This is a genomic window from Peribacillus sp. P4_B1, from assembly GCF_056402395.1.
Genome location: NZ_JBFUHM010000008.1, coordinates 57,672 through 115,342 on the forward strand (window position 1 = coordinate 57,672; position 57,671 = coordinate 115,342).

General features: G+C 38.7%; 60 protein-coding genes, 1 pseudogene and 1 riboswitch. Of the genes and pseudogenes, 15 read left to right on the plus strand and 46 right to left on the minus strand.

Annotated features, from left to right (window positions below):
- Window positions 1–61: 61 nt before the first annotated feature.
- The 12 genes and pseudogenes from AC1DVK_RS06445 to speB all read right to left on the minus strand — a co-directional run bounded on the left by AC1DVK_RS06445 (window position 62) and on the right by speB (window position 12,759).
- Window positions 62–1,495, minus strand: coding sequence for an MBL fold metallo-hydrolase (locus AC1DVK_RS06445; protein WP_477626071.1), 1,434 nt, complete (start codon window positions 1,493–1,495; stop codon window positions 62–64).
- Between the two features lie 38 nt (window positions 1,496–1,533).
- A complete protein-coding gene (locus AC1DVK_RS06450) occupies window positions 1,534–2,733 on the minus strand; it encodes an NAD(P)/FAD-dependent oxidoreductase (RefSeq protein ID WP_477626118.1) in 1,200 nt (399 codons plus the stop codon).
- A 107-nt stretch (window positions 2,734–2,840) separates the two neighbouring features.
- Window positions 2,841–3,182, minus strand: a complete 342-nt coding sequence (locus AC1DVK_RS06455; protein WP_410861300.1) for a thioredoxin family protein — start codon at window positions 3,180–3,182, stop codon at window positions 2,841–2,843.
- Between the two features lie 509 nt (window positions 3,183–3,691).
- The gene (locus AC1DVK_RS06460) at window positions 3,692–4,222 is read right to left on the minus strand and encodes a P-loop NTPase family protein (protein WP_477626119.1); all 531 of its coding nucleotides are present in this window, start codon (window positions 4,220–4,222) and stop codon (window positions 3,692–3,694) included.
- Window positions 4,223–4,405: 183 nt separating this feature from the next.
- Window positions 4,406–5,446 (minus strand): annotated as a pseudogene (locus AC1DVK_RS06465) (alkene reductase); the annotation flags it as partial.
- Between the two features lie 274 nt (window positions 5,447–5,720).
- Window positions 5,721–7,148 (minus strand): MDR family MFS transporter, encoded by a 1,428-nt coding sequence (locus tag AC1DVK_RS06470; protein ID WP_477626072.1) that lies wholly within the window; start codon window positions 7,146–7,148, stop codon window positions 5,721–5,723.
- Window positions 7,149–7,209: 61 nt separating this feature from the next.
- Window positions 7,210–7,782, minus strand: coding sequence for a TetR/AcrR family transcriptional regulator (locus tag AC1DVK_RS06475; protein ID WP_284471676.1), 573 nt, complete (start codon window positions 7,780–7,782; stop codon window positions 7,210–7,212).
- A 267-nt stretch (window positions 7,783–8,049) separates the two neighbouring features.
- Window positions 8,050–8,142 (minus strand): putative holin-like toxin, encoded by a 93-nt coding sequence (locus AC1DVK_RS06480; RefSeq protein ID WP_289320953.1) that lies wholly within the window; start codon window positions 8,140–8,142, stop codon window positions 8,050–8,052.
- 191 nt (window positions 8,143–8,333) lie between these two features.
- The gene (locus tag AC1DVK_RS06485) at window positions 8,334–9,323 is read right to left on the minus strand and encodes a D-2-hydroxyacid dehydrogenase (protein WP_477626073.1); all 990 of its coding nucleotides are present in this window, start codon (window positions 9,321–9,323) and stop codon (window positions 8,334–8,336) included.
- A 92-nt stretch (window positions 9,324–9,415) separates the two neighbouring features.
- Window positions 9,416–10,222: a class II aldolase/adducin family protein gene (locus AC1DVK_RS06490; protein ID WP_081108695.1), complete on the minus strand. Its 807-nt coding sequence runs from the start codon at window positions 10,220–10,222 to the stop codon at window positions 9,416–9,418.
- Window positions 10,222–11,661 carry a sodium:solute symporter family protein gene (locus AC1DVK_RS06495; RefSeq protein ID WP_089363555.1) on the minus strand — a complete coding sequence of 480 codons (1,440 nt, stop codon included), beginning with the start codon at window positions 11,659–11,661 and terminating at the stop codon, window positions 10,222–10,224. Before AC1DVK_RS06495 ends, AC1DVK_RS06490 begins: the two co-directional genes overlap by 1 nt.
- Before the next feature lie 99 nt (window positions 11,662–11,760).
- Window positions 11,761–12,759, minus strand: a complete 999-nt coding sequence (gene speB, locus AC1DVK_RS06500; protein WP_061461803.1) for an agmatinase — start codon at window positions 12,757–12,759, stop codon at window positions 11,761–11,763.
- 310 nt (window positions 12,760–13,069) lie between these two features.
- On the opposite strand from speB, the gene AC1DVK_RS06505 reads away from it, so the two are divergent.
- On the plus strand, window positions 13,070–14,473 hold the full coding sequence (locus tag AC1DVK_RS06505; protein ID WP_477626074.1) for a sigma-54 interaction domain-containing protein: 1,404 nt from the start codon (window positions 13,070–13,072) through the stop codon (window positions 14,471–14,473).
- A gap of 951 nt (window positions 14,474–15,424) precedes the next feature.
- Here AC1DVK_RS06505 and AC1DVK_RS06510 read toward each other — a convergent pair.
- Both AC1DVK_RS06510 and AC1DVK_RS06515 read right to left on the minus strand, forming a co-directional pair.
- A complete protein-coding gene (locus AC1DVK_RS06510) occupies window positions 15,425–15,553 on the minus strand; it encodes a hypothetical protein (RefSeq protein WP_260398923.1) in 129 nt (42 codons plus the stop codon).
- A 311-nt stretch (window positions 15,554–15,864) separates the two neighbouring features.
- The gene (locus AC1DVK_RS06515; RefSeq protein WP_034315231.1) at window positions 15,865–16,044 is read right to left on the minus strand and encodes an IDEAL domain-containing protein; all 180 of its coding nucleotides are present in this window, start codon (window positions 16,042–16,044) and stop codon (window positions 15,865–15,867) included.
- Window positions 16,045–16,521: 477 nt separating this feature from the next.
- Between AC1DVK_RS06515 and AC1DVK_RS06520 the strand changes: the two genes are divergently transcribed.
- On the plus strand, window positions 16,522–17,820 hold the full coding sequence (locus AC1DVK_RS06520) for an MFS transporter (RefSeq protein WP_477626075.1): 1,299 nt from the start codon (window positions 16,522–16,524) through the stop codon (window positions 17,818–17,820).
- A gap of 90 nt (window positions 17,821–17,910) precedes the next feature.
- Here the strand turns inward: AC1DVK_RS06520 and AC1DVK_RS06525 are convergent, their stop codons facing one another.
- On the minus strand, window positions 17,911–18,606 hold the full coding sequence (locus AC1DVK_RS06525) for a YjjG family noncanonical pyrimidine nucleotidase (RefSeq protein ID WP_061461800.1): 696 nt from the start codon (window positions 18,604–18,606) through the stop codon (window positions 17,911–17,913).
- A 153-nt stretch (window positions 18,607–18,759) separates the two neighbouring features.
- On the opposite strand from AC1DVK_RS06525, the gene AC1DVK_RS06530 reads away from it, so the two are divergent.
- Complete coding sequence (locus AC1DVK_RS06530; RefSeq protein WP_284149579.1) at window positions 18,760–18,933, plus strand: hypothetical protein; 174 nt, start codon at window positions 18,760–18,762, stop codon at window positions 18,931–18,933.
- Between the two features lie 195 nt (window positions 18,934–19,128).
- Here AC1DVK_RS06530 and AC1DVK_RS06535 read toward each other — a convergent pair whose 3' ends face one another.
- The 9 genes from AC1DVK_RS06535 to AC1DVK_RS06575 form a co-directional block, all read right to left on the minus strand.
- Complete coding sequence (locus tag AC1DVK_RS06535) at window positions 19,129–19,851, minus strand: anti-sigma factor (protein ID WP_289338133.1); 723 nt, start codon at window positions 19,849–19,851, stop codon at window positions 19,129–19,131.
- Entirely contained in the window at window positions 19,852–20,406 is a 555-nt protein-coding gene (locus AC1DVK_RS06540; RefSeq protein WP_061465967.1) for an RNA polymerase sigma factor, read from the minus strand.
- A 78-nt stretch (window positions 20,407–20,484) separates the two neighbouring features.
- Window positions 20,485–20,955, minus strand: coding sequence for a COG4315 family predicted lipoprotein (locus AC1DVK_RS06545; RefSeq protein ID WP_061461798.1), 471 nt, complete (start codon window positions 20,953–20,955; stop codon window positions 20,485–20,487).
- A 22-nt stretch (window positions 20,956–20,977) separates the two neighbouring features.
- Entirely contained in the window at window positions 20,978–21,754 is a 777-nt protein-coding gene (locus AC1DVK_RS06550) for an extracellular solute-binding protein (RefSeq protein WP_477626076.1), read from the minus strand.
- A gap of 433 nt (window positions 21,755–22,187) precedes the next feature.
- Complete coding sequence (locus tag AC1DVK_RS06555) at window positions 22,188–23,294, minus strand: GerAB/ArcD/ProY family transporter (RefSeq protein ID WP_477626077.1); 1,107 nt, start codon at window positions 23,292–23,294, stop codon at window positions 22,188–22,190.
- 189 nt (window positions 23,295–23,483) lie between these two features.
- Window positions 23,484–24,584 (minus strand): GerAB/ArcD/ProY family transporter, encoded by a 1,101-nt coding sequence (locus AC1DVK_RS06560; protein WP_289320968.1) that lies wholly within the window; start codon window positions 24,582–24,584, stop codon window positions 23,484–23,486.
- Window positions 24,585–24,640: 56 nt separating this feature from the next.
- Window positions 24,641–24,832, minus strand: coding sequence for a hypothetical protein (locus AC1DVK_RS06565; RefSeq protein ID WP_477626078.1), 192 nt, complete (start codon window positions 24,830–24,832; stop codon window positions 24,641–24,643).
- A gap of 26 nt (window positions 24,833–24,858) precedes the next feature.
- A complete protein-coding gene (locus AC1DVK_RS06570) occupies window positions 24,859–26,103 on the minus strand; it encodes a Ger(x)C family spore germination protein (RefSeq protein WP_427087640.1) in 1,245 nt (414 codons plus the stop codon).
- Window positions 26,100–27,692, minus strand: a complete 1,593-nt coding sequence (locus AC1DVK_RS06575; RefSeq protein ID WP_477626079.1) for a spore germination protein — start codon at window positions 27,690–27,692, stop codon at window positions 26,100–26,102. Before AC1DVK_RS06575 ends, AC1DVK_RS06570 begins: the two co-directional genes overlap by 4 nt.
- Window positions 27,693–28,070: 378 nt before the next feature.
- Here AC1DVK_RS06575 and AC1DVK_RS06580 point away from each other — a divergent pair, with 378 nt between their 5' ends.
- Window positions 28,071–30,137 (plus strand): Na+/H+ antiporter, encoded by a 2,067-nt coding sequence (locus AC1DVK_RS06580; protein WP_477626080.1) that lies wholly within the window; start codon window positions 28,071–28,073, stop codon window positions 30,135–30,137.
- 412 nt (window positions 30,138–30,549) lie between these two features.
- Here AC1DVK_RS06580 and AC1DVK_RS06585 read toward each other — a convergent pair whose 3' ends face one another.
- Complete coding sequence (locus AC1DVK_RS06585; protein WP_410861352.1) at window positions 30,550–31,035, minus strand: PaaI family thioesterase; 486 nt, start codon at window positions 31,033–31,035, stop codon at window positions 30,550–30,552.
- 414 nt (window positions 31,036–31,449) lie between these two features.
- Between AC1DVK_RS06585 and AC1DVK_RS06590 the strand changes: the two genes are divergently transcribed.
- On the plus strand, window positions 31,450–31,647 hold the full coding sequence (locus AC1DVK_RS06590; protein ID WP_477626081.1) for a hypothetical protein: 198 nt from the start codon (window positions 31,450–31,452) through the stop codon (window positions 31,645–31,647).
- Window positions 31,648–31,693: 46 nt separating this feature from the next.
- Here AC1DVK_RS06590 and AC1DVK_RS06595 read toward each other — a convergent pair whose 3' ends face one another.
- Entirely contained in the window at window positions 31,694–32,242 is a 549-nt protein-coding gene (locus AC1DVK_RS06595) for an SMI1/KNR4 family protein (protein ID WP_477626082.1), read from the minus strand.
- Window positions 32,243–32,265: 23 nt separating this feature from the next.
- Complete coding sequence (locus tag AC1DVK_RS06600; protein ID WP_477626083.1) at window positions 32,266–33,234, minus strand: HNH endonuclease signature motif containing protein; 969 nt, start codon at window positions 33,232–33,234, stop codon at window positions 32,266–32,268.
- A gap of 322 nt (window positions 33,235–33,556) precedes the next feature.
- On the opposite strand from AC1DVK_RS06600, the gene AC1DVK_RS06605 reads away from it, so the two are divergent.
- The 3 genes from AC1DVK_RS06605 (at window position 33,557) to AC1DVK_RS06615 (ending at window position 35,258) form a co-directional block, all read left to right on the plus strand.
- Window positions 33,557–34,465, plus strand: coding sequence for a hypothetical protein (locus AC1DVK_RS06605; protein ID WP_477626084.1), 909 nt, complete (start codon window positions 33,557–33,559; stop codon window positions 34,463–34,465).
- Window positions 34,466–34,810: 345 nt separating this feature from the next.
- Window positions 34,811–35,083 carry a YesK family protein gene (locus AC1DVK_RS06610; RefSeq protein ID WP_477626085.1) on the plus strand — a complete coding sequence of 91 codons (273 nt, stop codon included), beginning with the start codon at window positions 34,811–34,813 and terminating at the stop codon, window positions 35,081–35,083.
- A 40-nt stretch (window positions 35,084–35,123) separates the two neighbouring features.
- Entirely contained in the window at window positions 35,124–35,258 is a 135-nt protein-coding gene (locus tag AC1DVK_RS06615; RefSeq protein ID WP_477626086.1) for a hypothetical protein, read from the plus strand.
- Window positions 35,259–35,792: 534 nt separating this feature from the next.
- Here AC1DVK_RS06615 and AC1DVK_RS06620 read toward each other — a convergent pair.
- The 3 genes from AC1DVK_RS06620 to AC1DVK_RS06630 are packed head-to-tail and all read right to left on the minus strand — an operon-like array spanning window position 35,793 to window position 39,153.
- Window positions 35,793–37,586, minus strand: a complete 1,794-nt coding sequence (locus AC1DVK_RS06620) for a glycosyltransferase family protein (protein WP_477626087.1) — start codon at window positions 37,584–37,586, stop codon at window positions 35,793–35,795.
- A gap of 38 nt (window positions 37,587–37,624) precedes the next feature.
- A complete protein-coding gene (locus AC1DVK_RS06625) occupies window positions 37,625–37,948 on the minus strand; it encodes a hypothetical protein (RefSeq protein WP_089363520.1) in 324 nt (107 codons plus the stop codon).
- Between the two features lie 20 nt (window positions 37,949–37,968).
- A complete protein-coding gene (locus AC1DVK_RS06630; RefSeq protein WP_477626088.1) occupies window positions 37,969–39,153 on the minus strand; it encodes a glycosyltransferase family 4 protein in 1,185 nt (394 codons plus the stop codon).
- Between the two features lie 894 nt (window positions 39,154–40,047).
- On the opposite strand from AC1DVK_RS06630, the gene AC1DVK_RS06635 reads away from it, so the two are divergent.
- Entirely contained in the window at window positions 40,048–40,719 is a 672-nt protein-coding gene (locus AC1DVK_RS06635; protein WP_477626089.1) for a DUF4915 domain-containing protein, read from the plus strand.
- Between the two features lie 146 nt (window positions 40,720–40,865).
- On the opposite strand, the gene AC1DVK_RS06640 is transcribed toward AC1DVK_RS06635, so the two are convergent.
- From AC1DVK_RS06640 to AC1DVK_RS06675, 8 genes are all read right to left on the minus strand, one after another.
- A complete protein-coding gene (locus tag AC1DVK_RS06640) occupies window positions 40,866–41,369 on the minus strand; it encodes a GNAT family N-acetyltransferase (protein WP_477626090.1) in 504 nt (167 codons plus the stop codon).
- A gap of 151 nt (window positions 41,370–41,520) precedes the next feature.
- A complete protein-coding gene (locus tag AC1DVK_RS06645; protein ID WP_477626091.1) occupies window positions 41,521–42,090 on the minus strand; it encodes a YdhK family protein in 570 nt (189 codons plus the stop codon).
- A gap of 322 nt (window positions 42,091–42,412) precedes the next feature.
- Window positions 42,413–43,030, minus strand: a complete 618-nt coding sequence (locus AC1DVK_RS06650; protein ID WP_089363515.1) for a hypothetical protein — start codon at window positions 43,028–43,030, stop codon at window positions 42,413–42,415.
- A gap of 60 nt (window positions 43,031–43,090) precedes the next feature.
- On the minus strand, window positions 43,091–43,327 hold the full coding sequence (locus AC1DVK_RS06655; protein WP_061461780.1) for a hypothetical protein: 237 nt from the start codon (window positions 43,325–43,327) through the stop codon (window positions 43,091–43,093).
- Window positions 43,328–43,488: 161 nt separating this feature from the next.
- On the minus strand, window positions 43,489–44,256 hold the full coding sequence (locus AC1DVK_RS06660; protein ID WP_410861372.1) for an arylamine N-acetyltransferase family protein: 768 nt from the start codon (window positions 44,254–44,256) through the stop codon (window positions 43,489–43,491).
- 143 nt (window positions 44,257–44,399) lie between these two features.
- Window positions 44,400–44,687 carry a zinc-binding dehydrogenase gene (locus AC1DVK_RS06665; protein WP_410861374.1) on the minus strand — a complete coding sequence of 96 codons (288 nt, stop codon included), beginning with the start codon at window positions 44,685–44,687 and terminating at the stop codon, window positions 44,400–44,402.
- Window positions 44,688–44,862: 175 nt separating this feature from the next.
- Window positions 44,863–45,249 carry a hypothetical protein gene (locus tag AC1DVK_RS06670; RefSeq protein ID WP_477626092.1) on the minus strand — a complete coding sequence of 129 codons (387 nt, stop codon included), beginning with the start codon at window positions 45,247–45,249 and terminating at the stop codon, window positions 44,863–44,865.
- A gap of 323 nt (window positions 45,250–45,572) precedes the next feature.
- Window positions 45,573–46,415 carry a manganese catalase gene (locus AC1DVK_RS06675; RefSeq protein ID WP_284471701.1) on the minus strand — a complete coding sequence of 281 codons (843 nt, stop codon included), beginning with the start codon at window positions 46,413–46,415 and terminating at the stop codon, window positions 45,573–45,575.
- Window positions 46,416–46,711: 296 nt separating this feature from the next.
- Here AC1DVK_RS06675 and AC1DVK_RS06680 point away from each other — a divergent pair, with 296 nt between their 5' ends.
- The 3 genes from AC1DVK_RS06680 to AC1DVK_RS06690 all read left to right on the plus strand — a co-directional run bounded on the left by AC1DVK_RS06680 (window position 46,712) and on the right by AC1DVK_RS06690 (window position 48,484).
- A complete protein-coding gene (locus tag AC1DVK_RS06680) occupies window positions 46,712–47,230 on the plus strand; it encodes a DUF2243 domain-containing protein (RefSeq protein ID WP_477626093.1) in 519 nt (172 codons plus the stop codon).
- Window positions 47,220–48,005 (plus strand): cytochrome c oxidase assembly protein, encoded by a 786-nt coding sequence (locus tag AC1DVK_RS06685; protein ID WP_477626094.1) that lies wholly within the window; start codon window positions 47,220–47,222, stop codon window positions 48,003–48,005. Before AC1DVK_RS06680 ends, AC1DVK_RS06685 begins: the two co-directional genes overlap by 11 nt.
- A 113-nt stretch (window positions 48,006–48,118) precedes the next feature.
- Window positions 48,119–48,484: a carboxymuconolactone decarboxylase family protein gene (locus AC1DVK_RS06690; RefSeq protein WP_061461776.1), complete on the plus strand. Its 366-nt coding sequence runs from the start codon at window positions 48,119–48,121 to the stop codon at window positions 48,482–48,484.
- 71 nt (window positions 48,485–48,555) lie between these two features.
- On the opposite strand, the gene AC1DVK_RS06695 is transcribed toward AC1DVK_RS06690, so the two are convergent.
- A complete protein-coding gene (locus AC1DVK_RS06695) occupies window positions 48,556–49,191 on the minus strand; it encodes a spore coat protein (protein WP_477626095.1) in 636 nt (211 codons plus the stop codon).
- A gap of 163 nt (window positions 49,192–49,354) precedes the next feature.
- Here AC1DVK_RS06695 and AC1DVK_RS06700 point away from each other — a divergent pair, with 163 nt between their 5' ends.
- A complete protein-coding gene (locus AC1DVK_RS06700; RefSeq protein WP_167555965.1) occupies window positions 49,355–49,498 on the plus strand; it encodes a hypothetical protein in 144 nt (47 codons plus the stop codon).
- Between the two features lie 84 nt (window positions 49,499–49,582).
- Window positions 49,583–50,092 (plus strand): DUF3231 family protein, encoded by a 510-nt coding sequence (locus AC1DVK_RS06705; RefSeq protein ID WP_410861385.1) that lies wholly within the window; start codon window positions 49,583–49,585, stop codon window positions 50,090–50,092.
- A gap of 92 nt (window positions 50,093–50,184) precedes the next feature.
- On the opposite strand, the gene AC1DVK_RS06710 is transcribed toward AC1DVK_RS06705, so the two are convergent.
- The 4 genes from AC1DVK_RS06710 to AC1DVK_RS06725 form a co-directional block, all read right to left on the minus strand.
- Complete coding sequence (locus tag AC1DVK_RS06710) at window positions 50,185–50,355, minus strand: hypothetical protein (protein ID WP_477626096.1); 171 nt, start codon at window positions 50,353–50,355, stop codon at window positions 50,185–50,187.
- Between the two features lie 22 nt (window positions 50,356–50,377).
- Window positions 50,378–52,159 carry a phosphomethylpyrimidine synthase ThiC gene (gene thiC / locus AC1DVK_RS06715; protein WP_089363509.1) on the minus strand — a complete coding sequence of 594 codons (1,782 nt, stop codon included), beginning with the start codon at window positions 52,157–52,159 and terminating at the stop codon, window positions 50,378–50,380.
- Window positions 52,160–52,294: 135 nt separating this feature from the next.
- Window positions 52,295–52,409: riboswitch (TPP riboswitch) on the minus strand.
- 115 nt (window positions 52,410–52,524) lie between these two features.
- Window positions 52,525–53,313 carry an HAD family hydrolase gene (locus AC1DVK_RS06720; protein WP_477626097.1) on the minus strand — a complete coding sequence of 263 codons (789 nt, stop codon included), beginning with the start codon at window positions 53,311–53,313 and terminating at the stop codon, window positions 52,525–52,527.
- 175 nt (window positions 53,314–53,488) lie between these two features.
- The gene (locus AC1DVK_RS06725) at window positions 53,489–54,022 is read right to left on the minus strand and encodes a histidine phosphatase family protein (protein ID WP_284471704.1); all 534 of its coding nucleotides are present in this window, start codon (window positions 54,020–54,022) and stop codon (window positions 53,489–53,491) included.
- Between the two features lie 102 nt (window positions 54,023–54,124).
- Here AC1DVK_RS06725 and AC1DVK_RS06730 point away from each other — a divergent pair, with 102 nt between their 5' ends.
- A complete protein-coding gene (locus AC1DVK_RS06730; protein ID WP_089363506.1) occupies window positions 54,125–55,021 on the plus strand; it encodes a PdaC/SigV domain-containing protein in 897 nt (298 codons plus the stop codon).
- Window positions 55,022–55,410: 389 nt separating this feature from the next.
- On the opposite strand, the gene AC1DVK_RS06735 is transcribed toward AC1DVK_RS06730, so the two are convergent.
- The 3 genes from AC1DVK_RS06735 to AC1DVK_RS06745 all read right to left on the minus strand — a co-directional run bounded on the left by AC1DVK_RS06735 (window position 55,411) and on the right by AC1DVK_RS06745 (window position 57,454).
- Entirely contained in the window at window positions 55,411–55,863 is a 453-nt protein-coding gene (locus tag AC1DVK_RS06735; protein WP_477626098.1) for a hypothetical protein, read from the minus strand.
- A 67-nt stretch (window positions 55,864–55,930) separates the two neighbouring features.
- Entirely contained in the window at window positions 55,931–56,236 is a 306-nt protein-coding gene (locus AC1DVK_RS06740) for a hypothetical protein (RefSeq protein WP_477626099.1), read from the minus strand.
- Between the two features lie 288 nt (window positions 56,237–56,524).
- A complete protein-coding gene (locus AC1DVK_RS06745) occupies window positions 56,525–57,454 on the minus strand; it encodes a glycerophosphodiester phosphodiesterase (RefSeq protein ID WP_477626100.1) in 930 nt (309 codons plus the stop codon).
- Window positions 57,455–57,671: the final 217 nt, after the last annotated feature.

Below are 57,671 nucleotides of genomic sequence, written 5' to 3' on the forward strand. Positions count from 1 at the left end.
AGCATTGGCACATTTGCAACTATGGTAAGTATTTTCGCATGTATGATAAAATTCAAAGAATTCATTTAGCATCTCTGGCAGGGCGCAACTTCTGCTGTTTTCTCCATTCCTCATATCCGCCTACAAGGCTTTGTACTTCTTTAAAACCATGAACTTGTAGAAGGCTTGCAGCGATGGCCGATCTTCCGCCGGTTTTGCAATAAACCAAAATTGGTTTATCATTCGGAATTTTGTGTGCCTGTTCTTGTAAATGACCAAGCATCACATGCTTCGCCTGCGGAATATGGCCTTCCTCCCATTCGCCCATGCTTCGGACATCAAGCACATATATATGGTCTGTTTGAATAGCACCATCTAACTTGTCCATTGTCACTTCTTCATACTTCATTACACGCGAATCAATTTCTCCTGCCATCTCATCGATATATGGTTCCATTGTTGCAACGACGTGATCCAATCCAATGGACTGGAGATCATTCACAATAATTTCCACAACATCATTGCTTGCGAGAAGATATAAAGGTCGGTCATAGTCCAACAGCCATCCCGCCCAGGTTATAAATGATTTGTTATAAGGGATATTAATTACACCTTGTATATGCTTTTTAGCAAATTCACTGGCCGGACGTGTATCAATGACAATTCCCTGTTTCGCCCATTCCTGTACAATATCTATTGAAACCTCCATACGAAGTGGTGCTGCTATACTTCGAATTTGCTGCGGACCCTCTTTATTCAACCGCTTCATCATTGAAAAATAAGAGGGTGCCTCCGGCTGTCCAGCCAACAGCGCTTCTATAAAGAGCTCCTCATTATCATATTGCAGTGCCCAATTTGTCCGTTTTTCATATCCGATGGTTGATGATGGGATTGCTCCTAGCGCTTTTCCACAGGCACTGCCCGCACCATGCCCTGGCCATACTTGCAGATAGTCAGGAAGATTTTTAAACTGCTGCAGAGACCGATACATCTTGCGTGCCATTTTTTCCGAGGACCCGTGCACCCCTGCGGCTTTTTCTAATAAATCGGGGCGCCCCACATCACCGACAAATACAAAATCACCAGTAAATATCCCGAGTGGATCCTTGGTAACTGTACCCCCATCTGTTATAAGCAGTGATATATGTTCAGGTGTGTGTCCTGGTGAATGAATCACCTCAAAATGGATATTTCCAATCGTAAATACATCTCCATTTTTTAGAAAGCGGTGTTCATACCCAGTTACGTACTCATATTTCCAGTCCGGCCCTCCCTCATCAGATAAGTACAATGTTGCCCCAAGCCTTGAAGCCAGCTCCTGTGAACCAGACAAAAAATCGGCATGGATGTGTGTTTCCGTTACACCCACGATCCTCACACCATTTGCTCTTGCCATTTTTATGTAAGGTTCTACATTACGTGACGGATCAACAATGATCGCTTCGCCAGTAGCTTGGCATCCCACAAGGTATGAAGCCTGGGCCAGTTTCTCATCATAAAAATATTTGAGCAGCATAAATCTTCCTCCTTTTTTTATGGATATCAGAAATGCTATTACATCATACCTTTAAGCATCCCATTCCAATACATAACGGGAAGCAAGTTTTTCTTCAATACATACATACTGAACCTCTCACGGGATTGATCGATTGGAAAGGTTTCTTGAGGCTGTAAATCATAATTGAATTCAGCCAGTATAAGCCGCCCGTATCCAGTAACAAGTGGACATGATGTATAGCCGTCATATTTATGAACCATTTGTTTGGCACGCATTAGATGAAGTAAATTTTGCACAAGCACTGGTGCTTGTTTGCGAATAGCAGCCCCTGTTTTTGACGTAGGCAGGTTTGTACAATCCCCTATGCCGAATATATTGTCAAAGTGTTCATGCTGCAGCGTATATTTGTCCACAGCCAGCCAGCCATTACTAGCAGCAAGGGAACTATTCTTGATGAAATCCGGGGCGCTCATCGGCGGTACCACATGAATCATGTCATATTGCATATTCACGCGCTCTTTTGTATTTAGATTTTCAAATGTCGCTCGTTTTTTATCACCATCAATTTCAATGAGATGATGCATAAAATATGTTGCGATTTCTTTTCGTTCAATTATTTTGTTTAGTGCCTGTTCATATTTTTTTACATTGAATATGGATGGGCTGCCTGAAACAAAAATAACCGAAGATTGCTGGCGAACTCCTGATTTTCTGAAATATTCTTCCGCCAAATACATAATTTTTTGAGGAGCACCACCGCATTTTACCGGAGTGTTCGGATTGGTAAAGATGGAAGTCCCGCCCTTGAAGTTTCGGATCGCCTCCCAAGTGCTATCAACATAATCATAAGAGTAATTACTACATACCCCATTCTTTCCAATACTCTCTTTTAACCCCTTGATTTCATGCCAGTTAATTTGAATCCCCGCAGCGACAACTAAATATTCGTAGTGCAGTTTGTTTCCTGATGCTGTTAAAACAACGTTTTCATCTGGCTGAAATGTGGTAACCGCATCCTGTACCCATACGGCTCCTTTCGGAATAACAGATGCCTCCTCCCTTTGTGTCACAGCTTTGTCAGCTTCGCCAGCTCCTACAAGCGTCCATAAAGGTTGATAATAATGTTTCGTCGCAGGGTCAATGATGGCAATGTTTCCGCTCAGAGTGCGTGATTCACGCAGGAGACGTGCCGCGACCGTAATTCCGGCACTGCCGCCTCCTACAATCAAAATTTTATAATGTGTCTCATTCTTCATCTTTGCCATTCTTAATCACCTCATATCAATTTTATAAAGCAGCTCATCAATTTAACGCTTCAGATTGGAAGCGGCACCGAAATCTTTTTCGATGGGCGTCCGCCCAATTAAATGACTTTTCCACTTTCCACTACGATTTGATTGAGAAACTGTTCAACCTCCTCCTGGCTTTTTCCGAGTTTACTTACAAAGCGATTAAGTTCCCTCCCTTCTTGAAAAGCAATAAAGCTTGGGATTCCATACACATCTAGCTTCTCTAATAATTCCGGAAAATGGTCTCGATTTACTGCGATCATATCTATTTTTTCTTTATACGCTTCTTCTACAATTGGCATGAATAAATTGGTATTCTGACAGTCTGGGCACCATTCAACATAAAATTTGGCAACAACTGGTTTTGTTGATAAAATCGCCTCATCAAACTCTTGCTTTGTTTTTATCTCTTTCATAATTACAATCCTCCCTATATTTTGTTCTCAATGCTATACTGATTGTCTTCATTACTTGAACGCTCTTGCTTCAAGATATCTTTTGCAATCCAGAGCATCCATACATCCACTTCCTGCAGCAAACTTTCCAATAAAGCTTTAGTAATTGGCGATTCATCACTCCCTACTTTCTCTATTTACTCATCATTTATATCAAGCAAAAACCATGCCAACTAATTTTCTCCTGTAAACCGCTTTGTTTGTACACTTCACTCTTTGGAAATTCCCATTTTTGCTATCATTTATATTAAAAAACCTTTATCATCAGGCTTAAAGCGTTCCTATGACTAGGAAGGCATTTTGCATCTGTGATAAACTCTTCGAACCAATTATTAAAGTGATTACTAACATTTAAAGCTAATAAGTATTTTCCTTAAGTTTCGTATAACTAAATTGACTAGCCTTTCCCTTTATTGCATAAGATAAAGAGCTGATTTCACAGCCTTTTCATGAACCATTGCATCTGTTGATCACCCCGGCTCAGCCTTCCTGCTTAACAAATATTCTTCAATTTCCTGCTTGCTTTTTAAAATAACCATTATCTTTTCAGGCTCACTTCTTTGAAGATCTGCAAGTCTTTTTTTCATTTTTTTCTTACGTGGAAAGTAAGTGGTCATTATAAATTTAACAAACTGCCAGTCCAATTTTTCATAACAGCCCTCACCCATATCAGGTCTTGTTTTCCCTATATAAGACAGCCAACGTTTTACAACACGGTAAAGGCAAACACGGAGAGGGAGTTCCAAATAAATAATCGTATCGGCATGCTCAAAACGTAAGTCAAAAGAATTACTATAATTACCATCCATTATCCACTTGCCATCACTCAATACTTTCTTCTGAGCAGAAATAAAATCCTCTAAAGGAGCTTCCACCCAGCCAGGCCTCCAGTAGAATGTATCCAAATGATGTACATCAATATTTAAATTTTCTCCTAGTCTTCTTGCAAAAGTAGATTTTCCGACGCCCGCGGATACTCCTATAACCATAATACGTTCCATTGATATACCAGCTTTCTGCTTTAGGTATTGGGAATGATTTGTTGTTTCATCATTCTTTCTTCTCTTTAGCTCCATAAGGAAAAGGCGACCCTTCTTAATGAAGAATCGCATCAATAAATTGAAAGAAAAAATGATTGGTTATTTTGTACACTGACATTTAAAAAAGGCTATGTTTTTTCTCAATTAAATAAGTTGCCCTAAATGTTTCTTTGCCTCGTAATCAACAAGTTTTTCTTCATGCTTAATTCGTGCCAGATAATCCGGGTTGGCGATAAGCGGACGTCCAATCGCCGCAACGTCAATTGTGCCCTTTTCCAGTGCGGCTTCTGCTGTTTCAGGATCAAGCCCTCCCACACCAACTATAATTCCATCCCAGTGACTGCGTACCAATTCATGCATGGTCAGTCCCCTTGCAATCGGTTTGGTAAATTCCATCGTGGACGGGTGAATCATTTTGACTCCTGTTTCATTAAACGCTTCAATAAATGTTTGGATCGCTGTTTCAGGGTCTTCCCACATGTAAGACGGCTGGTCAATTTTCAAAGCCGAGAAACGAATAAGGGTACGTTCCACTCCAACCGTATCAATAACAGCTTTTAGCACTTCCTTCATAAATGTCAGACGCTGTTTTAAATCACCGCCGTATCGATCCGCCCTTTTATTGGAAGTGTCAGAATTGAACTGGTCTATTAAGTAACCATGTGCACCATGAATTTCAACGCCGTCAAAGCCAGCATCCATCGCATTCTTTGCAGCTTGTTTATATTGGTTCACTACTTCTGCAATATCCGTCTCTGTCATTTCTTCAGGAATATCAAAAGGTTTTCCGAATCTTGAAACCTTTCCTTCAGCAGCGATAGGAGAAGGGGCCTGCGGAGGTCCTCCCGCAATTTCATGATGGCTTGCACGGCCAACATGCCAGATTTGCGCAATGATCGTTCCGCCTTCAGCGTGTACAGCTTCCGTTACTTTTTTCCACCCATTTATTTGCTCTTGAGTATAAATCCCGGGCACCCCAGGATTACCCTTTGCTCTTGGTGAAATCACGACACCTTCTGTAATGATAAGCCCGATTCCATCTTGAGCCCGTTTTCGGTAGTATTCTACGGTCAGGTCATTCACAACACCAGTTTCGTTATTGGCAAACGACCGCGTCATAGGAGCCATTGCCGTTCTTGTTTTTAAGTTCCATGCACCTATTGTTACAGGTTCCAACAGTTTAGTTATTTTTTTCATTTGAATTCCTCCTGTTAACCACTTTACCTGAGCTAACTTTTAGTAACTATTATTGTGTAAGATTATCCGATAAGTGGTTGATTTTCAAATAATTAACTCTGAATTTAATACCATTTGATAAAAAATGGTATTAAAGACCAATAAAAAAGCACTTATTCATTACCAATAAGTGGATGGTTCTAAATTGCTTTTTTCCAAACAAAAAAGCCAGTCAGAGAAAACCTTTTCCCTGCTGGCTAATGGATCTTTTTTCATTACCTTTTTAGTCACGTGCTGTTCTGATAAAAAATGATATGATCAAACCAATGATTGCAAGGACTAGACCGAAAATGAAGGCATCTTGAACTCCTGCAGTCAATGAACCGCTAATGGCTGATGGATCGAACGGATCTTCTGCATTTGCCATATAATTTTTTTGGGATGCTGACATGATGGTAATGGCAACGGTTGTCCCGATAGCTCCCGATACTTGTTGCAATGTATTCATAAGAGCCGTTCCATCCGGATAAAGATTTTTCGGCAGTTGATTCAGCCCATTTGTCTGGGCGGGCATCATGACCATCGAAACACCAATCATAAGGAGAGTATGCATGATGATTACCATAATGATAGCTGTTTCAGTCGTTACGTTCGTCAAAGTCCATAACATGGCAATCATGATAATAAAGCCTGGAATCACTAGTCCTCTTGGTCCGAACTTATCAAATATGCGTCCAGTAACCGGAGACATGATACCATTAAGCACTCCACCCGGTAAAAGTACCAGACCAGCTGAAAACGCAGCTAATGCCAGCCCGGTTTGCAGGTATAGCGGTAAGAGGATCATGGATGACATGATGATCATGAAGGTGATGAAGACGGTTATTAACCCTAAAGTGAACATGGGATATTTAAAAACGCGCAAGTCAATCATCGGTTTATCCATATTGAATTGTCTTACAGCAAACAGGAATAGCGCTATAAGGCCGACAATGAGCGAGGATAGAACTATCGCATTACTCCATCCATGTTCCCCAACAATACTAAAGCCATAAACAATTCCTCCAAAACCAATGGTCGATAAAATAATGGATGGTACATCGATTTTAGGTTTGGTGATTGTTGAAACGTTTTGCATATACTTGAGACCGAATAGTAAAGCAATCACAAAGAATGGCAATGACACCCAAAAAATGTAATTCCATTTCAAATTTTCAATAATCAAACCTGAAACTGTCGGTCCGATGGCTGGGGCAAACATGATCACCAGTCCCATCAATCCCATCGTCGCTCCCCTTTTATGGATCGGGAAAATCAATAAAATGGTATTGAACATGAGAGGCAATAAAAGACCTGTTCCGATTGCCTGGATGACACGAGCTAGCATCAAGATGCCGAACCCAGGTGCAATTGCTGCAATGAGCGTCCCAATGATGGAGAACACCATTGATGCAATGAATAATTGACGCGTATTGAACCACTGAATCAGGAGTCCCGAAACGGGAACCAAAATCCCCAATGTTAATAAATAACCCGTTGTCAGCCATTGCACGGTGGAAGGACTGACATTGAATTCCTGGATTAAATCCCCCAGGGCCATGTTTAAAGCCGTCTCACTGAATAACCCAATGAACCCTGCAATTAAAAATGCAATTAAAATGGGGGTAGTTCTAATGACTTGGTTTTGTTGCTGTGTTGCATCTATAGACATAAAATGATTCCTCCAATTACTGACTGTTCGATGTAAGCATAAAATAATTTTTCCGTATGACTTATTTATTTATCAACAATAATGGTATCTGTTCCGCAATAGCTTGGAGAGGTTTCCCGTTTTTCGCCGTTAAGGATAAAAGGATACCACCCTCAATTAAAGCATTAATTACGATACTCAATTCCTTTGCCCGTTTCTCACTGAATTTCGCCTCGAGTAATTTCTTCACATATATGGATTGCCAATCTTCTATCGCTTCTTGACAGGCCGTTCTTATCGGCTCACTCGTCGTATACGTTTCCGCCGCTATCGTCCCGATTGGCAGTCCTAAAAGATTTTCACTTTCACCAAAAACCTCGGATAATTGAAAAATATGAGCCTGAATCGCTTTAATAGGGTCTTCGATTTCATCAAATCCCCGTTGAATTTCATCTATCACGAATTCTTTTGTATGAATAATCGCCTCTATCGCCAATTCTTCTTTGCCTTTCGGAAAATAATGATACAGCGAACCTTTTGGGATACCACTTTCCTCAATAATATCCTTAAGTCCTACACCATAATATCCACGTATGCGAAAAAGTCGGGAAGCTGCTTCAATAAGAATGTCTTTAGAGTTTCGTTTGTCTGCCATAGCTGGATCACTCCTTTGAATTATATCAACCGGTCCATTAGGACTATACTTGTATATTATTGTTTTGTCAAAGATGACTGCCAATGAATGGATGGGGGATTTGCTTACAAACTCATACGAAATACTTATACAACAAAAAGAACACCTTATACTCGGTGTTCTCTGCAAGTTCGAGGAAATCATACCTTCTATTAAATCCCGGTATTTTTTAAAACGCTTCCATTATCAAACACAGCGGCCTGGCTTATCATAAACATATCGTTATCTTCAAGGGTTCCTATCATGATTTTTGAAACCAAGAATAGCAATTACAAACATGCCAAAGCTTAGCATTAGGGAAATAACTTCGAAAGTACCCATTCACACCGCCTCCTTACATCCAGCTTTTCCTGATCAGAGATTGTCCTATACAAGAAAAACATGAAGGCAGCACCTTTTATTCAAAAAAAAAAGCAAACCCCAATCAAGGTCTGCCCTCCTACTCCATTCATATCATTGAAAGTTTGAAAGTTCCCATTCGTTGAGAGCTTCTTTTTCATAACCCATTCCTGTTAATAACCAAGTCCTTTTTCCACAACGTTCTTGAGCGGCTTACCGTCAGAAAACAGCTTTACATTTTTCAGGAATAACTCCATTACACGGTCTAGATGTTTGGCAGAGTTGTAAGCATTATGTGGAGATACCATGACATTTTCCAGCTGCCAGAAAGGGTGATCCTTAGGTAAAGGTTCTACTTCAAACACATCTAACGCCGCTCCTGCGATGTGCCCATTTTTCAATGATTCAATTAAATTTTCATCCACAATCGTATTACCACGGCCGACATTAATTAAATGGCTGCCTTTTTTCATTTTATTTATGCGTTCTTCATTTAAAAAATAAGAAGTATCTTTCGTAAACGGGAGTGCCAAGACTACAAAATCGGACCTAGAAAGGACCTCATCCACTTGATCCATCCCCATTATCAAATCAGCAGGTTCATATTCTTCCTTCCTCTGGGCGGGATTTCTGCGGCAGCCAATAACGGTCATTCCTAGTCCTTTACATCTCTTTGCTATCTCAAAGCCAATATCACCATACCCAATTATCCCGACTGTTGAATTCTCAAGGTCTTTCACAGGGATTTCAACCCAATTTTTGTTTATTTGATTTCTGATCATTTTCGGCACACCCCGTGCTAACGAAGATAGCATCGCAATTGTATGCTCGGCTATCGGGACAGATGAGCAGCCTTTGACATTAGTGATGATGACATCGCTTTTTTTGATGTCTTCATTCAGCATGGCCTCCACTCCCGCACTGTCTGAATGTACCCATTTAATTTTTGGAGCTTTTTTTAAAATGCTAAGATTATCATGAAGTCCCAGCGTATAAAGGATATCAAACTTTGATAGATCTACTGTTGGCTGCGGTTCAGTTTCGCCGAATTCCCATGGTTCGATAACAACTTCAGAACAAATCTCCTTAAACTCATTGATGTATTTCACTGGTATATCGACCCTGATATAAAGTGAAGGTGCTGTTTTCTTAGAATCGGACATTATTAAACCTCCTCAAGAACCTGCAATCCCTTTTTCCCTCTTTGATGAAAGCAATCCGTTTCATGTTTCGTGTCTATCCCCGTGCTTTATGATCACTTCAAGCAATCCGGTTGCTCTTCTCTAATTCTATCCCAAAGAGGCTGAAAACTCAGCCATCCCTCATATTCAGTTCCCGTTTGTTCTGCAGTTAACTTTGCATACTCCTGTTCTATAAAAATGGGCTTGCCTACAGATTCAGCCATTATCTGTGCTTGACATGAACGTTCCATCGTTATGAACCACCAAGCAGCTGAATCTACAGATTGGCCCACCGTTAACAATCCATGGTTGCGGAGGATGACAGCTTTGTATTGACCTAGAGCCCTGGCAATGCGTTTCCCTTCTTCAGATGCATAAACCACACCAGTAAAATCATCAAATAATGCATGGTCATTGTAAAATTGGCAGGCATCTTGCGTAATCGGATCTAACAGTCTCCCTAAAGAAGACCATGTCTTTCCATAGACCGAATGAGCATGTGCCGCTGCAACTGCATCCGGTCGTGCTTTATGAATTTCCGAATGGATGGCAAAGGCAGCACCATTCACTGAATGTTCACCCTCTACAATATCACCTTTATGATTAACCAATATAAGATCTGAAACGGAAATTTGACTAAAATGCATCCCAAACGGATTGACCCAGAAATGGTCTGTATATTTTGGATCACGGACCGTAATATGGCCAGCTATCCCTTCATCGAAACCAAACTTTGAAAAAAGCCGGAATGAAGCTGCCAGCCGTTCTTTCCGGTGATTGCGCTCTTCTTCCATTGTATTGAATGTTGCGGGTTGAAGGGAAATTGTTTTTGTCATTTTTCTTTCCTCCTTGATTCTTTTTCTGTTTTTTTGGTGAACCATCAATTAGCCATGGTGTCCATGTCAGCTTTACCCTTAACATCTTGCATTTCCTCGCTTTTGTTCTCGAGATGATTTTTCGAACTTAGGAAAGTAAATGTAGTAATGACGACAAAACTAGTAGCGAGCCCGTACAGAATTGGTTGAGTGGAGGATGGTCCATTTATCACCAATCCAACAATAATAACGACCATGCTGGCCAGGATGGAGTAAAATGCGGCTGTAGCCGTTACCCTCTTCCAAAAGAATCCAAGGATGATTGGAAAGAACACAGCACCAGATAAAATTGCGTAAGCTACATCCAATGCAACTAAAATATCCTGAATCCATATCGAAACGATAATGGTCAATACACCAATCGTTAAAGTCGTAATCCGGGATGTTTTTAAAAATTGACGTTCACTCATTCCTGGACCGATATATTTTTTAATGATGTCATTAACAACTAAAGTGGAAGAAGCAAGCAATGTCCCTGAAGCTGTGGACATAAGGGCAGATACCACACTTGCAATGACGACCCCCAATAGACCAGGAGGCAAAGTTTCCATCGCTATACTAGTAAAAGCGTTTTGTGGATTTCCTAAATTAGGAAGGATAATAAAAGCGCACATTCCAATGATACTGATTGCTATCGCATAAAAAACACTATATATTCCCGCTCCAACCGTTCCGCCACGAGATATCGCTTTGGTTCGTGCAGTAAAAAGACGCTGCCAGATATCTTGGCCAACAACAACCCCTAAAGTAAATAGTAAGAAGTATTGAAAAATTGTCTCTCCGCCAATGTTGCCTAACTCGAAATGGGATGCAGGGAGATTTTCTTTAAGCGAGTCCCACCCTCCTGCCTTAGAGATGCTCAATGGAAGCATGATAAAGAAAATACCGATCGTCATGATGACGAATTGCACGACATCAGTCATGGTGACTGACCACATACCTCCTAATATCGTATAAAATAAAACGATCCCACCCCCGACTATCATGGAAACCGTTAAATTCCAGCCAGCCAAAACATGTAATATCGTCCCCATCCCGATCACTTGCGTTACAGTCAGCATGAAAGTATAGATAATAGAGACAAGGGCACTAATCAATCTTGTTTGAGAATTGTAACGCTTCTCAAGCATTTCACTGATCGTCAGTACTTTTAAATCAAATATCTTATTTGTTAAAAACAACCCGATAGCGATAATGCCGAGTCCAATCATCACCACTAGCCAAATACCGGATATCCCAAACTGATAACCTAACTTTGCTGTACCTAGAGTGGAAGCCCCCCCTAATATCACAGCAGCTAAACAGGATAAATACATAAAATGCCCTAGATTACGCCCTGCTACAATGAAATCATCTGCCGTTTTTGCCCGTTTGGATCCGATTACTCCCACAATGATTAAAACAGAAAAATATAGAATCATGATCGATATATCCAAAATATGCATGTACACATCTCCTTTTGGGGTTGTTTTGTTTTATATCGCTTTGTTTAAAGAGGGAAGGATTGGAATTCACCGTTCCTCCCTTCAATTTATTTGAGGGAACTAGTTGTTAAGCTGCGTTTCCAGATCTCCCGTTCTCTCTTTTTTCTCCAGTTTACCTTTTTTTGCGAGAGCGATGAGTGTGATGAATTCATAGACAATATTAGCTGCGGCGGCAGCCGTGATTTGTCCGTGATCGTATGATGGTAAAACCTCAACAAGATCGAATCCTACAAAATCTATATTCGTCAATCCTCTTACAAAGGCTAAAGCATCATCAATGCTGGCCCCTGAAACCTCCGGGGTCCCCGTTCCAGGGGCATAGACGGGATCTAAAAAATCAATGTCAAAAGATAAAAACACCGGGCCCTTCGCGACACGTTCATGAATGACCTCTAGCATCTTTTGGACCCCGATGCGTTTATAATCGTTCGTCGTATAAACCCCCAAACCTAAATCCTGGGCATCCTGAAGATCTTCCGGTCCGTAAAGACCACCCCTCATTCCAATTTGAAGAGATCGCGATACATCGATGAGCCCCTCTTCTATTGCCCGGCGAAAAACCGTTCCGTGATTATACTTTTGATCAAAATAACTATCCCAAGTATCGGAGTGAGCATCGAATTGAAGCAAGGCCACTGGTCCATGCTTTTTTACGATTGCGCGTAACTCCCCTAGAGTAATAGAATGATCGCCTCCTAATGAAATGGGGATGATCCCTTTTTCAATGACTGGGGTAAGCTCTTCTTCGATCTTTTTATATGTTTCAGAGATATAACCGGGAATGATCGGAATATCCCCATAATCAATTCCTGATATATAATCAAAAATATTAATATCTTGTTCTGGATTATAAGGACGTAAAAGGATTGAAAAATCGCGAATGGCTTCTGGTCCGAATCTCGCACCCGTTCTGAATGATTGCCCGGAATCAAAGGGAATTCCCGTAATGACAAAATCCATATGTTCATCTACCTGTTCAACAAATGGAAGCCGCATAAACGTACGTACTCCGCAAAAACGGGGTGATTTGAATGAGTCTTTCGGTTGATACTTCATCATGTAACATCCTCCTAAATTTCAACTATTATTTTCACTACATTGCAATTTCATGATGTTAAATGAACTTCCATCTTTTTTACACTAATAGAGTGGAAATATATAACACCCTTGTTTGGAAGTTCTCTTCTTACCTTTTACATAAGCAAGATTCACGCCAACTATTTCGCTGCGGTTTATAAGGCTTTTCGATATTCTGTTTCATCAAATGATCAAAGACTTAATCATTTTCTTATTTTTTGATTTAATTTTTGATTATTCTGACTCTTTGATTTATATTTTAATTAATCAACATCCCAAAGGAGCGGAACTCATGTATGACGATATGCTGGAGGAAGAACTTAATAAGATCATTGAAACATCGAATAATAACATCCTCATTACCGATCAAGATGGTATCATTTTATATTCCAATCCAAAGCTTTGGGAGATTTATGGTATGGAAAGTGATTCTTATATCGGTACCTCTGTCTATCAATTAGAAAGTGAGGGCCTTCTCACACCATCCATCAATGCGATTGTTTTAAAAGAAAAAAAAGCGAAGCGTATAATGCAACATACAAAAACAGGTCATGTTGTCATGTCGACTGGCTATCCCATTTTTAATAAGGACGGACTTCTCGTTAGGGTAATCAGCTATGGCCAGGATCAAACCGAGATTCTGCAATTGCAAGATCAATTTGAGCAATTACAACGAAAAGTAAAAGGCTATCAAACCGAAGTCGAGGATTTAAGAGAAAAGGAACTGGATTACCATGATATGATCGCTAGAAGTAATGAAACGAAACAGATTTTAAAAACGATCCATAATGTTGCAAAAACCGATGCCACGATTCTCTTATTAGGACCATCCGGGGTAGGGAAAAGCACTTTTGCCCGTGCTGTTCATGACCAAAGCAACCGAAAGAAAGAACCTTTTATCGAAGTGAATTGCAGCACGATACCTGATAGTTTGTTTGAATCCGAAATATTCGGCTATGAGCCGGGATCATTTACAGGGGCAGATAAACAAGGAAGGCAAGGCCTGGTTGAGCAGGCTTACAGCGGAACTCTTTTCTTAGATGAAATCGGGGAACTCCCACTTGCCATGCAAGCTAAATTACTGAAAGTATTACAGGAAAAAAAGATAAAGCGTATCGGCGGAAAAAAAGAAAACTATATTAACTTCCGCCTTGTTGCAGCAACTAATCAAGATCTGAAGGGGATGGTTAGTCAAGGTAAATTTAGATTAGACTTATTTTATCGTTTAAATGTGATTCCCATCCAAATTCCGGCTTTGCATGAACGTAAAGAAGATATACCACTCTTAATACAACATTATTTAAAGAAAACGAATGATAAATACCAGAAATTCAAAAAAATCCATCCATCGACTTATGAAGTTTTGACCCATTATAATTGGCCCGGGAATATACGAGAATTAGAAAACCTAATTGAACGGTTAATCCTGACCATTGAAGTGCCAAATATATTTCCCGAACACCTTCCACAATCCATCACAGGGCAAATAGAACAGCCCGAAGATTCCACTTTCTTGGCAATCGAAAAAGAATGTGAAGAGAATTTCGATTTAAAGAAGACACTGGAAAAGGTTGAAATTCAACTGATTGCCAAAGCATGGAAACAATGTAAAACCACCTACGAAATGGCAGACCATTTGGGCATCAGTCAGCCAACGGTCATCTATAAATTAAAGAAATACAAAAAGTATTTTTAAATTCATCTGGATTAAAATCCCCTAGACACGATAGATGGTGGTCCTTAGCCTTTAGTAATGAAATGCCATTCAAGCTAAGTGCGCTTTTGAAACCTTATTTGCGAGCGGCCATAAACCCAATAACAATAAAAAAGCTATAATACAAACAATCAATAAAAAAATCCACATTCAAGATGAATGGGATTCACAAATATCTTTTTTAAGTAAGATTTGCAGGCTTAAATTAATTCAACGAATAATCGTCAGTGAGGCTCCTGCTGCTCCTCCTGTAAAGACAACTGTGGCCTCTAAATCAAATACATGAAGGAGATTGTATCCTCTGCTGATAAATTAACACCCACAGCATTATTATAATTAGAAATTGAGACTGCTGTTGATAATATAGAGTTGCCAATAGGCAAAGCACCCTTTAAAATCAACCTCGAACCAACAATAATTGTTACGTTAACTGTTGTTGATCCTGTCGCCAAGTTAATCCCGTGGCTCCGGTTGTTCCTGTATTTTTCCTTTTTCTTTTTTTAGATATCAGGACATGATTGCTGAATATCAGGTTTTTAGAATGGAATAATCTTGAATACATATATCAGACCGAATTTTTTCATTTCAACGGTTCCGCCTAAAAAACAAAAGATATTTTACTATATCAACAGAATAAGAATTACATAACCTAATCGAAGCTGAATACATCAAAAAAAGAGGCACCCATAATGGGAGCCTGAATTTTTAGTGAAGGTAAAGCTATTGTATGTAAACTGAAACCTTTCCGCATCCCTATCCGATGCGATAGTTGAGAAATAAGATATTCCACCCAGTCACTTAGAGATACCTTTAAGCCTTTTAATGGTTTAATGAGGCTTTGACCTACGGACACGGACTTAAAACTGGAAATGAAAAAAATAAAAATGAATCAGGAAATCATACATAATTTCCCGATTCATTTTTGACATTCATTTACTTTTTATCTTTAATGCTTTTGGGAACATAGTCATTCAGTTTGTTAAATAAAGAAGTAATGTAGGAGTTGAGCTCGAATCGATCCTCCTGAATAAATTCAGCTAACGACACTCCATTCTTTTTCATATCTTCTCCCCCTTTTAGCATTCTATCCTGATGCATATACCTCCCAGCCTCAGCCTCCACTACCTGTGAATCCAGTCATAGGCGCACTTACAATATCTCTCCATCGTTTTCTTTATTTGATTATCATGATTATACAAGAAAGCGCTTACAATGTAAAATATTATAATACTATAGATTCCTATTCTTATGTTTCAGATTAAATAAAATTTCATCTTCATCATATTTATATTATCAAGCTGCACTGGCTTCTATGTGCGTATGAGCTTTTCTTTTATTTATAACTACTTGTCTTTTTTACAATGTTCAAAATTTCATGAAATGCCCTTCAATATTTCAGTTAAACGAAGGAACTCTTCCTTATCACGATTTCTTAATGAGTCATCGATTTCTTTTTCAATTTGTGCTTTCCGATAATCACTAAGGGCCTTTTTTAAAACCATTTCAGCCATCTCTTCAGGTTCAAGCGATGTTCCTGGCAATTGCTTCTCCATACGAAACCAACTCCTTAACCTTTTTTCTATTATACTAAGTAACTTGGAGATTATTATTATTTATTAAAATCTTATCCTTTCCGCTTTTTTATTTCCTTATCCACATGATTTCCACATCGCCACTCTTCTATACATAAAAAATACTAAATGATTTTAAGTGAATGTTGTTCTCATCTTTAGTTAAAAATTTCCCCTTGATTTGGCTTCACCATTTTATCCGTTAAGATCTGAATTTGTTTATTTCCATTACTTTAGAATTAATTATATTCGAATACAGCTGATAAGAGCTAAGTTAATCGCTTCATTTTTTCTGAAAAATCAGAAATATATTGACTGTGATGGATAACCCCTCTAAAATAATCTAAATAATCCAGTTTTTTACTTATATTCCTAACCAGCGATTTTGTTCATTCAATGTAAGTGCTTTATTTATGAAACCATTTTTGAGTAAAACTATGCATTAAAGGAGCATTATCCATGAAAAAAAGTCGAGTTCTTTTCGCTAGTTTAGCCGGTTCCGTTATCGAGTGGTATGATTTTTATTTATACGGGACAGCAACGGGCTTAGTTTTTACAACTCTATTCTTCCCCAATCATGATCCTGCCATTTCACTTCTTCTCGCCTTTGTCACTTTCGGGGCAGGTTACGCAGCCCGTCCAATCGGGAGCATCCTCTTCGGTCATATGGGTGATCGCATCGGCCGGAAGGCAGCACTCATGTTTACACTAATTGGCATGGGCGGGAGTTCAATGCTTATCGGTGTTCTGCCCACTTATGCCCAGGTTGGTTTGGCGGCACCCGCTATCTTGGTGGTGCTGAGGTTGATTCAAGGAATTTCCCTGGGAGGTGAATGGGGCGGAGCCATCCTATTGGCAACGGAATCTGCTCCAAAGGGTGTCCGTGGGTTATATGGATCCATTCCCCAACTAGGGGTACCCATCGGTTTAGTTGCCGGTTCGTTCAGCCTAACCCTTATAAGTTCCTTGACAACCGATGCCCAATTTTTAGCTTGGGGTTGGCGAATTCCTTTCCTTTTAAGCGGTGTACTGATTGCATTGGCAATCTGGGTAAGGAGTGGAATTGAGGAAACGACGGAGTTCCAGCAACAGAAAGATAGCGGTGATCTTGCGAAAGTTCCCATTATTGAAACGTTGAAACACGATTGGAGAAGTGTGCTGCAAGTAATCGGACTAAAAATCGGGGACGGGTTTTTCAATGTATTCATCATGTCCTATGTTCTCGTCTTTACTACAATGTATTTCGGTTATTCACGAGATTCAGCCTTGACCGCTTTAACGATTGGCTGTGCTACAATGCTAGTTACCATTCCATTCATTGGTTACATTTCTGATTTTATCGGTCGAAAAATTATTTATTTTGGGGGCCTGATTCTCCTTTTCATCTTGGCTATCCCATATTTCACAATGATTGGGCAAGGGGTCGGCTGGTTCTATTTTATGCAGGCAATTGTGCTCGGAGTCGTCTGGGGAGCCATTTTTTCTACACAAGGAACATTATTCTCAGAGCTCTTTCCAGCAAAGGTCCGTTATACTGGATTATCCGTCGGATATCAGGTCGCGGCAGCCATTGCAGGTTTCGGTCCCCTCATCTGGGCCACCATGGCGGAATCATATGGCCCATCCCCTTTGGTATTTGGCGGATTCATGATGACAGGCCTCGTAATCTCCCTAGCACTCTGTCTGCTATTACCGCATTCCAGTAGAATCATCGAAACGGATCAAACTCTTAAACCCGATGAGCTGGATTTGAACTGATTCTAAAATCCCTGGCATAAATAAAAACAAAGGCTGCATGTCCTATCACTTGGACAAGCGGCCTCTGTTTTTTAGAACGCAGATAACTCTCTAAACTTGCTTACTTCCTATAATCCCTAAGAGATCAGTCAGCTTCCGGATTTCATAGGTTGGCTTGATTCCTAGATTATTATCCTTTTGATGGGGATTGTACCAGCAGGTGTCCATTCCATAATTCAATCCACCCTGTATATCTGATGTCAATGAGTCACCCACTATCAATGCTTTCGATTTATCTGTGATCTTTAACTTGGAAAATGCATAATCAAAAATCCCTTTATCAGGCTTCTGAAACCCAGCCTCTTGGGAAGCTATCAAATGCTCAAAAGTATGTCTAAGAGGAGAACCCCCGATTCTTGCAGTCTGCACTGACGTAAAGCCATTTGTTATAATAGCCAGCCGGCATCCTTTAAGCTTCTCGCAAACCTCTACAGCCCCTGGCATTAGATGTATTTCCTTTCCCAAATATCCCAGATACGCACGGCTGAATGAATCCGCATGGATATCAAGACCATGCTTAAGGAATAACCGCTTAAACCTTTCCACTCCCAGTTCAGTTAAATCAATAAGTCCCTGTTCCAGATCTCTCCATAATCCTCTACTGATTTCTTGATAGCCTACCACATAATCCTTTGCCCCGGTGGGCAAACCGTACTCCAAAAAGGCTTCATGCAGTGCCTTTTTTTCCGATATTCTAAAGTCTAGCAATGTATCATCAACATCAAATAAGATAATCTCGTATTTCATCGCTGCCTCCTGTATTCATACTGAACTGTTTAAAATCATCATCTGTATTACTATTCCTATGATTAGAAGCCTAACGAAGAATAACTTCTTCCAAACATAGAAAAGCCGAATAATGAACACTGTTTTACCGAGAACGTTGAACAGGTCACACAGATTGATCTCCCCACTTCTCTCGATAAAGCACTTGATGAAACGAAACGGATATTGATCAGGAAATCTTACCAAACATACAAATCATCAAGGAAAGTCGCGAAGGACCTCTCTATCAGTCAAACGAAAGCTTCGGCATTGATCCGGGAGTACTGTTGGGATTTAATGAATAAATAGATATCATGAAAGGACAATATTTATCTTACCTTAAACAAGTCCATTTGCCCCCAACAAACATGCTGGTTATTCGTTGCTAGTGATCGATAGTGAATGGTAAACACTTATATTCGAATTCATATTTCACTTAGCTATTAAATTCAGGTACGAACAGAAAATAAGAGACTTCCCCTTTGCGGGCAAGTCTCTTATTTTTTATGAAGATCCAACTATTTTATCACCTCTAGGCTTTGTACTATTTGAATCTGGTTCTTTTGTGATGCCAATTTGATTGAATTGATCATTAATGGACAGTTTGTATGTCAACGATCCTGTGCCTGCTTCATCAGGCTTGAAGGTGCCTGCATTTGTCCGTTTTCCATCTTTCAGCAACCATACCTGATACACCTCGGACTCTTGAAGGCTAGGCAAATTCTGAATCTGAACGATTAACCTTCTTTCTTCACCTTGCTGCAAAATGTATGCAGCACCGTCCGTATTCATCTTTATAGCTGTCTTATCAGCAGGCTGCAAAGATAGTGACGTTTTAACCTCCATTGGCAGATTGATGGCTGTAAGTTCTTTTTTTAGTTGAATATTGGAATACAACAGCACAAATGACAAAACTAGAGTGGCCAGCAAGATACCTGAAGTTACAGGTGTAAACTGCTTAAGGAAAATACCACTCCATTTCTTTTCCTTTATCACTGGAACTTCATCATCAGTCTCAAAGACAAAATTCATAACCTCCGATTTCATGGAGGAAGAAGGTTCGATTTCCTCGAAATCCCATTTCAACGAATTCCAGGCTTCCGTCATTTGTTCATACTCCCTAGTGCATTCAGAGCAGTGAATTAAGTGTTCCGTGAATGCCTTTTTTTCTTTTTCCCCCAGTTCACCCGATAAAAATGAAAGCAGGTTAGCGCATTTTGTATTCATTTACAAACCACCTACTTCCAAATGCTTTTTCAACAATTTAAGCGACTGATGAAGTCTGCTCTTGATGGTACCAACCGGTTCATTTTCAATTTTGGCAATTTCCGTTAACGAGTACCCTTTCCAATACAGTAAATCAATCAGCCTTTTTTGCGGCTTGCTTAACTTACTTTTAGCATTGGCAATTTCACTGTGTAATAGCCCATTTTCTATATCATTATTCGGATCCTCTATGTCAATTGGATGACTCATGTCCATGTGTTTGTTATTCCGGATATGAACACTGTCTTTACGCACATAATCGACACACACATTTCGTGTAACCGTCAAAAGCCAGCTTAAAAAGTGCCCCTTTTCAGAATTGTAACTGCTTTTTGTGGTCCAGAGCTTTAAAAAGACCAACTGCACAATCTCCTTAGTTTTTTCAGCATTTCCATTTGTGAATTTAAAAATAAAACCATAGATTAATTTAATATGCCGGTCATAAAGTTCTTCCAGGGCAGGACGATGCTTTTTCATTACTAATGCCATCAATTCCTTATCAAGTTTTTCTTTCAATCGCACCTGCAACTCCTCACCAAGTAAATTTGGAAAACGAACAACAGGAACGACCACCAGTGATCGTCCCTTTTTTTCTTATTTTGGAAAAACCGTCTCATTATTTACAATATACCAAACATTTTTCACTCCTTCACCATTGACATCTCCCGCTGCCTTATCATTCACAAAATAGTAGAGTGGAAATCCTTTGTACGTTACTTGTTCTTCTCCTGTATCTTCCCTTTTAATGGTTCCAAAGTCTTTTTCCTCAAATCCTTTTGGAACAGCAAAATCCCTTTCCATGAACGGCGGCCATTTCTCCAGACATTCATCCGCGCAATTGCTTTTACCGGATTTATCATTCTTGAAAAAATAAAGTGTCATTCCCTTGGAATCAGCCAAGTATTCGCCTGTTGTTTCACTTTCCAATAATTTTAGGGTTACTGCTTTTTCATCGGCAGTACCACTAACAACTTGATCCTTTTTGGGTGAATCATCAGCTTCATTTCCACACGCCGTCAAAACTAGGACCATCATAAAAACTGAAAATACCAACCACTTTTTCATATACTCTCACTCCTCATAAATTTTATTTCCATCCCCATTTTTGAAATACTTGATGGGATTCTTCCGTTTTAAGATAGTCAATGAATTGTTTTGCTTTTTTCTTGTTTTCGCTCTTACTTGTTATACTTACCGGAGTTCCCCTATATAGCTTGTCTTCCTCATGGAGTTGAACCAGGTCTGTCACATCCGATAGACGGTAATGCCAGGATTCATAGGTTATCCAAGCGTCGAATTTAGAATTTGCCTTCCATAGCTCGATAGCTTCTGCACTGGACTTCACTGAAATGGCAATATTCCTGCTAATTCCAGGAATAAGTCCTTTTCTTCCCGCCAAATCTTCCCATAGCCCCAGTTGCCCGGCTCCATTAACATCCACAATCTTTACGCCCTTCTTCGTTAAATCCTCCAATGACTGTATATTCTTTGGGTTTCCTTTTCTAACCAGAATTCCAGCTGCCCTCGAGTACAATTCAGTACGGCTTTTTTCATTAATGATACCTGGATGGTTAAGCATGAAATCAGTTAGCATATACTCGGAACCTCCGTAAATGATATCGGCATCCTGCTTGGCTTGATCAATCCATTTTTCTTCGGGTCCCGCTGTTACCTCAACTTTTATTCCCGTTTCTTTGGTGAATTGCTCCGCTACTTCCTTGATTGGTCCAAGAGGGCCACCTGGACCGTATACTTTTACGACATCGTTGACTGCTTGCCCCGGTTTCGAATTCATTTCCGGTGAAAATCCTACCAGGACTAACATCAATGATATCCACCCAACAAAAATGACCTTTTTCTTCACGTCTTTCTTCTCTCCTTTCTAAAAAAAACTTTGTACTATAGATAACGGGACAAACCTCAAAACGGTTTGAAAAAGATTGTTAATTATTTTTAACTTGCTGCAAAGTACATCTGATGATCTCCAGTTTTTAAGTTTTTCACTCAACAAAAAAACCATTCGAAAACGGAATGGTTGCAGACTGTAGACAAACTCCATAATGATTGAGTCTTTCTATAATTTTTATAAGATTTTTAAAATTTTGCCGTTGATTGGAACATAGAGCCCTCTGCACCATGCGCCTGCGGGTTCTCCCATGGAAGCGCTTTTCTAAGCAGGAGTCTCGAACCTTTCGTTCCAATCAACTTTGTTTTAACATTAAGATAGAGCTCCTTTTGCCTATTTTCTTGCCCATACTATTTTCAAGCATCTTAAACCAAAGAATTGAAAGGAAAGGTTAGCTTGAATTGCTTCCCTTTTTCTGTATTTTTCTTTTCCCAATCACAGCAATCACCAACAATAACAGAGGTATAATCGTTTGCATCAAAATTCCTTGAAAAGGGAAGGCGATGATATCATATCGACTGACATCCATAGAGCTAGGATACGACCAATAGCTGAATTCTACAATCAATATCCCTATCGGCCATACAACAGGACGATAGTCGGAGAGATTCAGCCACTGCGCGGTACCTAAAGCAGCCGCATAATAAAACACGGAAATTTTGACAAACGCCCCTACTATCCATACGGCCATGATGGCGGACTCCAAATGTTCAAAAAAGTCGGCCAAACTGATGTACCGAGATACATTCATCACGGGATAATTCTTTGTGGCTGTTGTTGACCCGAGTATAAAAAGAACCAGAAGATTCACCACAATCAACGTCATCATCACGGCAAAAACAGACAGCATCCCGGATTTCATCCCTTTTTTCATATCGGTTAAAAAAGGGAGGAGAAAAATCATCAAAAAAAACTCGCTGAACCATCCACCCGGTACAATCGAACCCTTGATTGGAGGCATAATTCCATTCCCCAATATCGGGAATATATTCTTAAATTCAAGATCTGGGCCCAGTAGGACGATTAAAATGAGGATTGGAAAGATAAAAACAGGAACCAACAATTGGGCAGCTCTCCCCATCACCTCTATCCCTCCGCGTACGATAAAGGCACAGAGGAGTACCATCGATGCCATGATCACGCTAATCGGGGTTTTGACCAGAAAAGAGTCGACAATAAATTCTCCGTAACTTCTTAGGATTTGCCCTGTGATCGGGATATAAAAAAACAAGAATAAAAAACCGAGAATTTTCCCCGGAATCCGACCTATGATATGTTCACTGAATTGGATAACCGTTTGTTTTGGATAAAGTTTGTGCAGTTTATAAGTGATATACACCGTCGCATACCCGATGAGAGACGCCAAAATGGGGGAAAGCCATAAATCAGTTTTGGCATATTTCGCTGTGATGCTTGGAACACCGAGAACAGCCGTTGCCACAATCGTTGGATACATCAAGAATGCCATCTGTAGAGAGGAAATTTTACCTTTCTCCATCATCTTCCTCCTTTCTGTGATGGTAAGTAAATTTGGAATCACGTAGCCCACTGATAGATTTACTTTTTCATAAACTCTTCAAAGGGCTAAAAAAAGAGATGCAATCCATTCAGTTAGTCCTGCCCTCTGCGCGAGTACGAACATAGATAGCACCTTTTTGATAGGATATTTAGCATAAAAAATGCCCAGTTAGCTGGTTTCGGTTCCTTTACGATTTCTTTTCCTTACAACAGCAATCACCAACAATAACAGAGGAATAATCGTTTGCATCAAAATTCCTTGTAAAGGGAAGACGTTAGTATCATTACGACTGACATCCATAGAGCTAGGCAACGACCACAAACTGAATATGACAATCAAGATCCCTATCGGCCATACAACAGGACGATAGTCGGAGAGATTCAGCCACTGCGCTGTACCTAAAGCAGATACATAATAAAAAACGGAAATTTTCACAAACGCCCCCACTATCCATACCGCCATGACGGCGGACTCTACATGTTCAAAAAAGTCGGCCAAACTGATGTATCGAGATACATTCATCAGGGGGTAAAGTTTTGTGGATGTGGTTGACCCAAGTACAAATAGAACCATAAGATTCACCACAATTAACGTCATCATCACGGTAAACACAGTCATCATCCCTGATTTCATCCCTTTTTTCATATCTGCCAAGAAAGGGAGAAGAAAAATGATCAGGAAAAACTCGCTGAACCATCCACCCGGTACAATCGCACCCTTGATTGGGGGCATTATACCATCCCCCAATACCGGGAATATATTCTTAAATTCGAGATCAGGAATCAGCAAGAGGATTAAGATAAAGATTGGAAAAATGAAAACAGGTACAAACAATTCAGCAGCTCGCCCCAACACTTCTATTCCCCCGCGTACGATGAACGCACACAGAATCACCATCGATATCATGATCACACTAATCGGGGTACGTACCAGAAAAGAGCCGACAACAAATTCTGCGTAGGATCTAAGGATTAGCCCCGTGTTCTGGATATAAAAAAACAAGAGTAAAAAACCGAAAATTTTCCCCAGAATCCGACCAATGATCTTTTCAGTGAATTGGATCACCGTTTGTTTTGGATAAAGTTGGTGCAGTTTATAAGCGATATACACCGTCAAATACCCTATGAGCGCAGCAAAAATGGGGGAGAGCCATAAATCAGTTTTGGCATATTTCGCTGTGATGCTGGGAACACCGAGAATAGCCGTTGCCACAATCGCCGGATACAACATGAATGCCATCTGCAGAGATGAAATTTTCCCTTTCTCCATCTGCTTCCTCCTTTCTTAATAGAATGAAATTAATCCCGCAACACCCACTAATAAACTCACTTTTCCATAAACTCTGCAAATGGCCTGAAAAGAGTCTCCACCCATTGAGTGGGCCCTGACATCTGTGGGAGATTGAACATGGACAGAACCAAGCCAGTGAGGAGCAGTGTAACAAATGCCACTTTATCTTTTTTAGGATTTTTTTTCATTTTCGGCCATTCATACAAAATGATTAGAATTACAATCACGGTTGTACACAAAAAAGGCCCCCATCTCACTTGTCCTTCACCTCATTTTCAGATAAACCTGCCGGTTTGTTAATATAGCCCTGTCTTCGAATATAGGCCATAACATCGATTTCCACTTCCATTTCCGCGAATATCTCCTCCCAGTGGTTTTCGACCTTATTAAACTGTTTAGGATATTTCCTATAGAAATCTTTACCTAACCCTAAAATGTCCGATTTCTTATGCTGAGTATTCAGAAAAGCCAGCTCGATGCGTTTTTCTATATCTTTTTGATAGGCTCGTTCTGCCATTTTTAAAGATTTTGGACTTGAAAGGTCTAAATTCGTTCCATTTTGTATAACAGCTCCTTCTGTATTTACCTTCACCAACAATTTCCATTTGTCATTGATAATTTGCGGAATGATCTTGACTTTGGCTGTCACTGGATTTAAAGAAATCTCCCCTTTCACACCTTTTGGTTGTAAGGTCACGGTATATGATTCTATTTCATCCCTTAACCACAATAGCCCTCTAGTTTCCTTTTCAGTTATCGTTCCAGTCATTTTATCTTTTTTGAACACGGCTGATCCGACAATGTAAGGAATCCCCTGTAATTTCGTTTGCCCTTTCCCTGGAGGTAATATTTTAATGAATGGAATTACGGCCGCTTGAGGCTTACCCGTTAACATTTCATCTAAATCCTGTAGTGTGACCAGCATCCCGATATGTAAATCAGATAGTTCTCTAAGCACTTCCCCTGAATAGTTTTCCAGGGGCGGCAAAGATTCAAGGATAGGCTTTGCTTTCCCTTTGCTTACATACACATTTGCTTTCTCTCTTGGCTGCGGATGGCGCAGCAAAAAATCCAGCTGCTCTTGAACTCCTTCCTTCGCTAACTTTTCACCGAATACAAATACTTTACAATGTCCCCAAAATACTTTTCGCGGAAGCTTGCTTTGAAGCCTAGACAATGCATCTGAAATATTGGAGCCTTTTTCAGATCTCACCAATGTCGTAACCCCACCCCCTCCTTGACTGGACCCTCCTTGACCTCCTCCGCTACTTATTGAACTTGGAATAAAGACTTGGACGGATAGTTCGATTTGATTATCATCCTTCTTATCGATGGCGGCTGCTGTGACAACCGCCAAATCAGTGATTTCCACTCGATCCCAACAACCGCTTAGAAAAGGGGTCGTTCCACAAATACCGAGCAAAAGAAGGACGCTTTTCATGAAATGACGCCTTTTTCCTTTCTCCAATATCCTTTTTCGCCTCCAGCTATTATTCACTCCGTTTCACTCCCCCTTTTTGGATTTGGTTTCTGTTCCGGGGCTTGACGGTATACATTAGAATCCCCTGTGAGACGCGGGCGTGAATCCATCATCCACCAAGGGGCTCTCCACAGCACATCTTTCAGCTCTTTACCTTTTAACGGTGCCAGTGGCGCTAAGTATGGAACGCCAAAGGAACGTAAGCTGCATAAGTGAATGACTATGGCGATGATCCCCATCATGATGCCAAGCAGTCCTAAGGTACCGGCAAGCAGCATCATTGGAAAACGCAGCATCCGGAAAGCAATTCCGGCAATATAACGAGGCATCATAAAAGAAGCGATTCCCGTAATTGCAACCACAATGACCATTGGCGCTGAAACCAAGCCCGCTTGTACGGAAGCTTGACCAATCACTAGCGCTCCAACAATGCTGACGGCAGAACCTACCTGCTTCGGCAATCGAACCCCTGCCTCTCTTAGTGCTTCAAACGTAATTTCCATAGCCAATGCCTCTACTATTGCAGGAAAAGGGACCGATTCCCGTGATGCTGCTACGCTTAGCAGGAGGGCGGTTGGGACCGCCTCATGATGGAACGTCAAAATAGCAACATAAAGTGAAGGAAGCAAAAGAGATAATCCCATAAAAAAATAACGCAACCAACGGATAAAAGTGCCTGCCATAAAACGTTGAGCATAATCCTCTTGTGATTGAATCAAAGAAAAGAAGGATATTGGTGCAATTAAAGTAAATGGGGTTCCTTCTACAAGAATGACAGCTCGTCCCTCCAGCAAACTAGAACAGGCTACATCCGGCCGTTCTGTCGACATGATCTGAGGGAAAGGTGAAAACGGATTGTCCTCAATCATTTCCTCGATGTACTCGCTTTCTAAAATACCGTCTATTTTAATTCGTTCCAACCGAGTTGTAATCTCTTCAATCAGTGTTTTATCCGCAAGTCCATCAATATAAGCAATTGAAACATTCGTCCTGGTAAGAGTTCCGATCTTCATCGATTGTATTTTAAGGGCAGGACTTTTAATAATACGTCGCAATTGGGACGTATTTACCTCTAGCGATTCAATAAATCCCTCTCGCGACCCCCTAACTCCACTCTCTGCCACAGGTTCTTCAATCGCTCGCTTTTCCCATTTGGACAATCCTAAAGAAAATCCATCGCTTCCCCCTTCATATAGAAGGATCGGGTTTCCAGAGGAAATCGATTCAATGCAATCCGCCAGCATATTCACTTTTACCACTTTAGGAACGGGCATTTTATGTTCAATAAACTCATTTAATGGTTGTGGTTCTTTTGATGACTCTTGCATGAGTGAAGATAGCACATATTGCTCTATCGCTTCGATGTCTGAGAGTCCCGCAATGTAAATGAGCATCGCCCGCGTCTTTCCGAAAAGTAAGAACGAGCGAAACATGACATCCGAGCAATTATGATAAACAGAACGAAGTGTTTCTACATTTTGACTGAAATTCGCATCAAGTGAATCTGCAGGCTTGGAATCTAGGTAATCATTTTGCACCAGGGATTTTTTTTCTTTCTTTTTTCTTAACAATTTGCCAACATTACGAATCAAGCTGGTTACCCCCATTTTTTTGCAGGTCGCTCTAACTCCATTTTTCTATGTTTCTTCATTAAGGGTATTTTATACAGAAAATCCTGATTCCAGCATGAACTTATATTTAGAAGAATTAAAAAGCTATGTTATAAACTGATATTGAATAAACCGTAAACTCTTGTGATATCCTGTTTGTAATTAATGACTAAGGGGTATATCAAAAACCGAGACTACATATTAGTGAAAAATACTGTCTCTGTTTAAGTATGGATTTTGACCAAGATATGCAAGACCATAAAGAAGATACTTTTTAAAGGATGGATAATCGCTTTAAAATACCTCTGCATTTTTATCTTTTTATAGTAGTTTCATGGACACTCAGAGTAAAACATTAGAAGATAGGGGGATTCTATGTCATTCTTAATCGCTTTGCTCGGATTATTGGTTGCCACAATAATTGCAACCATCTTGAATGCCATATGGCCTCGTATTCCGCTTCCAATATATCAGATAGTCATGGGAGCAGTGCTTTCATTATTGCCATTTCACTTATCTTTGGATTTTCATTCAGAATTATTTATGATTTGTGTTATTGCTCCGCTGCTCTTTACAGAAGGGAAAAATACGTCCCGTAAGGAAATGCTTGAATTGCACAAGCCTATTCTGTTATTGGCTTTTGGGTTAGTATTCGTGACCGTTTTTGCAGGAGGGTTTTTCATCCACTGGTTAATACCGGATATGCCGATTGCTGTCGCTTTTGCTTTAGCAGCCACAATTACCCCTACAGATGCTGTAGCCGTACAATCGATTACAAAAGGATTGAAATTGCCCGGAAATATGATGCCCATCCTTGAAGGTGAATCACTTTTCAATGATGCTGCCGGAATCGTTGCTTTTAAAGTTGCCTTGGCAGCTGCCTTAACTGGAGTATTTTCTATAAAAGATGCTTCGCTTCATTTTATATTTGTGGCTTTAGGCGGAATCATTATAGGTTTCCTATTGGGCTATTTAATCGTTAAATTACGATTATTTTTACGGGTTCATGGACTTGAAGAAATCTCCATGTCCATTGTTATTGAACTGATTACGCCTTTTGCCATATATATGGTAGCTGAAGAATTCCATGTATCCGGCATCTTGGCAGTGGTTGCTGCAGGTGTAATTCATGGCATCGAGCGGGACCGCCTTCAGAGTTCCACAACTAAATTGCAAATTGTATCAACTAATACATGGTCTGTATTAGGTTATGTTTTGAATGGACTTGTATTTGCCTTGCTAGGATTCATGGTGCCGATTGTTTATCTGGAAATTGAGCCCGGCTTAAATAGGGGTAATCTTTTTGGGATAAGTGTTTTGATCGTTCTTTTATTATTGGTGATCCGTTTTATTTGGGTATACATTCTGCATGATACTTTTACGAAAAACAGAGTGAATCCATTAGAGCAATTCATCATGTCAAGGGTTCATCCAGAAGATAGCCATGACACCGATGAGGAAAATGTTTCAAGATCACGATTTGCCTTCTTGACATCCGTTAGCGGCATTCATGGAACCATTACATTGGCTACCGCTTTATCCATACCATATTTTATATCGGATGACACTTTATTCCCGATGCGTAATACTGTCTTGTTCATCGCAGCGTGCGTTATTTTGTTAAGCGTCATATTGGCTACGGTTCTCTTGCCGATACTAGTAAAGACAACTACTGAATATAAAGATGAACATCTTACCACTGAGGAAGCTTATAAAATTGTGTTGAATAAAACAATCAATCATTTGAGCAAAGAAGCAACTATTGATAATCAGAAAGCTGTGCATCAAGTGATGGAAGATTTAAATGAGCAACTGATAGATTTAGAGCGGGGAATAACAAATAGACCGGATAATCGGACAATACGCGAATTAGTGGAGCTAGGGGCCAATGAGGAATTGGAAGTCGTTTCTGGATTAGTCGAAAAAGGGATTATATCTGAAACAGCCTTTGAGCTTTATAAAGTGTATATTTCAAGAACGTTAAATTATATGCAAAAATCATCGCTGCAAAGAGCTTGGATCAATTTGCAGGCAATCCTTTTCAAGAAAAAACTCAATGTCAAATGGGATAAAAAATGGGAAGCGAAATTGGAGAACTCCATCGTTAAAAACGCGGACCTAATCCGGGAGTTCCGTAAAGCACAAAAAGAAGCTTCAAAGGAAGCTATTTCATTAATCAAACAACAAACTACACCAGAAAACCGTCATGAAGTAATGCTTGTCATTCAAAGATATAATCGTTATTTGAATCCATTCGGAACATTAAGTGAAAAAGAAGCACATTGCTTCGAAGAGATGGTGAGTCATTTTCAATTGAATGCGATGCAAATAGAACGTGATATCATTCAGCAAATGGTTGAAGAGGAGCAAATATCCACACAAACAGCAACTGAGCTTAGACAAAACTTAATCTATGATGAAATGCTAATGATCCAAAATTGATAAAATATAAAGACACCGATACAGCAGGAAGCGGTGTCTCTTTAGTAAATAAACATTTAATCTAATTGAACAATCCATTGTGTCCTCTCAATTTCTTCTTTTATCAATTCCGTTGAAAGATGCCCCGGATCAGCTTAACTCATCCAAGTTGAAAATCACTTAGTAGGAAAATCGCACAAACTGATTACCTGGAAGACATGCTGCTTTCTTCTTTCCTGCCAACAAATCATGGTCTTTTCTTATCCTTAAAGCGCTCCATCTTTTCCTGCACTTCTGATTCCATTCATGGTTATGGATATGCTTGAAATGGATACTCAGATACACTAAATAACCGTCCAACTAGTTGGACGGTCCCTTTGCAAAATCTTAATTCCCTTTTGAATGCGTTTAATGACCTTTTCCAAGAGTTCGATCACTCTTTGCTTGTAAAAGTGCTTGGCATCACAACAGCGATAACTTCTCCACGGGCGCAAAGTTTATCGATGGCAAAAACCTCTGTTTCGATTCTCCATTTCTTAGGATGAATCTCATGAATTGTCCCAATGGCCATTAATGGTACATCATTGGGAGTTGGCTTTACGAACTCCACTTTCAGTGAAGCTGTCACAAACCTAGGAGGCTCCACTCCATCTCCAGCTTCATGACCATTTTTACGATGCAATGCAATAGCAGCTGAACCTGTTCCATGACAATCAATTAACGATGCAATCAAGCCGCCATAAACAAAGCCTGGAATTGCGATATGCTCTGGACGTGGTGTATAAATTGTCCTTGTTTGCTCGCCTTGCCAACCCGTTCGAAAATGATGACCATCTTTATTTAACCGACCACATCCATAACACCATGCAAATGCATCTGGGTAATCATCTTGAATCGCTTTTAACACTTTCTCCTCCATTTTACCTCCCCCTTTTTCAGAATATTATAACACCAACGAAGGATAATGGGTCAATTTGGACATTCCCTGACAAGTTCTTGGCGAAGCTGAAATTGTTTATTTCTATAATTTAATTTTAGACCGTGATGTGTATATGAATGGTCAGAAAGAATTAATAAAAAAATGCGAAATGAGTGATGCATTAAATTACCTGGTAGCTATCAAAGTATTGAGATTTTTGATGCTGGCCGTATCCATATTGTCCATCAAGCCAGGTATTTCTCTGGTTTTTATTTATCTGCATCACTCTTTCAACTAAATTCATATTATGTTGAAAGAGTGAATTTCAATATTTGTCCCCTCTTTTTCAAAATGTGACACAAAAGTGATGTCTTTCCATGCTATGCTTTTAACAAACGAATAAGGAGCTGTAATATGATTAAAAAATATGCTGTCATTTTACTTGCTGGATTAATCTTAATTGGTTGTTCTTCTCAATCGAACGTAAAGGCATCTAAAGAAAAGACATCTATAAAAGATTCTGAGCTAAATGATCCCGCAGACTCTTTTATTTACGAAACAAACAAAACCAAACATAAACAAACAGTGATACTTGAATTCGAGTCGAAATAATATTAAAAAGAGCGACTGCATTTAATTAGCAATCGCTCTTTTTTGTTTACCTAGTTCTATAGTAGTTTTCAGCTGTGTATATAGGCCAGCTCCAAAACGCTTCACCTTGTGAAATAATGTAGCGGTCTAAAAATATTTCAAAATTAAGATTTAGAGATGAAAGGTCTGTAAACTCCAAAATATTAAGGTAATTTGGATCCCCACTCTTTAGTTTTTCTGTATCCAGTATGAGATAACAATCATTTAACAGATGTGCAATTGGAATCCCATGTTCACTTAAATATTCAATTTCTTGATATTCTTTTATTTCGTCCAAGCTAAATATTTCTAGACCATCGCCTAGTTTTTCACCGTCTTCTTCAATTGACTCATATATTCTTGCTCCATTATGGAGTGCTAGAAACGCCTTGTAGTCTTCAGGAAGTTTGATACTATTTTCATTTTCAAACTTTTCAATTTCAGCTGTACAAGCTTCGGAATTAAAAGAACAAGTTATATCTCTAACTTCCCCTTCGTATGATATTATTTTCATTTGGTCGTTGTTGTTCAATAATTTTTTAAGTCCAGATAACGTGTTTAGTACGAAATGGCTCAAATGACTTATCCCTCCAAATCAAATTAATATGCTCTCCACCAAGGAGTAACTTCTTTTATATGAAAGTCTTTAGGTAGAGCAAATAGGTTGGACATCGAATTTGTTCCACCATATTCTAATGGCTTTTCATGATGTACGTGAATCTGCGACCAATCCCATTTTGGATCTCCATATTCTTTAATATACCACTTTTTATATGTAACATTTAGTCCACTCTTTCTTTTTGTCCTGTCCTTTAGTGGTACTACCGGCATATTAGCTTTTGTAGGAATCCACATAGATGTATTATTGTCTAAATTTGTGATCTCAGGATAGGGTACTGTCTTTTTATTAACTAATACCTCTTTTGTTACTCCTTCATTAGTCTTTGTCCCAACACCATTCCATCCCACCGTAGTTTTATGATGGCTTTGGTAAAAATGCGTAGTTTTATTATTGTAAGTCTTAGATGTTTTTTTACCAACTTTTAACTCTGAACCTGTCCACTCCGTATCAAATTTGTCTACTAATCTATACTTGCCATACTGATCATAACTTCTGTAAAGTTTTCCACCAGTCCATATAGCAACTGGTTTCTGTCCAGTCATAGCATCAATTCTTGACGACATCGTAATAGTTCCTTTATTACCATCATATACGGTTTCGTGGGCCACTCTCACGAAATTAACTGGTTGTTTAGCTTTAGCTGTAATTCCTTTATTATTTGAATTAAACTGTCCCTTTTTAGTATAAATAGTATTTTTCTTCTGATTTTTAAAATACTCTTTCTTTACTAATTTTTGAATTTCACGAGATTCTTTAGCACTTAAGCTTCGCGTTATACCATTCTTGTTTACTGCAAGGTCTTCATATACTGTCTCCTTAACTACTTCTGGGCTAGATACCTTAAAACCCTGATTAGTGGCAGCGCTAGCGCTATCTCCACCTATAAATGGAAAGAACATACTTAAAACAAAAACAAATACTAACAAAACTCCGGTGAACTTCTTCAACTTTATCATACTCCTTTTTGTAAATATTTTCTAACAATGTATATATTACTGTAAAATATTCCTATTTTCCTCTGATTTCGATAAAATAAATTATATTAAAAGTGAATTTTTATGAAGGGATTTGTAAATTTTTGTAGAATGTCTTTGATAAATTCAAAGATAGATTGCTCATTCACACCCTCTTTTTAACCATAGACAACTGACATAAATCTGTTGTCTATCAAATAAATAATTTTTGATTTTTAATAAGAATAAAATTCTTCCATTATATTATAGGTGCTATTATATAGTTATTGGAAAAATTTAAATTTTGAGGTGTGATATGTCTAACGATGTTAAAAAAAATCAATCAATCAAAATGAATTACGATGAATTAGTTACACCCATTATGATATTCGCAATGGTCTCACCTTTTTTTGGGTATTTCATGGTTAAATTATTTGGTATATCCTTTGATAAGGTTGGCACATACGGAGATTTTATAGGCGGTTCTACCGTTCCTTTTTTAACAACTATTACGATACTATATATTTACCAAACAAATAACTTACAAAGGGAGCAACTTAAGATACAGAAAAGTGAATTCTCTTTACTTCAACAAGAAATGGAAAGCACAAAAGAGGCTTTGCAAGACCAAAGTAAAACTACTAAAATGCAGAGATTTGAAAACTCATTTTTGATTCAGATTCAAGAGTTAAGGGATGTAAAAAAAGAAATAGTGGCGGAGTATAATACCACCTCTTGGGGGAGAACAGCCTATACGACGTATAAAGCTGTAATGTCAAAGTATCAAGACGAATTTTATACGAAATTGCATCAGAAAATCGAAACATCGGGTGATGACTTGTTTTCAATTAGTGAGAAAGAAAACAAAAAAGAATATTATAAGTTTTATGGCGAACTTATGTCCGAAGCTATTGATGAAAGTGACATACATAGTAAAGAATCAATACAAAATTTCTTATATCTTATCAACAATTGTTTGCAACTCATTTATCATTATAAAAATATTATGGATGAATGGGAAAAAACATTCTACTTAACATCCCTGTATAAAGAAATAACTAAAGAAACAATTAATTTAGTAATATTTGAAATGTGTCTGCATGGTCCTAATAATTCCATTATTAGAGAACTAAACTTTGAACAATTTGCTGATAGGACACATATTAAAAGTACTAGAGTAGATTTTCGACTGATTAATTATGTATTGAATCAAGAATCCGATTAATTATTTTTAGAAAGCTTGAGACAAAAATAATGGCTCTCTTCTGCATTATTCAAATAGACAATACATTTATGCAATTAGTCACAATACAAGTTTGCATATTCATCATCAAAAGGTTTTATTAAGAATGTAAGTTACCTCACAAGTTTTACCTTCACACCTCCCGTGAATCCAACTTGATTAAACCTACCTTTACCTTAGTTCGACATTTTATTTTCCTCCCTCACACATAGAAGAAGGCAGCCACCCCCGGCTGTCTTTTTCATATTTCAAATTAACCAAGAAATTTTTTACCTATTCTGGTATTATTTGCATATGAAGCATATGAACTTTGAGGAGGTTACAAAAATGATGTTGGGAGCTCCATTTCTTATTGCATGTGTTCCAGGGATAGTGGCAATACTTTTATCTTTGTGGTTTAGGAAATTAAACCTCTCTTTATTTGTAAGGCTATTACCAGGTATATTAACCGTTATAACTTCAATTATTTTGTTTTACATTGGTTTTGTGAACATTAGAGGGTTTGAAGGAGCTGGATATGGAATACTGGCTTTCTTTTTACTTCCCTTTGCAGTTGTGGCTTCGATTATTGCAAGTAAAAACAAAGGTGTGCAAAGCTAGAATTTTGTTCGGATAAACTATGAAAGTAGGAATATATACAATGACTAAAACCAATAAGAAAACAATTGGTGAAATGACAAATAGCCGGATGCGTTGGGCGTTTGACCCCTCAACTCGTGTTATAAACAAAAAAGGCAAAGGTTCTTATAACCGAAAAAAAGAGCAATCCTACTAAGGATGCTCTTATTTTTTTCTTATTCGATTATTTCTTCATGGCGGTAAGGTGCTCAATTTCTCTTAAGATAGGTACTTGATTCCCTGCTGTTTTTAGTATTGTTTTTACATATACAGCTTGCAGCGGTTGGAATATATCTGTTGAAAAATTAAACTTCTCAGAAAGGCCTTCATCAAAATATAGTTCATGTTTGGGCCGTGTAATCATTAAACGTAGGATAACCAATCGGTGTTGATATATTCGGTGAACCTACATTACCGAAGCGGCGGTCTAGTGAAAACGTCGTACAGAACTCTGCTATGTCTTGTGAATACTGTTGGTACTCAAATATGACATCCTGGCACCCATTACGGAACCAGTACGGCTGCTTACTTTGATTTGCAGCTCTGTGATCTCTCTCTTAGGGAAAGAGAATACTAGCATGGAAAAGGGTTGATTATTAATGGTAATCTCGTGGACGCATTGCTTTCTGGACGTATCAACAACAAGGATGACGAAGCATTTTTCTACTAAGTCAGTTGCAGGCTTCCCTTTTTAAAAGTTAAGCCTTTTTCTTAAATCCCAATACTTAAATGTCATTTTACCCATTTTCGATTTCGAAAGTGAATCGTATTTACGTCCAAGTGCCAGGTTTTGTTTTTCTAACTTGGTGATTTTTTTAAGTTGAGCTTCGTTCAGTTTTTTTAATTGCTTTACTTGTTTAACAAATTCTTTATTTTTCACTTTCAAATCATTGTTTTTATTTTCAACAATGATCCGGTCTTTTATTGGAATTTCCATGTCTTTTGGTTTTAATTTAGGAGTGCCATTGGTTTCATATCCTATAGTTTTTAGATATGGCAAGTTATTTTGAAAATCTTGTTCAAAGCTTCCAACACTTTTATGGATTTGGAGGAAAGTAAAACACCCTGCTTTTTCTGCTGAAATGATTTGACCATATCCTGATAGTTTAAAAAGTTTTTCGCCCCGTTTTACTTCTTCAGGTATGTTTTTCACTATACAGGTAAAAACTTCCTCAACATTAAAATCTGCCGGCAATTTTTTTATCTGATTTGATGGTACATGCTTTTTCAGTTCATCAAAGTCATCTTCATCAATATAAAAATACACATTTCCGCTTTGATTCACATAATCAGTTATACGTCTACTCCATAATAGCCCCTGCAATCTTTTTAATGCTTCCGAAAACAAAAACTGCCTGCTAACTTGATACATTCGTTTTGCCGCAAACTCATATATATCCTTATTGTATAAAGCTAATTTGACTGCGCTACGGAAGTCCTTCTCTGTAACAGCATATAACGGGTAATCTTCGCCAAAAAGCTTGATATGCATTTTTGTTGGATTCATTATTACAGCCTTTCTTAATATTCCATACTCCAATAACTTTGTAGACAGTTCCAGACTGCTGTCCATTTCCTCACTTCTCCAGGTTATCCCAATATCACCGTTCACTATTAACTGTTGGGCATTCTCCCTTGTCAATGCCCCATACCATGTAAGCCCTTCTGTATTTTTAAGCAGGTATTCCGCTTCTTCCTTAAACTGTGAATCATCTTTAACCCATTTGAATTTATCCCCTGCGATATCAAGTGAAAGATTCGGAATCTCGCGTTTTAATTCTTTAAAGGCAGTAATGATAGGAATGGTCTTCCAATCAGGGTCGAACTTGCCTGTATACACAAGTTTGTGTTTTAAACGGGTCTCCCCTCCTGCTGATTCAACATTTGGTATCATCGGGGTAAGCAGGGAAACTTTGTTTTTGTCTTTATTCAAATTAAGAGTCTCAATTACAAATTCGCACATTTCCTCTGTTTGACATAAGAAATACGCACATTGATCATATATATTTTTAATGCTCCCAAATTTTTCTTCATCAACATCCTGACCTATATGAGTCAAGCCTGTAGCATAAACTAATGTATTCTTTATGATATGCTTATGCTTTACTATTCTTTCAACAGTCTCAATACTTCTAACAAATAGCCAATCATATTCCTTTTGACTCCAATAATGAGAAATGAGCATTTCAGCTATATCAAAATCAATGACCCCTTTTTTTACCCATTCAGCATCGGTGGCAGTAAAAAAGGGATCAACAAAAGGATTTAGAATGGTTATATTATCAAATTTCTCAAGAGGTTGAATCAAGATATCGCGTTTGACCGGGCTTGCTAATAGTAAATCAACCTCGATGTTAGAGTCTAACGCAATGGTCGATGCTAAGGAAGATAAAAATATTGCAGATCCATCCATTGAATTCATGTCAATAAAGCCAAATAGAAGTACCTTCAATTTTCCTTTTTCCACTAGTTCATATGCTTTCAAAGTTTTCACTCCAATGACTGAAATTTGATATGAAAATTTTATTTTTTTATTTGTTCTTTAATAGATGATTTAAGTGCAAGATATTTTAACGTGAATTTCCCTGCATATGTAACGTTGAATTTGTGTTCTAATAACTTAAGTCTCCGTATCTCTTTGTTAAGTTTAATATTTTCTTTTTGGGCTACCTTACTTTTTTCTAATTCTGCTCGCAACATATTATTTTCTTTTGTAACGTTCTCAATAATGTTTTGTTTTTCCGTGTTATTGCTCTCTATGAGCTCCAATGTCATCGACATCATGTCTTTCATTTGCAATTCAAGTTCTTCATACATAGTTTTCCAATATTCGTTTCGTTCGTCCATATTGAAAAAACCCCCCTCCATTAACCTTGGATAAGCTCCAATTCTCTTTTAATAACAACATCTACGGCGCATTTATCCCGAATCGACTGCGATGCTTGTTTTGACACTCTTAAAAATACGTCCGAGTTGTAATATAAACGCTCTATTGCATCCGCAATATCGATAGGGGTCTCAGGTTTTGTAAGAAGGCCAGAAACGTCGTGTTTAACGAATTCCGGAATTGCCGTGATATCTGTTGAAATCGGCACTAGCCCACTGGACATGGCCTCGCACATTGAAACACCTTGAGAGTCCAAACGGGTTGGGCAAAGGAAAATTCCATACTCCTTATGTAATGCAGCGATTCGCTCTTGAGATATGAAGCCTTTATGGATAGTTACATTCTCAAAATTCCGGATTGGCCCAACGGTTTGGTCGAACAATTTTCCATCACCATAAAAAGCAAATTCCAACTTATCGAAGCATGGTCTCTTTGATAGTTCCAGCACTGCTTTCACCGATAAATCATTTGCATATTTTCGTGAGGCGTATGGCCTGATTGAAAGGACTTTTGTCCGCATTTCAACTGGTTTTTCTACAAAGGCGAACAGATTGTCATCTATTACATTGGGAATGATTACAGAATTTTTCGAGTCTGCTCTCGCGTCACATTCCGCTATATGTTCTTTGAACCATTTAGAAATATGAACAAAGGTAGTATTCAATTCATTCGTTTGATAAAACCAATTCATAAAAGTAAGCTGTTCTACATAATAGTCGTCCGACATTTCAAGTATCTTCCGTAAGCTTTCAGGGCTGTCAAGAAAATTAAACCATCTTCTATGCCATGCCTCAGTTTCAAATCCATGTATCCATGTGATAATCGGTAAATCCGAGCTTGTTTCTTTTATCGCTTGTACCATTTTTGGATTAACAAAATGAATGAGTGCTTTTTTATGTACTTTATGATTTAAGAAAATGCGCAGATGCTGTTCAGTTCCTCGATAAACTGGCACATCTTCATACGTATACTTTTCTGCTTTTTTATAGGCAGGATGCAAAACAAAGACATCAACCTTCAAACCCTCATCCAGATAAGCCTTGACTCTTCGATGGATGAACCCATTCCGATATAACTGCTCTTCATGTGGATAAGCATTCGTAATGATTATATATCTATCTTTTTCACTAAATGTAAGCTCATTTAGATTTATAGATTGCTCCATTTTTGTTCACTCCTACTAGTCAGTCAGTCATCTTCAATCAGCCTGCTTACTCATCTGCAAATGAAAGATTTTTAGAAGACCCTTTTCCAATTTCTTTTTAAAACCGTTAATCGATTATACCAAACATGTATTACCGAATATTGACATCAATATGAGAAATCTGTAAATAAAAGTAAAGTTTTCATGAACTTTTATATGTTTTTGTAAAGGAAATGGACAAAACCGTACACTTTACTTCAGTAATGACATGGGATTGAGCTAATTATCAGTATTGGCATGAAGAAAGGATGGCATTGTAAACCAGCAAAAATAAAGAAGAACGATTCTAGAATCGCCCCTCATACATATAAACTATTGTATTTTTTGTGATTACAGTAGGCAGTATTCTGAAGCTATCAATGAGGAAATTACTTAAGATTAATGACATTGGAGAACATTGGCCCCTGATACTTATGCAAATATTTTTTTAAATATGCTAAAGAACTTGGGAGTGTAGAGCATAAAGCCTATTTCAAAACGAATACAAATTTATAAACTTATATAAAAAGAATAATGGTTTACACCACACTATTATGTTTTCCAAACTACATTTATATATATGGTGCTATTAAAAAAATCCACTATTATCCTCGATAGCTTGTCTATACCATTTTTAAAAAAATTCATACTTTATAAGAAAAGGAATTGTCCCAAAAAGGAGGTGCGACATTACATGATACCCATAGATGATTGTAAATTATTAATTTCATGCTGCAATCATAAAGGTGCTCTTTATTTAGTCCAATTTAAACACCAAGAATATGAAATAAAAAAGGTTTTAAATGTTGGTGCACAGGTATTACAAAATACGGCAGCTCTTTTGTCGTACTTTCAAATTCTCATGGAATCTTTATTTTGGATGAAAACTTAAAGGTTATAAAGAATAAAGCTTTATCTACAGAATTAGATTTACATGGTATAGCAATAGACAATGATAAAGCTTATATTATTGAAACCAAAACTAACTCAATTGGTGTTTATAATTTGGAAAACAATTTGGAGAGAATTGATGAAATTAGATTTTCATCTGAAAATGACGATGTTTGCCATGTCAACGATTTGTATATCGTAAATGATAAGTTATATGTATCAATGTTCTCAAATCCTCCAAGGAAAAATTTGCTCTCTTTCACAAGTTATTTCCCTAATAAAACAATCCCCAAAGGTGTGATTCTAGAATATTCTTTACAGGAAAGAAAAGTGGTTAAGATTTGTTATGATAAATTACTTCAACCTCACAGTGTACTTCATTATGATGATAAAATTTATTATTGTGTTTCAGGTGAATTCCTAGTAAAAAGAAATGAGGAAGATATTTTTAAATGCCTTGGTTATACTCGGGGTTTGGCAGTCAGAAATCAAACGATGTTTATTGGCCAAAGTGAGAGTAGACAAATACCGGTTTTATTAAAAAAACATACAAACATATTGCTAGATTGCGGGATTTATGTTCATGATATCTCTACGAAACTTTCATCTTTTATCCATATACCGTCTGAAGAAATTTATGGAATTTTGGTTGTTTGATGAACCACATGGATTTTTCCGACGGCTATTGATGTCACTTCGTTGGGGGAGAGGCTTTACATAGCTTGGTGAACTTATGTGAAGCATAACAAACCTATTCATGACAATAGGTTAATGATACCTACCGGAAGTTATCTAAAGCTCCCTTAATCCAGAGCAAAATGGAAAATAAATTCCTCCCCATCTTCCCCGTTAAATCTGTATCCTTTGTCAACAAATCCAGCTTTTTTATATAAATTTATCGCTGGAATATTCGAATGATGCACCGTTAGAATAATCTCATTTTTATCTGGATGACTTAGTTTGATCATTTCAGGTAAAACTTTTAAAGCCTTAAAAGCTAGCCCCTTTTTCTGATGGCGTGAATCCAAGGAGAATGATTTAAGAAGAATGGCATTCTCATTACTTGTAAACTGATTTCCCGCTTTATCCGTATATAAGGCAAAACAACCAATCAAATCCTCATTTAAATATATGACCATGGGGAGGTTATATTTATCCTTCCTGAAGTCTTCGATAACTTTCAAAGGTAAAGAAGTATAGATTGCTTGTTCTATAGGTAAAGAATAGTTGATCAGTGCTGTATAATCATTTTCCATAAAAGGTCTAATATTTAATCCAGTAACCATACCTACACCACCATTTTTCAAGAACTTATAATTCTATATTAACAGATACTAAATTCACAATCCCTGCCAAACAATACTTTTCAAGAACACATATTCAAAAAAAGGAATGGATTTGTTTGCCATTCCTTTTTTCTTCTTCTGAATTGAAAGCAAGTGCAAATATGATGCTAGATCATTCAGACGCTGATAATTCACTTTCCGTTACCCATTTATGATTCTTCACTTTTTCTCCTCCTGTAGTCGGAGTGAAATCAACCATGTAAACAGTCGTTTTTTCAGCAGATTCAATTTCAGCGACTGCCCCATTCATCCCTTTCATATGAGAGGCATTTACTGTAACCTCCGCACCAGGTTCATACGCTTTTTCACCTGCATCTTTGATCTCCTCGTGAATGATCCATTTATGATTTTTCACTTTTTCTCCGCCAGTTGTAGGCGTATACGAAATTGCATAAGCAGTCGTATCATAGGCACCAACTATTGTTGCTTTTGCCCCCTTCATGCCTTCCATATGACCTGATTCGATAATTGCTTGACTTCCAACCTCATAGGTTGGATTTTCTGCAGCTTTTAATCCTTTAGGAACATCTCCTGAGCCAGAATGGTTCATTTCCATTTCACCATGTTGCTTTTCTACTTTATTATCTTTGTTTTGACCACTGCTGTTGGAACAAGCGCCGAGGGCTAAAAGTAGGGCTGTTAATAATGATAAAATGATTGGCATTTTTGTTCTTTTTTTCATCATGGATAAAACCTCCTTTTCGAGTTAAACCCACCTTACCAATTAAATATGCAGAAATTGTGGAGAACACTCGAGATCAAAGGAATGGAGCCAGACATAATTTATGATTAGTCTTCCCCTTATATGAATGTGACTGATAGCGTTAATCCTACATATCTTATGAGGTGGCAAATTAAAGGAAAGAAAAAAAGACGAACTTTTCTATCGCAAATAGAAAAATCGTCTTTCATTTTATTAAGCTAAATTGCTTAGGGTTTTAATTATCCGCAAACGCACAACTTAAATGGCTGACTCCGGACAATTCCATCATCAGTAGGATTAATCACGAGCCCTCTTTTGATTCCTCGATTTTTTGTATGATATGTGAGAGGTTCATAGAAGTTTGCTCTTTATAATCCCTGCCGATGGATTTGAATAACCCTTTCGCTATACTCCTTAATAAGATTTTGGTATGCCCATCCGGGATAATGGAATTATTAGGGAGACTTGATTCAGCTTGCGCCCCACCAATCTTATTAGCTGTTTCCTTTATAAAATCAATGATTTTTATTTCATGGATCTTCCCTTCGATAATGGTTTTATAGATAATTTGATTTCTCCAAAGCTTTAGCTCAATCCTCTGTTTAGAGTAATCGAAGAGGTCTTCGGGAATATCAGCATTGCTTATTTGAATGGAATCTTTTATGGGATACAATTTCGGGTAAGGATTGATTTTCTTTATTAAGGAATGGTCAATGGTGACCTTTTCCCGTTTTATACGAGTATTTTTCGTCTCACATAAAATCAGCATTAACTGACCTGCAATTATATTGTTGAATTCTTCTAATTCAAAGAATTCAACTAGCATTACGCTATATTCCAAAATGGTGATCGCTTCATCAAATTTTCGTTTAGTACCAGCATTTGATCTAGTAAAAACCAACCGATTCTTCCTATCCATATCCTTTTCACCCCTCTGAATCCGAATCTGAAATAGGAAAAACATCCATAATGGATGTTTTTACTTATTAGGTCTGAACTTGATCGACTCCGATTTACGATTACCTTTTTCTCCTGTATATTCAATACTAATTACATTAGCCAAGTTGATATGTTTGCCACCGGCTTGCAGCCACGTCGCATTTTGGATTAATTGCAATTTCAGGATACTATTCGCTTCATCAGAATATTGTTCATTCGTCTCTAACTCTTCTGTCTCACCGTTCACATAATAAAATTTATATTTTGCATTACTCATTTTCATCAGCCTCTTTTCAACTACTAATTCAACAAGGACTGACACTTGTCCTGCTTTCAGCAAAATTAGATTTTCCCTTTCACATCAATGAAGTCCCGAAAGTGAACATACTAATCATAAAAAGACTGTCAAGCACGCCTATGATATTCAGACCGTTTCTCTTATCTATCGAAGTGTTGTTTCATTAATTCTTTAAATCGTGTTCCATCTATTTCTTCTTTCGTCACTTTCCCATCGTCCCACTGTGTAAAGGATGTATCAGTTAAAGTGATGTTACCACCGTTTGTAAGACGGGTGATTAATGGATGCTTATTAAATGGCGATTGGGGATTTTCACTGATGATCGTTTGGATCTCATTTAGTTCCACTACATTTTCTACGGGTTTTGAAGAATCGAATGCATACCCGATTTTCCAATCGGGATCTTTATATTTCAGCTTTAACTCAAGGATATGATTCCCATGGTCGGTATTTTCCTTTTTTATCCTGAATTCACCATTTTGGGAAATGACGGTTTCTCCGTTCAACGGAACTGGTTTTAAAGGCAGGTTCCCACCAAATCCCGTATCGATTAAATATATTTGGCCCTCATGTTTCAAAAGAATGGTGACATGTGTCCTTCCTATGGTCATCCACCCTTGTTTATAGATGACACCCCGAACCAAGAATACATCAAAGTCATTTTCCAACAGGAAAAAATAAAGGGCTGTATTCAATTCATAGCATAATCCACCCTCATTCCTCACGAGGACTTTCTTCATGATATTCTCTTTATTGATATCACTCAAATGGGATGCCATGATTGATAAGTTTTCAAAAGGAATGGTTTTCGCTGTCTTATCAAGAATTTCATCTAATTTATCAAATGTCAGCTTCTCATCGTCCTGAAGCCCAATTCTTTTCCTGAATAATGCATTCAGTTCATTCATTACGATTCCCCCTTAAGTCCGACACCGAAGAAAAGTATCCTGACTCTGTAGATATTCATTATAGTTTGGCCTTCTTTCATTCGCCCATAATGTTGTTTTCTTTGGCAACCTCCTCCATTCACACACCAAGCAGCTCTCATTCTTCATGTATTCACCTGTAAGATGATTTTACCTAAGTTCTTTTTGGCTTCCATTTGTTCATGCACCCTTTTTATTTCTTCAAAAGGGAAGACATGACCTACGATTGCCCTGATTTCATTTTGGAAGAACAACGGCATGGCCTTTGAAGCGAATTCTTCCGTTAACTCTTTTTTATATTCATCACTCCGGGGAGTTAATAGATTCCCTTTTAATTGAACTCGTTTTAAGAGAGGTTCCATCAAATTCACCTTCTCGACTACAGTTCCACCTAGAATGCCTATCAGTATCATCTTCCATCAGTCCTCACGCTTTTAAGGTTTTTCTCCCAGTAAGAAGCACCGATGAAATCCAGAATGACATCCACTCCTTGATCATTTGTAGCTTTCAGCACTTCCTCATCGAAAGATTGTTTCTTACTAGTTGATACAGATATCCGCTCCTAGAGAGTGACAGAAATCCAATTTGTCATTTGAACCTGCTGTAGTGTTGATTTTCGCTTTTGTCAGTTTTTTTGCCAGTTTGATAGCTGTTAGTGCCCACACCGCTTCCGTCAGAATGAATCAATACTATTTCTTGATACGTCAATTCACCTAACCAAAACAAGGTTTGGTACGCAGCCAAGAATACTTCAGGGATCGCTGCCGCTTCCTCAAATGACAGGCTATCCGGGATCTTCATCGCTCTATCAGCTGGCATCACAGCATATTCAGCATAACCCAATTCTATATTTGCTCCTTCCCCTGTTTCCCCCACATTCCCAGAAACTTCAATCCCTAATATAGGATTGGCCATATAACCGGATTTTCCTTCTCGTGAAACAATATCTTTTCTATTTATTGCAGAGGTTTTCACCTTAATTAAAATCCTCCCTTTTCCGGCATGGGCTTAGAAAATTTTTTGAATAGTAATTGTTCTGCACCACCCGGTTCTTTAACCACTACAGCTTTCATCCATCCCACTCCTTATTATATAAATAGAGACCGCCTTTGATATGGATTGTCTTGAAGTTGGAAACCATGCTACTCCAAAAAATTTCACAAGCAACTATTAAAGTTTTGAGCAACTATATACAGATAATGAAATATGTCCATCGATGAATCCGTAACCCTTGTAGAATAAAAAAAGCCGATGTCCCTTTAGGTCCATCAACCTTTTCTTGATGAGTTTTTATCTCTTTATCTATTAAGCGATTGATTTCTATCAAGGTCATGATGCAATTCTGCCGCCGGAACCTTTTGGTTAGGAATCTGCCCTTTTGCAACTGGTTCTGCCACATAAACAAAATCTCCTGTTCCATCTGGGGCACTTCCTGTTGCCCACAGGCCGTCTCCTGATTCATTGCCTTCTGACAAGTTCCAGAATTCGTACGCTTCCGGTTGGGATTCCATTTCCGCTTCAGGAGGGAATGACGCAGGGACGACTACGCCGTTTTTCTCTTCAAGTTCTGCAATGGCCGCCATCCATTGATATTGGTGGTAACGGTCACGGGCTAACATTTTACGGAACGTAGCACGGACACCTTCATCTTTTGTCATATGATATAAACGGGCCACTTGAAGGCGTCCTTGACTTTCAGCATGCAGATTCGACCGCATGTCCGCTAATAAATTTCCGCTCGCTACAATATAAGATCCGTTCCAGGGAACCCCATTCGAGTTGGTTGGCAGTCCGCCTAGACCGCTTACGAGCAAATGCTGGGGATTGATTCCACCCATGATCGCTGCTATGGCAGGGTCTTTTGCGGCTTCTGCCTGATCTTCCGGAGAAGCGCCATCAAGCAATTGACTAATGAGCGTACAAAGCATTTCTACATGCCCAATTTCCTCTGTACCAATATCCATCAGCATATCTTTATATTTTTCTTCTCCCCGACAGTTAAAACCCTGAAAAAGATATTGCATCATGACAGTCATTTCCCCAAACTGTCCACCTAAAACTTCTTGGATTTGACGGGCCAGCATCGGATCTGGTCGATCTACCTTAACTTCAAATTGCAATTCTTTTTGATGACGAAACATATTAACTCCTCCTTTTATTGCAGTAGATTTTTTTATATAATACGGTTTTTTTTACCCGCTTGCCCATCCTTGAAACATGATTTCAGTTATAACGATCAGGAATTAGAAAAAATTGTTATGTGGTTAAAAAAGATAACTGAAAGCTAAGGAATATCTAAATTCATGGCCGTCTCAATAAAAAAGTGTTATTAAAGGTCCATTTCCCCTGTCTATAACCTTACAATACTGGGTAAAGTACAAAGAACCAAATAAAGGAAAAAATACTGTATCTAAGCAAACTAAAAGGAGGAAGGAAAATGGATTTCAAGCCCAGAAATCAAAAAGATCAATCTCTTTCAGAAATCCGCTATACTTATTCCGCTCGTAATCTTTGGTCAGGTTTTCTATTCGGGATCGGACTGGTTGCATTCATCGATGAGGCCATCTTTCATCAGCTATTGCATTGGCATCACTTCTATGACAAGTCCACATCCAATATTGGGCTTGTCTCGGATGGTTTATTTCATGCTCTAAGCTGGTTCGCGACTGTCGGGTCTTTGTTCATGTTCGCTGACCTTCGCCGCCGAAAGGGATTATGGCTGAAAAGGTGGACAGGGGGAGTATTGCTAGGGGCAGGTTCTTTTCAGTTATATGACGGTACCATCCAGCACAAGCTCATGCGTCTTCATCAGATCCGTTACAATGTCGATATTCTCCCATACGACTTGATTTGGAGCATTGCAGCCACCGTCATGATTTTGATCGGCATTTCCCTTATCATTCGAACACGGCGCAGCTTACTTAAAATGAAAGCAGAAGGCCGCTATGCACAGTAATGGTCATATTCAAAATGATAATGGAGCTCTCTTTGAATCGATTTTATTGATTCTACCCGCGCTTGTTATAGTGATCTATATTGCAGCTGTCGTAATTTCGAGCCGCCGCTATCAAAAATGGCCCTTATATCGTACGTTTTTATGGATTCTTGGCATCATCTGTGCAGCTTCTGCAATCATTGGCCCCATAGCCAATCGCGCGCATATGGACTTCACTGCGCATATGGTTGGTCATTTACTGCTTGGAATGATTGCACCCATCCTACTCGTGCTTGCTGCTCCCATTACTCTTGTACTGCGAACACTTGATGTACAATCAGCAAGACGCCTTTCAAAGTTGTTGAAAAGTTGGCCGCTGCGCATTTTAAGTAATCCAACCATCGCTTCCGCGCTAAATATTGGGGGACTCTGGATACTTTATACGACTGGGTTATATGTGTTGATGCATCAGAGTGCGCTTCTACATGCATTAGTGCATTTTCACGTGTTCATAGCGGGTTATCTATTCACTGCATCTATGATTTATATGGACCCTGCGCCCCACAGGTTCAGCTTCATGTTTCGAGCTATCGTATTTACAATTTCACTGGCCGGCCATGATATCCTTTCTAAATATATTTTTGCCCATCCTCCAAGCGGAGTCACCAAGGAACAAGCGGAAAATGGAGGAATGTTAATGTATTATGCCGGTGATGCCATCGACGTTACAATTATCTGCATCCTATGCTATCAATGGTTCAAAGCCACCCGGCCTAAGGGATCACTTGCCTTGTAGGAAGGACGGTTCTATGATTACTTCTGTAAACTCCTGTGTTTCTGTTTAATCGTTCATTGTTTAGCTCATACTAATTTTTGATGAAAAAAATTTAGGATGGAGCTGAATGGAAAATGGAATTTGAAGCTAACAATTCTACTGAAAATGCTCTTCGTGATTATAAAGCTGGAATCGGTGCCTTTACGCATAAAATGCCTGATCTAGCTGAGAAATTCAATTCGTTTACGGAAGAGTGCTTTAAAGAAGGGCAATTATCCAAGAAAGAAAAACAGCTTATCGCACTAGGAATAAGCTTATATTCGCAAGATGAATATTGTATTATCTATCATACTAAAGGATGTCTAGATCAAGGCTGTTCCGAACAAGAAATTCTTGAAGCCATTGGCGTGACCGCAGCATTTGGCGGGGGAGCCACCATGAGTCAGGCTGTAACCCTCGTCCAGGAATGCATTCAGGAAATAAATCAGATGAAACAATGATAAAGAAGGGGTAGGACAATTTGTCCTACCCCTTCTTTCTGTTTGACAAAGGAATCCAAAAACCATGTCATTTAATGACTTATGTTGTTATTTCCTTGTGCGGGTGCATATGAATTCATCATTTGTTGCATATCCTGCTGTGCAAGCTGTGGAACTTGGTAGTAATGATGTTTGTTTTGATATAACGAAATCTCATATGCCATTTCAATGCAGTTCGGAACGGAATCTGCAAACACACGGCGAACCACCGGATTCGTTATTTCAAGCGCTGCCATCGCTTTCATGGATGCTGCAGACTTAACAGCTCCAAGCATCAAGCCTGCAATGCACTCATCTGTAATTTCCGACACGGATTGCAAAGGTTTCTTTGGCTGGGTTGGTGTCAATCCATATATAAAATCATTACCTTGATTCATTTTGTAGCTCTGGGTTGGTTTAGAAGGATCTTGGCCCGTTTGGAAGCACTCCAGTGAAATATTATATTCACCTTGGATGAACTGATATTGACGATCCAGAATGTCCATCAATTCCTGATCCTGAGCATGCTGACGCAAAAGCATGTAAGTGTTTAAAGTTCCAATCGCTCCCGACAACACTTCATGTACATCGAATACTTCGTGACCACCGTGATTCATTTGTGGGGGAATAGCACCCGTTTGCATGTTCTGGTGTACTTGACCTTGTTGATTTTGATTTTGATTTTGCATTTTTATTTCCCTCCTCGTTTCATCAATGATGTGAACAAGCTTAGTATGTTAAAAACCAACAGGATTATTCAATAAACTCTTCCGCCCTACATCATGTTGTCTGTATACAAAAAGCCGTGATGTTCTAAACTATAAACACTTTATATGTATGGGAGGATTTCAAATGACTCATAAATGCTTCTATTGTACTGATGACACGGAAGAAAAAAAAATCCATGTCGTAACATTTCAAGTTACTGACACGGATAGAAATGAAATGCTCTGTGATGAATGTTATCAAGAATGGCTACAAGGAATAAAAGGCTAATTTACCCTCTAACATTTCCAAACATTAACTCATGGATTAGTACAGGGTAACTTAAATGCGTAAAATAGTTCAAGGAGGATGGTTATGGGAATTTTAAGTGGAAACCCAAAAGAAGAGCCTATGCATTACGGAGAGGTATTTGGTACATGGGCATTTCTAACAACAACAAAAGGGTTAATTGCATGTCATCAAACAATGCTCAATCACACTGGTGACAAGGACCTGCATAAATTACTTGTAGAAGTGATAAATCAAGGGAAACAGGAAAATGACCAAATTGAATTATTATTAAAAGAAAATAACGTAGGACTGCCTCCATCACCACCTGAAAGGCCTAAAGCTAATTTAGAGGATATTCCCGTTGGGGCACGTCTTCAAGATCCTGAAATCTCTGCTTCAGTATCAATCGATATTAATGCAGGATTAGTTGCTTGCAGCCAGATCATGGGTCAATGCATCCGCGAAGATATCGCAGTGATGTTCGCACAATTCCATGCAAAAAAAGCAGTATTGGGTGCTGATTTCCTAAGATTAAATAAGGAAAAAGGATGGCTGGTCCCTCCCCCTCTTCATATTAATAAAACAAGTTTGTAATGAAATATCCCTTAATCATGTTGACTTTATGATTGAATGCCTCACATGATTAAGGGATTAATTCCGATAACGAAAGGACGATTAAGGAATCACTACCATTGCAGACTTTCGATTAAGTAGCACTTTGTACATTGTTGACTATATTCAGTTTTTACAAATTCATGATTACAATTCTCGCGAAAAATGTTCAGCTCTCTTTTCAGCTGTTCCAATTGAGTTTCCAACTGTTTCATTTCAACTTTTATCTGGATTACCCGATTCATCGAATTCTCCCTCTCGTCCGAGTCATTGATAGATTTCTCCGTCCGTTTTCCTAAATTCATTCGCTTTTTCTTTAAGCCCTTCATCGATTACCGACTCAAAACCCAGGCCCTTTTCTTTTGCCAAATCACGGATGTCCTGGGAGATTCTCATACTGCAGAATTTAGGTCCGCACATTGAACAGAAATGGGCTGTTTTGGCACCTTCAGCCGGTAGAGTTTCGTCGTGATATTCAACCGCCCTTTCAGGGTCGAGAGAAAGATTGAACTGATCTCTCCAACGAAATTCGAATCTAGCCTTCGAAAGGGCATCATCCCGTTTTTGTGCATCCTTATGGCCTTTTGCAAGGTCAGCTGCGTGGGCTGCAATTTTATACGTAATGACCCCTACTCGAACATCCTCTTTATTCGGAAGTCCCAAATGCTCTTTCGGTGTCACATAACATAGCATGGCAGTTCCAAACCATCCAATCATTGCAGCACCAATCGCAGAAGTAATATGATCGTATCCAGGAGCTATATCCGTTGTTAAAGGTCCTAAGGTATAGAATGGAGCTTCTTGACAGACTTCCAGCTGCTTATCCATATTTTCTTTAATCAAATGCATCGGTACGTGACCCGGTCCTTCTACCATGACTTGAACATCGTGCTTCCAAGCAATCTTCGTCAGTTCCCCCAGTGTTTCCAATTCAGCAAATTGCGCCTCATCGTTTGCATCTGCAATGGATCCAGGACGGAGGCCGTCACCTAATGAAAATGAAACATCATATGCCTTCATGATTTCACAAATCTCTTCAAAGTGAGTATAGAGGAAGCTTTCTTGGTGGTGGGCCAAGCACCATTGTGCCATGATGGAGCCCCCTCGTGAAACAATACCCGTAACTCGTTTTGCTGTTAAAGGGATGTACCGCAAAAGCACACCAGCGTGTATGGTGAAGTAATCGACACCTTGCTCGGCCTGCTCGATTAATGTATCCCGAAAAACTTCCCAATTTAAATCTTCCGCGACTCCATTCACTTTTTCCAATGCTTGATATATCGGAACCGTCCCAACTGGCACTGGTGAATTCCTGATAATCCATTCCCGGGTCGTGTGAATATTCTTTCCGGTGGATAAATCCATTATGTTGTCGGCTCCCCAACGTGTAGCCCAAGTCATTTTCTCCACTTCATCTTCGATCGATGAACTAACAGCTGAGTTTCCTATATTCGCATTTATTTTCACATGAAAATTACGTCCGATGATCATTGGCTCACTTTCAGGATGGTTAATATTTGCCGGAATGATCGCCCTGCCGCTAGCTACCTCTTCTCTTACAAACTCAGGGGCAACATTTTCCCTGATTGAAATGAACTCCATTTCTGGGGTGATGATACCTTTACGGGCATAATGAAGCTGGGTTACGTTTTTCCCTTTCATTGCACGCAATGGCTTTCTTTTCAATCCCGGAAAAATTTCAGCTTTGGATTGTGACTCCACTTTTTTATACCCATTATCTTCGGGTTTTATTTCACGTCCTTCATACTCCTCAACGTCTTCACGTTCCAAGACCCAATTGCGTCTAATCGGGGCAAGGCCTTTATGAATATCAATGGGATATTCTGAATCCGTATATGAACCGCTTGTGTCATAAACCCGCAAAGGCGGATTCTCCTCTTCACCGAATGCACCTGTAGTGGGACTTAGTTTAATTTCACGCATAGGTACTTTAATATCAGGTCTAGATCCCTCAACATACACTTTTTTACTCCCGGCAAAACTGGACATAATTGAAACGTTCATGTCATTTACTGAATTACTCATCATGATTTCATTTCTCCTTTTTAAGTTCATTTAAAAAGGACAAAATCCAATCCATTTCGCACGAAAAAACCGGATCTCATATTTAAGACCCGGCTAACGTTAGTATGACTACAGCAATGACCAAATGAAATGTCATTGTTTAGTAGATTCTAACTTCCCCACGCTGGTATGAACCAGATCAGGTCCTGAGGGTTAAGAAGCATAAGCGCTTCTCTCTCAGCCCAACTGTTATTGGACACCCCTAGTCTGAATAATTTAATTGATTACAGGGTAACTATATATCACCCTTTTCATTCTGTATATAATTTGAAAGTCCTAATACTTTAGGTCATCCTCTCCAAATTCGTTACTTGGAGAAGGATCACCAATTAATTTTCCAGGCTCTCAAGGATTGGGAAAAGCTCCTCTAAATGCTTGATTTCATAGGTTGGAAGCACTTCATTCCGTTCCTTATCATGGCGATTTATCCAAACCGACTTTATACCTACCCGTGATGCTCCAAGGATATCCGTCATTAAATTATCGCCGACCATCAATACTTCATCCTTATCAAGCTCCATGCTCTCCAAAGCATGCTCAAAAATGGAGGCATCCGGTTTACCTCGTCCAAAAGCTCCAGAAATGACGATTTGATCGAAATAAGGAACTAGTTCAGGTGTAATTTCAAGTTTAGTATTTTGGAGTTCAGGAGAACCGTTTGTCAACAATAGCATTTTGTACTTCCCTTTTAATTCATCTAACACACGGAATGATTCTTCATAAATAAATGGCTTTTTACGTCTCTCTGCAGGGAAACGTTCTGCCAGTTCGAGCCCAAATGCCGGGTCATCGATCCCTAATGCCTTCAAGCCTCTCGTCCATGCTTCTTTCCGATAATTTGGTGCAATCACGGCCATCTTCCGGAATTCATCATGATCATCCTGAAAATTCCCCCACAGTCCTTCAAATGGGTTGATTCCGATCATTTGTGTAAATCCATAAGTATCGTAAGAAGAATAAAGCTCACGCGCTTCCTTCCGAACCGCTTCTTCAAACTCGTCGACATTTAAATCATATTTCTCCTTAGCCACTTCACATGTGGCCACAAAAGCCTCTTTTACACTTTTCTGATCCCATAGTAATGTATCATCTAAATCAAAAAAAACTGCCTTCACCAAATTGTCCAACCTCTTTCCCTATTATTGAATTCGTAAAAATTACACTATTACAATAATAAACCACAACCAAAAGAAAAAGAATAACTAATCGGAAAAGGCCTGCATCTTTCTTAAGCAAAATGTTCAATATACCAGACTTACCTTCTATGGCGGGAAACCCTATATTTTTGACTTATCATCTTTCGAATACATACAGCTTTCCATTACCGGCAATCTTGAATTTTGGACCGGTGAACCCCCGTCGTATCAGCTCTTTCCTCATATAAACCATAAGGGCGGCATGACTCACGATCAGAACATCCCTTTCCCCCTTTGCAAAAACTTCATCCAATACTTTATTGATCCTTCGTTCGGCGATCTTAATTTCCGCCCTTGTCTCCTTGTTGAACAGCGAGCAGCAGCGAATCCAGATGGCCCAAAGGATGAACGGCAGCTTCACCTTCCCTTTGAGAGGGGGAGAAGGTATTTCCCGCAGCTCCTCCATCCGATGAACCGTACCTGGATAAATATGTTCCGCTGTCTTGACAGCTCTCGACATATCACTGCAATAACATTCCTGCCATTCCTCCACGCCAAGTAAAGTCGTTCCATAAATAATATCCGCTGCATCATAGTCCACAAACCATTGCTTCATATCATCCGCCGTCACAGATTTCCCAGTAGGGAATTCATGTGCCACCTTAAAATGCCGTACTAAACCAATTTTCATTTTTTTCTCCTCTTTAGCTTTTGAATTATAAAATTAACTTTCTATTTGATCCACCAACTTATATAATAGGTGATGTAAAAATTATACAAAGGTGGTAATTGAATGCTATTCAAGAATTTCACTAAGATTTTCCTTGCTGTCGCATTAGCTTTTACATGCATCTCTTTTTTACTGATAAAAATCGACTCTGTCTCCGCAGCCACTACAGAAAACGCAACGGTAAACACGAAGAATTCCCCTTTATCTGTTAGAAGTGGTCCCGGCACCAGCTATAAAAAAGTAGGATCGTTGGAGAAAGGGAAAGCCGTAACCGTTTATTCGAAAACAAAATCCGGCTGGTCGGAAATTCGGTACAATGGAAAAAAAGCCTATGTATCTACTAAATATTTAAAATTCAGCAATGTGAAGATAACCAAGAAAAAGTATAAAAATATTAGTGACTTGTCGTATCCGCAAGTATCAGGACTAAAAAGTAAAGCAGCTCAGGATAAAATTAATCAGGTGTTAACTAAGCATGCCAAGGATGCCTATTCCTTTTATCTGCAAGCAAAAAAGGATAGGGAAAAAGATAAAAATGAGGAATGGTGCAAAGAATCCCCATACACTTGCCAGTATAGTTACAGTATTTCGTATAAAGTGAAATTCAACCAGGATGAAAAGCTAAGCATTCTTTTTGACGATTACTCCTATAGCGGTGGAGCTCATGGAATGGGATACACAACATCCTATAATTTTAAAGTGTCTTCCGGTAAACAGGTGAAAATCAGTGAAATCCTCACATCTAAAGTGAAATATACGAAGGTGCAGAAATATGCTTTTGACTACATGAGGAAAAGAGATAGTTTTTATGTAAAAAAACAGAGCGAGGTTCCCGTCAATAAGGATTCACAGTTCTATTATACAAATGGGGGGATCTATCTCGTATTCCAAGAATATGAAGTAGCTCCTTATGCATTTGGCCGCCCTGCAGTAAAAATCCCAAGTAAGGTTTATAAATAATTTCGTCGCACAGGGGCTAACTCCTGTGCTTTTTTAGTGCCTTACATTCAATATATCTAACAAATGATCGAAAAATATAGACCATATTTCACAGTCTGATGCGATTTCATGCATACTTACCATCGCATTCAAAAAAGTGGATTTTTTTAATAATAGATATTTGATGGGAATATGTTTTTAACCAATGCCTAACTTACTTTTATCTGATGTAAACATAATGCGAAGATGTTATTAGTTAAAGAACGGGAATAAGGAGTGTATAGGGTTTACCTGATAGGATAGATGGGACCGAATACGAAGAAAAGAAGGCTTGTTATGCTAACCAAAACAGCTTTAATATGATCCAAGAATAATGAAAATAGAGAAGGCTTTTTACCTTCTCCATTTTTTCACTTCAAAAATTGGAGTTCAGTAATCGTACATATTTTTCTAAATTTATATTTACCACTCATATCACTGAATTGATAATTATTTAGTACCTTTTCCAACTGTCCTTTTAGCTTTTCTTCCATGATAAATGAATCGACAGCCTCTTTCCAATTTTCTTTTCCGATTAACTCTTCGAATGGAATGGTAGTTAGGACTTCATCATAAATCTGGATGCTTTGATCGATGCCGAAGCTGCCATATATACTGCCATTTTCATCAGCAAAAATATGCTCCGATTCCAGTTCTTCCACAAATACTTCTAGATATTCCTTTGACTTGACAGGCTTGATGGCAATCTCTGCTTCCGCCCTTACAGGCCCAAATCTCTTATCGACGACCTCAATTGTTAACTGAACTTGAATAGGCTGATACCCAAACCCTTCACAAAGTTCTGCTGCCGAATTATATACCATCTGAACACCCTCCTTTTATTTACTATCATTATATAATATAAATACTTCATCTCATTACCAAAAGCCCTTATTCAAGATCACTTGGCATCGTTTCTTTTTTGAAGATCAACTCATCTTTTTCCCTATCATAATAATAGATTTTGAATGTTTCATCTCCGCTTAAATCTGTACTGCCAGTCAACACGCCAAAAAGTCTATTTCCCATATCGATCATATTGGAATAACTGGCCTGAGGATACACATTATACCCTCCATCATTCATAGGATCAATCGTCACATTCCCTGATCCACCTGGAACAAAAGCAACGATAATAGTCAAGAAAATCAGTGTAATCCTGATATTCTTCAGTTCACGCGCATAATGATCATTCATCTTTTTTCACCTTTTTTATACAATATCCATAATATAACAATAATTTCAATCCATTTGTGTCCCTAATAAAAAAAGCCCATGCAGATTGAACTATACCCCGAATAATGGACACAGTAAAAAAAGTCCCTTATTCGAGGTTTTTCTATGTCCTCATACTAGAAACCTGTTTATAATCAAAAGTCTACTAAGCCTATGAACACCTATTTCTCCCAATAATTAAATGCCCTTCATTACAAAAAAAAGCCCCAGAAAACCGGGACTCACCTATGAAACACTTATTTAGTAACCTTATAAATTCACATTGTCATTGTGCTTTTCATGCTTATACTCTCTTAGAACCTCGTTAAATACATCGGGATAATTCGTAAATAGCCCCGTTGCACCCCATTCTAGAGCTTTTTTCATGTCCGCTCTTTCATTTACTGTATATGGATGGAATTGAAGGTCATGATTTCGAACCATCTTCACATATTGTCCGTCCACCTTATTGAAATTCGGACCCACTCCAATGGCATATTTCTTAATGGATTCCAATTCCTCATCAGAAATGGTTGCTTGGTTCTTATAAGAAAAAAGCTGCACAAGCGGTAAATTTGGATTCATGTCATGAACCTTCAACAGGCTTTCTTGACTGAACGATTGTATAAGTACATTTTTGGTACGGCCTTTTGAATCCACCAGTTTATTTTCTTTCAGAACTTGCAGAAGTTCTTCTTCCATTCCTGGATATACATCAGGAGACTTTGTTTCAATATAGTAATTGGCCTGCCTGCCGAATTTCATAAAGACTTCTTCAAGAGTGGGTACCGTTAACCCTTCATATTTCTTTTTTGCCAATTGCGGATATTTTTCATTGAACCATGTACCAGCATCTAGTTTTTTGATTTCTGCCAGCGTTAAGTCTTTCACTAGACCTGTACCATTCGTTGTACGATCCACCTTTTCATCATGCATGGCTATCAATCTTCCATCCTTTGTCATCTGAAGATCGATTTCTATGTAGTCGCCTTTCATTTGTTCTCCCAATTGATATCCGGGAATCGTATGTTCAGGAGCATAACCGGAAGCTCCTCGATGTGCGATATTCACAATTTTCCTCTCATAAATAGATGAATTCGAATGATCTTCATTTGCTGCTGAGGCCTCCATGGAAGTAGCCTGCAATATAAAAGCCGCACTCATCATGCATAAACCGAATTTCTTTATATTCGTTTTCATTTTCCCTATCCCCTTCCTATTATTACCACCATTTTAGAAGGGGAATGTAAATCTACAGCAAATATAGTGTAAAGAAATAATACATTAGTTAAAATGGGTAAAATGCCCCGTGAAGCAAATTACTTGCAAGGCCTCCGTGCAGTTCGTTATACCCAACCTAATTCCATGAACCCATTCCATTCGCCTCCCCATCATCCATTTCCCCTTGTTTTAGAAG

Bases quoted from the DNA above. Each gene is read 5' to 3' on its own strand.
- AC1DVK_RS06655 (WP_061461780.1), bottom strand. From the start codon at position 43,327: ATGAGTAATGCAAAATATAAATTTTATTATGTGAACGGTGAGACAGAA.
- AC1DVK_RS06745 (WP_477626100.1), bottom strand. From the start codon at position 57,454: ATGAAAACGAATATAAAGAAATTCGGTTTATGCATGATGAGTGCGGCT.
- AC1DVK_RS06445 (WP_477626071.1), bottom strand. From the start codon at position 1,495: ATGCTGCTCAAATATTTTTATGATGAGAAACTGGCCCAGGCTTCATAC.
- AC1DVK_RS06605 (WP_477626084.1), top strand. From the start codon at position 33,557: ATGTCTAACGATGTTAAAAAAAATCAATCAATCAAAATGAATTACGAT.
- AC1DVK_RS06700 (WP_167555965.1), top strand. From the start codon at position 49,355: ATGACTCATAAATGCTTCTATTGTACTGATGACACGGAAGAAAAAAAA.
- AC1DVK_RS06575 (WP_477626079.1), bottom strand. From the start codon at position 27,692: ATGGGGGTAACCAGCTTGATTCGTAATGTTGGCAAATTGTTAAGAAAA.
- AC1DVK_RS06735 (WP_477626098.1), bottom strand. From the start codon at position 55,863: ATGGTATATAATTCGGCAGCAGAACTTTGTGAAGGGTTTGGGTATCAG.
- AC1DVK_RS06660 (WP_410861372.1), bottom strand. From the start codon at position 44,256: ATGAATGAACTGAATGCATTATTCAGGAAAAGAATTGGGCTTCAGGAC.
- AC1DVK_RS06740 (WP_477626099.1), bottom strand. From the start codon at position 56,236: ATGAATGATCATTATGCGCGTGAACTGAAGAATATCAGGATTACACTG.
- AC1DVK_RS06665 (WP_410861374.1), bottom strand. From the start codon at position 44,687: ATGATACTGATAGGCATTCTAGGTGGAACTGTAGTCGAGAAGGTGAAT.
- AC1DVK_RS06615 (WP_477626086.1), top strand. From the start codon at position 35,124: ATGACTAAAACCAATAAGAAAACAATTGGTGAAATGACAAATAGCCGG.
- AC1DVK_RS06495 (WP_089363555.1), bottom strand. From the start codon at position 11,661: ATGCATATTTTGGATATATCGATCATGATTCTATATTTTTCTGTTTTA.
- AC1DVK_RS06580 (WP_477626080.1), top strand. From the start codon at position 28,071: ATGTCATTCTTAATCGCTTTGCTCGGATTATTGGTTGCCACAATAATT.
- AC1DVK_RS06610 (WP_477626085.1), top strand. From the start codon at position 34,811: ATGATGTTGGGAGCTCCATTTCTTATTGCATGTGTTCCAGGGATAGTG.
- AC1DVK_RS06645 (WP_477626091.1), bottom strand. From the start codon at position 42,090: ATGAAAAAAAGAACAAAAATGCCAATCATTTTATCATTATTAACAGCC.
- AC1DVK_RS06725 (WP_284471704.1), bottom strand. From the start codon at position 54,022: ATGAAAATTGGTTTAGTACGGCATTTTAAGGTGGCACATGAATTCCCT.
- speB (WP_061461803.1), bottom strand. From the start codon at position 12,759: ATGATGAAGTATCAACCGAAAGACTCATTCAAATCACCCCGTTTTTGC.
- AC1DVK_RS06520 (WP_477626075.1), top strand. From the start codon at position 16,522: ATGAAAAAAAGTCGAGTTCTTTTCGCTAGTTTAGCCGGTTCCGTTATC.
- AC1DVK_RS06695 (WP_477626095.1), bottom strand. From the start codon at position 49,191: ATGCAAAATCAAAATCAAAATCAACAAGGTCAAGTACACCAGAACATG.
- AC1DVK_RS06490 (WP_081108695.1), bottom strand. From the start codon at position 10,222: ATGGTTCACCAAAAAAACAGAAAAAGAATCAAGGAGGAAAGAAAAATG.
- AC1DVK_RS06560 (WP_289320968.1), bottom strand. From the start codon at position 24,584: ATGGAGAAAGGGAAAATTTCATCTCTGCAGATGGCATTCATGTTGTAT.
- AC1DVK_RS06710 (WP_477626096.1), bottom strand. From the start codon at position 50,355: ATGAATCGGGTAATCCAGATAAAAGTTGAAATGAAACAGTTGGAAACT.
- AC1DVK_RS06485 (WP_477626073.1), bottom strand. From the start codon at position 9,323: ATGTCCGATTCTAAGAAAACAGCACCTTCACTTTATATCAGGGTCGAT.
- AC1DVK_RS06625 (WP_089363520.1), bottom strand. From the start codon at position 37,948: ATGGACGAACGAAACGAATATTGGAAAACTATGTATGAAGAACTTGAA.
- AC1DVK_RS06590 (WP_477626081.1), top strand. From the start codon at position 31,450: ATGATTAAAAAATATGCTGTCATTTTACTTGCTGGATTAATCTTAATT.
- AC1DVK_RS06545 (WP_061461798.1), bottom strand. From the start codon at position 20,955: ATGAAAAAGTGGTTGGTATTTTCAGTTTTTATGATGGTCCTAGTTTTG.
- AC1DVK_RS06690 (WP_061461776.1), top strand. From the start codon at position 48,119: ATGGAATTTGAAGCTAACAATTCTACTGAAAATGCTCTTCGTGATTAT.
- AC1DVK_RS06525 (WP_061461800.1), bottom strand. From the start codon at position 18,606: ATGAAATACGAGATTATCTTATTTGATGTTGATGATACATTGCTAGAC.
- AC1DVK_RS06480 (WP_289320953.1), bottom strand. From the start codon at position 8,142: ATGGGTACTTTCGAAGTTATTTCCCTAATGCTAAGCTTTGGCATGTTT.
- AC1DVK_RS06680 (WP_477626093.1), top strand. From the start codon at position 46,712: ATGGATTTCAAGCCCAGAAATCAAAAAGATCAATCTCTTTCAGAAATC.
- AC1DVK_RS06475 (WP_284471676.1), bottom strand. From the start codon at position 7,782: ATGGCAGACAAACGAAACTCTAAAGACATTCTTATTGAAGCAGCTTCC.
- AC1DVK_RS06705 (WP_410861385.1), top strand. From the start codon at position 49,583: ATGGGAATTTTAAGTGGAAACCCAAAAGAAGAGCCTATGCATTACGGA.
- AC1DVK_RS06650 (WP_089363515.1), bottom strand. From the start codon at position 43,030: ATGGATAGGAAGAATCGGTTGGTTTTTACTAGATCAAATGCTGGTACT.
- thiC (WP_089363509.1), bottom strand. From the start codon at position 52,159: ATGATGAGTAATTCAGTAAATGACATGAACGTTTCAATTATGTCCAGT.
- AC1DVK_RS06460 (WP_477626119.1), bottom strand. From the start codon at position 4,222: ATGGAACGTATTATGGTTATAGGAGTATCCGCGGGCGTCGGAAAATCT.
- AC1DVK_RS06510 (WP_260398923.1), bottom strand. From the start codon at position 15,553: ATGAAAAAGAATGGAGTGTCGTTAGCTGAATTTATTCAGGAGGATCGA.
- AC1DVK_RS06630 (WP_477626088.1), bottom strand. From the start codon at position 39,153: ATGGAGCAATCTATAAATCTAAATGAGCTTACATTTAGTGAAAAAGAT.
- AC1DVK_RS06470 (WP_477626072.1), bottom strand. From the start codon at position 7,148: ATGTCTATAGATGCAACACAGCAACAAAACCAAGTCATTAGAACTACC.
- AC1DVK_RS06585 (WP_410861352.1), bottom strand. From the start codon at position 31,035: ATGGAGGAGAAAGTGTTAAAAGCGATTCAAGATGATTACCCAGATGCA.
- AC1DVK_RS06505 (WP_477626074.1), top strand. From the start codon at position 13,070: ATGTATGACGATATGCTGGAGGAAGAACTTAATAAGATCATTGAAACA.
- AC1DVK_RS06455 (WP_410861300.1), bottom strand. From the start codon at position 3,182: ATGAAAGAGATAAAAACAAAGCAAGAGTTTGATGAGGCGATTTTATCA.
- AC1DVK_RS06730 (WP_089363506.1), top strand. From the start codon at position 54,125: ATGCTATTCAAGAATTTCACTAAGATTTTCCTTGCTGTCGCATTAGCT.
- AC1DVK_RS06450 (WP_477626118.1), bottom strand. From the start codon at position 2,733: ATGAAGAATGAGACACATTATAAAATTTTGATTGTAGGAGGCGGCAGT.
- AC1DVK_RS06555 (WP_477626077.1), bottom strand. From the start codon at position 23,294: ATGGAGAAAGGTAAAATTTCCTCTCTACAGATGGCATTCTTGATGTAT.
- AC1DVK_RS06535 (WP_289338133.1), bottom strand. From the start codon at position 19,851: ATGAATACAAAATGCGCTAACCTGCTTTCATTTTTATCGGGTGAACTG.
- AC1DVK_RS06675 (WP_284471701.1), bottom strand. From the start codon at position 46,415: ATGTTTCGTCATCAAAAAGAATTGCAATTTGAAGTTAAGGTAGATCGA.
- AC1DVK_RS06515 (WP_034315231.1), bottom strand. From the start codon at position 16,044: ATGGAGAAGCAATTGCCAGGAACATCGCTTGAACCTGAAGAGATGGCT.
- AC1DVK_RS06685 (WP_477626094.1), top strand. From the start codon at position 47,220: ATGCACAGTAATGGTCATATTCAAAATGATAATGGAGCTCTCTTTGAA.